Annotated in this window: 54 protein-coding genes, 4 pseudogenes and 1 riboswitch (2 of these 59 cut by a window edge); of the genes and pseudogenes, 32 read left to right on the plus strand and 26 right to left on the minus strand. The window is 70.7% G+C overall.

The features are described 5' to 3' along the window. From ACF1FZ_RS27500 to ACF1FZ_RS27530, 7 genes are all read left to right on the plus strand, one after another. Positions 1-654, plus strand: partial view of a sigma-70 family RNA polymerase sigma factor gene (locus tag ACF1FZ_RS27500; RefSeq protein ID WP_391776076.1) — the 3' portion only. It extends 3 nt beyond the left edge of the window; the window shows 654 of its 657 coding nt (coding positions 4-657); the start codon falls outside the window, past its left edge; it ends in the stop codon at positions 652-654. After that, complete coding sequence (gene rsrA / locus ACF1FZ_RS27505) at positions 651-968, plus strand: mycothiol system anti-sigma-R factor (protein WP_391776077.1); 318 nt, start codon at positions 651-653, stop codon at positions 966-968. The genes ACF1FZ_RS27500 and rsrA overlap by 4 nt, the downstream gene beginning before the upstream one ends. A gap of 139 nt (positions 969-1,107) precedes the next feature. Beyond that, entirely contained in the window at positions 1,108-2,490 is a 1,383-nt protein-coding gene (locus tag ACF1FZ_RS27510) for an HD-GYP domain-containing protein (RefSeq protein WP_391776078.1), read from the plus strand. Then, complete coding sequence (locus tag ACF1FZ_RS27515) at positions 2,487-3,734, plus strand: HD-GYP domain-containing protein (RefSeq protein ID WP_391776079.1); 1,248 nt, start codon at positions 2,487-2,489, stop codon at positions 3,732-3,734. Before ACF1FZ_RS27510 ends, ACF1FZ_RS27515 begins: the two co-directional genes overlap by 4 nt. Before the next feature lie 90 nt (positions 3,735-3,824). Next, a complete protein-coding gene (locus ACF1FZ_RS27520) occupies positions 3,825-4,817 on the plus strand; it encodes a tetratricopeptide repeat protein (protein ID WP_391776145.1) in 993 nt (330 codons plus the stop codon). An 81-nt stretch (positions 4,818-4,898) separates the two neighbouring features. Then, a complete protein-coding gene (gene def, locus ACF1FZ_RS27525) occupies positions 4,899-5,537 on the plus strand; it encodes a peptide deformylase (protein ID WP_391776080.1) in 639 nt (212 codons plus the stop codon). 199 nt (positions 5,538-5,736) lie between these two features. Then, on the plus strand, positions 5,737-6,474 hold the full coding sequence (locus tag ACF1FZ_RS27530; RefSeq protein WP_391776081.1) for a D-Ala-D-Ala carboxypeptidase family metallohydrolase: 738 nt from the start codon (positions 5,737-5,739) through the stop codon (positions 6,472-6,474). 21 nt (positions 6,475-6,495) lie between these two features. Here ACF1FZ_RS27530 and ACF1FZ_RS27535 read toward each other — a convergent pair whose 3' ends face one another. Then, positions 6,496-7,470 (minus strand): GlxA family transcriptional regulator, encoded by a 975-nt coding sequence (locus ACF1FZ_RS27535; RefSeq protein ID WP_391776082.1) that lies wholly within the window; start codon positions 7,468-7,470, stop codon positions 6,496-6,498. A gap of 81 nt (positions 7,471-7,551) precedes the next feature. On the opposite strand from ACF1FZ_RS27535, the gene ACF1FZ_RS27540 reads away from it, so the two are divergent. Beyond that, the gene (locus tag ACF1FZ_RS27540; protein WP_391776083.1) at positions 7,552-7,764 is read left to right on the plus strand and encodes a hypothetical protein; all 213 of its coding nucleotides are present in this window, start codon (positions 7,552-7,554) and stop codon (positions 7,762-7,764) included. Positions 7,765-7,767: 3 nt separating this feature from the next. Here ACF1FZ_RS27540 and ACF1FZ_RS27545 read toward each other — a convergent pair whose 3' ends face one another. From ACF1FZ_RS27545 to ACF1FZ_RS27570, 6 genes and pseudogenes are all read right to left on the minus strand, one after another. After that, positions 7,768-8,784 carry a ribonucleotide-diphosphate reductase subunit beta gene (locus tag ACF1FZ_RS27545; protein WP_391776084.1) on the minus strand — a complete coding sequence of 339 codons (1,017 nt, stop codon included), beginning with the start codon at positions 8,782-8,784 and terminating at the stop codon, positions 7,768-7,770. Beyond that, the gene (locus ACF1FZ_RS27550) at positions 8,784-11,180 is read right to left on the minus strand and encodes a ribonucleoside-diphosphate reductase subunit alpha (RefSeq protein WP_391776085.1); all 2,397 of its coding nucleotides are present in this window, start codon (positions 11,178-11,180) and stop codon (positions 8,784-8,786) included. Before ACF1FZ_RS27550 ends, ACF1FZ_RS27545 begins: the two co-directional genes overlap by 1 nt. 136 nt (positions 11,181-11,316) lie before the next feature. Next, positions 11,317-11,447, minus strand: a riboswitch (cobalamin riboswitch). Between the two features lie 49 nt (positions 11,448-11,496). Continuing rightward, positions 11,497-11,967: pseudogene (locus ACF1FZ_RS27555) on the minus strand (GNAT family N-acetyltransferase); the annotation flags it as partial. A 156-nt stretch (positions 11,968-12,123) separates the two neighbouring features. Then, a complete protein-coding gene (gene mctP / locus ACF1FZ_RS27560) occupies positions 12,124-13,758 on the minus strand; it encodes a monocarboxylate uptake permease MctP (protein ID WP_391776086.1) in 1,635 nt (544 codons plus the stop codon). Then, complete coding sequence (locus ACF1FZ_RS27565) at positions 13,755-13,967, minus strand: DUF3311 domain-containing protein (protein ID WP_391776087.1); 213 nt, start codon at positions 13,965-13,967, stop codon at positions 13,755-13,757. Before ACF1FZ_RS27565 ends, mctP begins: the two co-directional genes overlap by 4 nt. A gap of 219 nt (positions 13,968-14,186) precedes the next feature. Next, positions 14,187-14,951: a GntR family transcriptional regulator gene (locus ACF1FZ_RS27570; protein ID WP_391776146.1), complete on the minus strand. Its 765-nt coding sequence runs from the start codon at positions 14,949-14,951 to the stop codon at positions 14,187-14,189. Positions 14,952-15,239: 288 nt separating this feature from the next. Here ACF1FZ_RS27570 and ACF1FZ_RS27575 point away from each other — a divergent pair, with 288 nt between their 5' ends. The 4 genes from ACF1FZ_RS27575 (at position 15,240) to ACF1FZ_RS27590 (ending at position 20,082) form a co-directional block, all read left to right on the plus strand. After that, the gene (locus ACF1FZ_RS27575; protein WP_391776088.1) at positions 15,240-16,538 is read left to right on the plus strand and encodes a sugar ABC transporter substrate-binding protein; all 1,299 of its coding nucleotides are present in this window, start codon (positions 15,240-15,242) and stop codon (positions 16,536-16,538) included. 124 nt (positions 16,539-16,662) lie between these two features. Further along, positions 16,663-17,679, plus strand: coding sequence for a carbohydrate ABC transporter permease (locus ACF1FZ_RS27580; RefSeq protein WP_391776089.1), 1,017 nt, complete (start codon positions 16,663-16,665; stop codon positions 17,677-17,679). Continuing rightward, entirely contained in the window at positions 17,676-18,548 is an 873-nt protein-coding gene (locus ACF1FZ_RS27585; RefSeq protein ID WP_391776090.1) for a carbohydrate ABC transporter permease, read from the plus strand. Before ACF1FZ_RS27580 ends, ACF1FZ_RS27585 begins: the two co-directional genes overlap by 4 nt. 10 nt (positions 18,549-18,558) lie before the next feature. Beyond that, on the plus strand, positions 18,559-20,082 hold the full coding sequence (locus tag ACF1FZ_RS27590; RefSeq protein ID WP_391776091.1) for a glycoside hydrolase family 3 protein: 1,524 nt from the start codon (positions 18,559-18,561) through the stop codon (positions 20,080-20,082). Positions 20,083-20,151: 69 nt separating this feature from the next. Here ACF1FZ_RS27590 and nagB read toward each other — a convergent pair whose 3' ends face one another. Continuing rightward, positions 20,152-20,937: a glucosamine-6-phosphate deaminase gene (gene nagB, locus ACF1FZ_RS27595; RefSeq protein ID WP_391776147.1), complete on the minus strand. Its 786-nt coding sequence runs from the start codon at positions 20,935-20,937 to the stop codon at positions 20,152-20,154. Between the two features lie 528 nt (positions 20,938-21,465). Here nagB and ACF1FZ_RS27600 point away from each other — a divergent pair. Continuing rightward, positions 21,466-22,932, plus strand: coding sequence for a sensor histidine kinase (locus ACF1FZ_RS27600; protein ID WP_391776148.1), 1,467 nt, complete (start codon positions 21,466-21,468; stop codon positions 22,930-22,932). Between the two features lie 202 nt (positions 22,933-23,134). On the opposite strand, the gene ACF1FZ_RS27605 is transcribed toward ACF1FZ_RS27600, so the two are convergent. Next, positions 23,135-23,392, minus strand: a complete 258-nt coding sequence (locus tag ACF1FZ_RS27605; RefSeq protein ID WP_003953983.1) for a WhiB family transcriptional regulator — start codon at positions 23,390-23,392, stop codon at positions 23,135-23,137. A gap of 320 nt (positions 23,393-23,712) precedes the next feature. Further along, complete coding sequence (locus ACF1FZ_RS27610) at positions 23,713-24,681, minus strand: diacylglycerol/lipid kinase family protein (protein ID WP_391776092.1); 969 nt, start codon at positions 24,679-24,681, stop codon at positions 23,713-23,715. A gap of 148 nt (positions 24,682-24,829) precedes the next feature. On the opposite strand from ACF1FZ_RS27610, the gene ACF1FZ_RS27615 reads away from it, so the two are divergent. After that, complete coding sequence (locus ACF1FZ_RS27615) at positions 24,830-25,279, plus strand: hypothetical protein (RefSeq protein WP_391776093.1); 450 nt, start codon at positions 24,830-24,832, stop codon at positions 25,277-25,279. A gap of 27 nt (positions 25,280-25,306) precedes the next feature. Here ACF1FZ_RS27615 and ACF1FZ_RS27620 read toward each other — a convergent pair whose 3' ends face one another. The 3 genes from ACF1FZ_RS27620 to ACF1FZ_RS27630 all read right to left on the minus strand — a co-directional run bounded on the left by ACF1FZ_RS27620 (position 25,307) and on the right by ACF1FZ_RS27630 (position 27,173). Further along, complete coding sequence (locus tag ACF1FZ_RS27620) at positions 25,307-26,272, minus strand: RNA polymerase sigma factor SigF (RefSeq protein ID WP_391776094.1); 966 nt, start codon at positions 26,270-26,272, stop codon at positions 25,307-25,309. Then, positions 26,269-26,682, minus strand: a complete 414-nt coding sequence (locus tag ACF1FZ_RS27625) for an anti-sigma regulatory factor (RefSeq protein ID WP_014154139.1) — start codon at positions 26,680-26,682, stop codon at positions 26,269-26,271. Before ACF1FZ_RS27625 ends, ACF1FZ_RS27620 begins: the two co-directional genes overlap by 4 nt. A gap of 230 nt (positions 26,683-26,912) precedes the next feature. After that, the gene (locus ACF1FZ_RS27630) at positions 26,913-27,173 is read right to left on the minus strand and encodes a UBP-type zinc finger domain-containing protein (RefSeq protein WP_391776095.1); all 261 of its coding nucleotides are present in this window, start codon (positions 27,171-27,173) and stop codon (positions 26,913-26,915) included. Positions 27,174-27,208: 35 nt separating this feature from the next. On the opposite strand from ACF1FZ_RS27630, the gene ACF1FZ_RS27635 reads away from it, so the two are divergent. Continuing rightward, positions 27,209-28,810, plus strand: coding sequence for a Na+/H+ antiporter (locus ACF1FZ_RS27635; RefSeq protein ID WP_391776096.1), 1,602 nt, complete (start codon positions 27,209-27,211; stop codon positions 28,808-28,810). Here the strand turns inward: ACF1FZ_RS27635 and ACF1FZ_RS27640 are convergent. From ACF1FZ_RS27640 to ACF1FZ_RS27655, 4 genes are all read right to left on the minus strand, one after another. After that, the gene (locus ACF1FZ_RS27640) at positions 28,786-29,721 is read right to left on the minus strand and encodes a 1-aminocyclopropane-1-carboxylate deaminase/D-cysteine desulfhydrase (protein ID WP_391776097.1); all 936 of its coding nucleotides are present in this window, start codon (positions 29,719-29,721) and stop codon (positions 28,786-28,788) included. The genes ACF1FZ_RS27635 and ACF1FZ_RS27640 overlap by 25 nt on opposite strands. A 28-nt stretch (positions 29,722-29,749) precedes the next feature. Next, positions 29,750-30,340 carry an N-acetylmuramoyl-L-alanine amidase gene (locus ACF1FZ_RS27645; RefSeq protein WP_391776098.1) on the minus strand — a complete coding sequence of 197 codons (591 nt, stop codon included), beginning with the start codon at positions 30,338-30,340 and terminating at the stop codon, positions 29,750-29,752. Positions 30,341-30,484: 144 nt separating this feature from the next. Next, on the minus strand, positions 30,485-31,684 hold the full coding sequence (locus ACF1FZ_RS27650; RefSeq protein ID WP_391776099.1) for a globin domain-containing protein: 1,200 nt from the start codon (positions 31,682-31,684) through the stop codon (positions 30,485-30,487). Positions 31,685-31,819: 135 nt separating this feature from the next. Beyond that, complete coding sequence (locus tag ACF1FZ_RS27655) at positions 31,820-32,272, minus strand: RrF2 family transcriptional regulator (RefSeq protein ID WP_391776100.1); 453 nt, start codon at positions 32,270-32,272, stop codon at positions 31,820-31,822. Positions 32,273-32,346: 74 nt separating this feature from the next. On the opposite strand from ACF1FZ_RS27655, the pseudogene ACF1FZ_RS27660 reads away from it, so the two are divergent. Beyond that, positions 32,347-32,658 (plus strand): annotated as a pseudogene (locus tag ACF1FZ_RS27660) (FAD-linked oxidase C-terminal domain-containing protein); the annotation flags it as partial. 59 nt (positions 32,659-32,717) lie between these two features. Here the strand turns inward: ACF1FZ_RS27660 and ACF1FZ_RS27665 are convergent. Further along, positions 32,718-33,728: a questin oxidase family protein gene (locus ACF1FZ_RS27665; RefSeq protein WP_391776101.1), complete on the minus strand. Its 1,011-nt coding sequence runs from the start codon at positions 33,726-33,728 to the stop codon at positions 32,718-32,720. 267 nt (positions 33,729-33,995) lie between these two features. Between ACF1FZ_RS27665 and ACF1FZ_RS27670 the strand changes: the two genes are divergently transcribed. From ACF1FZ_RS27670 to ACF1FZ_RS27685, 4 genes and pseudogenes are all read left to right on the plus strand, one after another. Next, positions 33,996-35,399, plus strand: coding sequence for a family 2B encapsulin nanocompartment shell protein (locus ACF1FZ_RS27670; RefSeq protein ID WP_391776102.1), 1,404 nt, complete (start codon positions 33,996-33,998; stop codon positions 35,397-35,399). Positions 35,400-35,496: 97 nt separating this feature from the next. After that, on the plus strand, positions 35,497-36,540 hold the full coding sequence (locus ACF1FZ_RS27675) for a family 2 encapsulin nanocompartment cargo protein polyprenyl transferase (RefSeq protein WP_391776103.1): 1,044 nt from the start codon (positions 35,497-35,499) through the stop codon (positions 36,538-36,540). A gap of 138 nt (positions 36,541-36,678) precedes the next feature. Next, positions 36,679-37,216 (plus strand): annotated as a pseudogene (locus tag ACF1FZ_RS27680) (GNAT family N-acetyltransferase). Positions 37,217-37,294: 78 nt separating this feature from the next. Further along, positions 37,295-37,963: a DUF6304 family protein gene (locus tag ACF1FZ_RS27685; RefSeq protein WP_391776104.1), complete on the plus strand. Its 669-nt coding sequence runs from the start codon at positions 37,295-37,297 to the stop codon at positions 37,961-37,963. A gap of 185 nt (positions 37,964-38,148) precedes the next feature. Here ACF1FZ_RS27685 and snpA read toward each other — a convergent pair whose 3' ends face one another. After that, complete coding sequence (gene snpA, locus ACF1FZ_RS27690; RefSeq protein ID WP_391776105.1) at positions 38,149-38,802, minus strand: snapalysin; 654 nt, start codon at positions 38,800-38,802, stop codon at positions 38,149-38,151. 257 nt (positions 38,803-39,059) lie between these two features. On the opposite strand from snpA, the gene ACF1FZ_RS27695 reads away from it, so the two are divergent. From ACF1FZ_RS27695 to ACF1FZ_RS27705, 3 genes are all read left to right on the plus strand, one after another. Continuing rightward, positions 39,060-40,013, plus strand: a complete 954-nt coding sequence (locus tag ACF1FZ_RS27695; RefSeq protein WP_391776106.1) for a LysR family transcriptional regulator — start codon at positions 39,060-39,062, stop codon at positions 40,011-40,013. A 257-nt stretch (positions 40,014-40,270) separates the two neighbouring features. Next, positions 40,271-40,624 (plus strand): DUF952 domain-containing protein, encoded by a 354-nt coding sequence (locus ACF1FZ_RS27700; protein WP_391776107.1) that lies wholly within the window; start codon positions 40,271-40,273, stop codon positions 40,622-40,624. Continuing rightward, positions 40,621-41,502, plus strand: coding sequence for an SDR family oxidoreductase (locus ACF1FZ_RS27705; protein ID WP_391776108.1), 882 nt, complete (start codon positions 40,621-40,623; stop codon positions 41,500-41,502). Before ACF1FZ_RS27700 ends, ACF1FZ_RS27705 begins: the two co-directional genes overlap by 4 nt. Positions 41,503-41,849: 347 nt before the next feature. On the opposite strand, the gene sodN is transcribed toward ACF1FZ_RS27705, so the two are convergent. Beyond that, positions 41,850-42,245, minus strand: coding sequence for a superoxide dismutase, Ni (gene sodN, locus ACF1FZ_RS27710; protein WP_033298259.1), 396 nt, complete (start codon positions 42,243-42,245; stop codon positions 41,850-41,852). Between the two features lie 163 nt (positions 42,246-42,408). Between sodN and sodX the strand changes: the two genes are divergently transcribed. Continuing rightward, a complete protein-coding gene (sodX, locus tag ACF1FZ_RS27715; protein ID WP_391776109.1) occupies positions 42,409-42,846 on the plus strand; it encodes a nickel-type superoxide dismutase maturation protease in 438 nt (145 codons plus the stop codon). Here the strand turns inward: sodX and ACF1FZ_RS27720 are convergent. Beyond that, on the minus strand, positions 42,750-43,379 hold the full coding sequence (locus tag ACF1FZ_RS27720) for a CGNR zinc finger domain-containing protein (RefSeq protein WP_391776110.1): 630 nt from the start codon (positions 43,377-43,379) through the stop codon (positions 42,750-42,752). The genes sodX and ACF1FZ_RS27720 overlap by 97 nt on opposite strands. 102 nt (positions 43,380-43,481) lie before the next feature. On the opposite strand from ACF1FZ_RS27720, the gene ACF1FZ_RS27725 reads away from it, so the two are divergent. The 3 genes from ACF1FZ_RS27725 (at position 43,482) to ACF1FZ_RS27735 (ending at position 45,650) form a co-directional block, all read left to right on the plus strand. Continuing rightward, the gene (locus ACF1FZ_RS27725; RefSeq protein ID WP_391776111.1) at positions 43,482-44,237 is read left to right on the plus strand and encodes a class I SAM-dependent methyltransferase; all 756 of its coding nucleotides are present in this window, start codon (positions 43,482-43,484) and stop codon (positions 44,235-44,237) included. Positions 44,238-44,373: 136 nt separating this feature from the next. Beyond that, complete coding sequence (locus tag ACF1FZ_RS27730) at positions 44,374-44,877, plus strand: SigE family RNA polymerase sigma factor (protein ID WP_391776112.1); 504 nt, start codon at positions 44,374-44,376, stop codon at positions 44,875-44,877. Then, on the plus strand, positions 44,874-45,650 hold the full coding sequence (locus ACF1FZ_RS27735) for a hypothetical protein (protein ID WP_391776113.1): 777 nt from the start codon (positions 44,874-44,876) through the stop codon (positions 45,648-45,650). The genes ACF1FZ_RS27730 and ACF1FZ_RS27735 overlap by 4 nt, the downstream gene beginning before the upstream one ends. 65 nt (positions 45,651-45,715) lie before the next feature. On the opposite strand, the gene ACF1FZ_RS27740 is transcribed toward ACF1FZ_RS27735, so the two are convergent. The 3 genes from ACF1FZ_RS27740 to ACF1FZ_RS27750 are packed head-to-tail and all read right to left on the minus strand — an operon-like array spanning position 45,716 to position 48,426. Then, the gene (locus ACF1FZ_RS27740; protein ID WP_391776114.1) at positions 45,716-46,477 is read right to left on the minus strand and encodes an amino acid ABC transporter ATP-binding protein; all 762 of its coding nucleotides are present in this window, start codon (positions 46,475-46,477) and stop codon (positions 45,716-45,718) included. Continuing rightward, positions 46,474-47,439, minus strand: coding sequence for an amino acid ABC transporter permease (locus ACF1FZ_RS27745; RefSeq protein WP_391776115.1), 966 nt, complete (start codon positions 47,437-47,439; stop codon positions 46,474-46,476). Before ACF1FZ_RS27745 ends, ACF1FZ_RS27740 begins: the two co-directional genes overlap by 4 nt. Before the next feature lie 27 nt (positions 47,440-47,466). Next, on the minus strand, positions 47,467-48,426 hold the full coding sequence (locus ACF1FZ_RS27750; RefSeq protein WP_391776116.1) for an ABC transporter substrate-binding protein: 960 nt from the start codon (positions 48,424-48,426) through the stop codon (positions 47,467-47,469). A gap of 522 nt (positions 48,427-48,948) precedes the next feature. On the opposite strand from ACF1FZ_RS27750, the gene ACF1FZ_RS27755 reads away from it, so the two are divergent. The 5 genes and pseudogenes from ACF1FZ_RS27755 to ACF1FZ_RS27775 all read left to right on the plus strand — a co-directional run bounded on the left by ACF1FZ_RS27755 (position 48,949) and on the right by ACF1FZ_RS27775 (position 52,695). After that, positions 48,949-50,184: an NADP-dependent malic enzyme gene (locus tag ACF1FZ_RS27755; protein ID WP_391776117.1), complete on the plus strand. Its 1,236-nt coding sequence runs from the start codon at positions 48,949-48,951 to the stop codon at positions 50,182-50,184. 177 nt (positions 50,185-50,361) lie between these two features. After that, positions 50,362-51,327 (plus strand): zinc-binding dehydrogenase, encoded by a 966-nt coding sequence (locus ACF1FZ_RS27760; protein WP_391776118.1) that lies wholly within the window; start codon positions 50,362-50,364, stop codon positions 51,325-51,327. A 31-nt stretch (positions 51,328-51,358) separates the two neighbouring features. Next, a pseudogene (locus tag ACF1FZ_RS27765) lies at positions 51,359-51,882 on the plus strand (GNAT family N-acetyltransferase). A 31-nt stretch (positions 51,883-51,913) separates the two neighbouring features. After that, entirely contained in the window at positions 51,914-52,123 is a 210-nt protein-coding gene (locus ACF1FZ_RS27770; RefSeq protein ID WP_391776119.1) for a helix-turn-helix domain-containing protein, read from the plus strand. Beyond that, entirely contained in the window at positions 52,123-52,695 is a 573-nt protein-coding gene (locus ACF1FZ_RS27775; RefSeq protein WP_391776120.1) for a Clp protease N-terminal domain-containing protein, read from the plus strand. The genes ACF1FZ_RS27770 and ACF1FZ_RS27775 overlap by 1 nt, the downstream gene beginning before the upstream one ends. 54 nt (positions 52,696-52,749) lie before the next feature. On the opposite strand, the gene ACF1FZ_RS27780 is transcribed toward ACF1FZ_RS27775, so the two are convergent. Both ACF1FZ_RS27780 and ACF1FZ_RS27785 read right to left on the minus strand, forming a co-directional pair. Next, positions 52,750-53,727, minus strand: coding sequence for a helix-turn-helix transcriptional regulator (locus ACF1FZ_RS27780; protein ID WP_391776121.1), 978 nt, complete (start codon positions 53,725-53,727; stop codon positions 52,750-52,752). Position 53,728: 1 nt separating this feature from the next. Beyond that, positions 53,729-54,302: the 3' portion of a hypothetical protein gene (locus ACF1FZ_RS27785; protein ID WP_391776122.1), read on the minus strand. Its footprint extends 284 nt past the window's final position; the window shows 574 of its 858 coding nt (coding positions 285-858); the start codon falls outside the window, past its right edge — the gene reads right to left on this strand; the stop codon is at positions 53,729-53,731.

A 54,302-nucleotide genomic window follows, 5' to 3' on the forward strand; every position in this document is an offset into this window, starting at 1 on the left:
GGTCCGGTCACTGGGACCGACACAGGGACCGACGACGGCCGTGCGCAGGAGACGACTGCCGAGCGCAACGCGCGCTTCGAGCGGGACGCCCTCGGGTATCTGGACCAGATGTACTCGGCCGCGCTGCGCATGACGCGCAATCCCGCGGACGCGGAGGATCTGGTGCAGGAGACGTACGCCAAGGCGTACGGCTCCTTCCATCAGTTCCGTGAGGGCACGAACCTCAAGGCGTGGATGTACCGCATCCTCACCAACACCTTCATCAACTCGTACCGCAAGAAGCAGCGGGAGCCCCAGCGGAGTGGCGCCGAGGAGATCGAGGACTGGCAGCTGGCGCGTGCGGAGTCGCACATGTCGACCGGCCTGCGCTCGGCGGAGTCCCAGGCGCTCGACCACCTGCCGGACTCCGACGTGAAGTCCGCGCTGCAGTCGATCCCCGAAGAGTTCCGCATCGCCGTGTACCTCGCCGATGTGGAGGGCTTCGCCTACAAGGAGATCGCGGACATCATGGGGACACCCATCGGTACGGTGATGTCCCGGCTGCACCGGGGGCGCCGTCAGCTGCGCGGCATGCTGGAGGACTACGCGCGTGAGCGCGGGCTCGTTCCGGCCGGAGCCGGTGAGTCGGACGACAGGAAAGGCTCGGCCTCATGAGCTGCGGAGAGCCGCACGAGACGGACTGCTCAGAGGTTCTCGATCATCTCTACGAGTTTCTCGATCACGAGATGCCCGAGGGCGACTGCACCAAGTTCGAGGTGCATTTCGAGGAGTGCTCCCCGTGCCTGGAGAAGTACGGCCTGGAGCAGGCCGTGAAGAAACTGGTCAAGCGCTGCTGCGGACAGGACGACGTCCCCGCCGACCTGCGTTCGAAGGTGATGGGACGGATCGACCTGATCCGCTCGGGGCAGGCGGTGCCCGAGCAGGACGTGGCCGTGGGCGGCGCCGACCGTCCGGCCGCCGCGGAGTGACGGCCGGACGGTCGCACAACGAGTGATGAACCCCCGTCCGGTCACCCGAATGCGGTAATCCGGTCCGTTCGGGCCCTGGCCCACCCCCGACTCGCTAGCCTGGCGCCTCCATCGACCAGGCTGAGGGCGGGTGAGGCGGGTGAGGAGCACACCGGGGGCGGCGCGCGTCTACCTCCTGTGCACGATGGTCTGCGCCACTGTCTGCGTCCTTCCCGCACTGTCCCCGGGGAGTGCGACTTCCTGGGGCACGCTCTGTCTCCTGGCCGCGCTCTGCCCGGCCTGTGAACTCCCCGGCCGCTTCCGCGTCTTCGGCAGCACCGTCCCGGTCGGTGCCGGATCGTTCTTTCCGCTGCTCCTCACCGCGGCGTTCCTGCTGCCGCCGTCCGCCGCCGCTCTTGTCGCCGTACCCGGCGCGCTCGCGGGCAGGGTGGACCGTCCGCCCGCCGCCGCCCGCCGTGTCTGGCGGGCGGCCGAGCTCGCACTGGCCGTGGGTGCGGCCTCCTGGACCTACACACTCCTGGGCGGCCCCGCCACGCTCGGCGGCTCCTCCGGGGGCGCCCTGCCCGACCTCCCGTACGCCCTCCTCCCGGCCTGCGCCGCCGCACTCGCCTTCAGCCTCGTCCTGGCCGCGCTGGACGGCGGCATCCTCGCCACAGCCGAGCGCGTGGCCGTCAGGCACGCCTGGCGCGGGTTGCCGGCCCGCTCCGTGGGGCCGCATCTGGTGCACGCGCTCGCGGGCCTGATGATGGCCGTCCTGTGGCGGAGCCCCTACGGGCCGCTGTCCGCGCTGGCCGTCCTGCTGCCGATGTACATCTCCTGCTGGGTCTTCGCGCAGTACCACCGCGGGCACGCCGCTCACCGTTCCACCGTCAGGGCACTCGTCCAGGCGGTCGACATCAAGGACGGCTACACCCGTGGCCACAGCGAGCGGGTGGGCCGCGCCTCCGAGCTGATCGCCCATGAACTCGGCATGGAGCAGAGCCGGATCGAAGCTCTCCGGTTCGCCGGCATCCTGCACGACGTCGGCAAACTCGGCGTCCCGACGCGGGTCCTGCGCAAGGACGGGCCGCTCACCCTCGAAGAGCGCCGGGTCATCGAACTGCATCCGGAGTACGGCCACGAGATCGTCCGGGGCATCGGCTTCCTGGACGAGGCGCGTGCCGCGATCCTGCACCATCACGAGCGGCTCGACGGCAGCGGTTATCCGTACGGTCTCGCCGGTGACGGAATCCCCGAGTCCGCCCGGGTCGTCGCCGTCGCGGACGCCTTCGACGCGATGACCTCGACGCGCTCCTACCGGCGCGGGCGGCCCGTCCCCGCGGCTGTGGAGGAGCTGAGGCGCTGCGCCGGGAGCCAGTTCGACCCGCGCGTGGTGCGGGCGCTGGCACGCGCCCTGGACCGCCACGGCTGGTCCGCCGCGGCCGGCACGGTCACCTCGGACGAGGAGCCGCCAGGAGTGCCGGTGCAGGGGGCGGGCGCACGTCCGCCCGCCGGTTCACCGGGGCCGGGGCGGCCCCGGTGAACCCGGTCCGCCTGCCGCCGGCCGCCCTCGCGGTCCGTGGCGCCGCACTGGTCCTCGCGGTCGTCGCCCTCGGCCACACCCTGTGGAACGGGGTCGTGGAGCCCGGCCACGCCCTCGCCTTCGGAGTGCTGGTCACCGTCGGGGAGCTGGCCCGCTGGGGCGCTCTGCCCCAGGAGCGCGAGCCCGCGCCCCTGGGGGCGGCCGGAGCGCTCGCGTACGCACTGCTCGGACGCAGCGGCGGGCAGGACACGGCGCACGGTGCCCTCCAGGTGATCACCGTCGTCGTGGCGGCACAGCTGCTGGCCTCCGTGCCCCATGCGGCGCGCGGCAGCGGGCCCGGACCCGGCCAGGCCGCCCGCCGTGTGCTGGTGGTGGCCTTCGCCGCCGTGTGCTTCCAGCCGCTCCACCATTCGGGCCGGCCGGAGCGGTGGTTCGGCGAGGGGCCGTACTTCGCGCTCTTCCTGCTCGTGCTGCTGGTCCTCACCGCCCTCTGCGACGCCGTCCTCGCGGCCCTCACGGCGGAGACGTCCCGCCCGTACGGACCGCAGCTGCGCGACGAACTCCGCGCGCTCGGCGGCATCGGCCCGGCGGTCTGCGCGACCGGTGCCGTGATGGCGCTCGGGGTCGCCGTCGCGGGTCTGTGGGCCCTGCCGGTGCTGTGCGTACCGCTGCTGCTGACCCAGATCTCCTATCGCCGGTGCGCCGCCGTACACACGACGTACCGGCAGACCATCGCGTCCCTGGCGCGGTCCACGGAGATCGCGGGCTACACCCCGCAGGGGCATGCCCGCAGGGTGGCCGAACTCTCGACGGCCGTGGGGCGGGAGCTGGGGCTCGCCGGCCCCGAGCTGACCGTCCTGGAGTACGCGGCGCTGATGCACGACATCGGCCAGCTCTCCCTCGTCGATCCGGTGGCCGGCGGGGCGACCGCCGTCCTCCCGGCCGAGGAGCAGCGCCGGATAGCGCTGCTCGGAGGGGCGGTGGCCCGTCGGACCGGCGTGGATCCCGCGGTCGCCGTGGTGGTGGAGCAGCAGGCTGATCCGTACCGGGAGCAGCAGACCGCCGCCAGGATCGTCCGTGCGGTCAACGCGTACGACGACCTGTGCGGGGAAGGCGTGAAAGGGCCCCTGGGTGCGCTGGAGCAGCTCAGGCTCGGCACCGGCCGCGACTACCAGCCCCAGGTGGTGGAAGCACTGGCCCGGGTCCTGGCGCGGGGCGGCCCGACCCCTGCCGGGGCCGGGTAACCCATGGGTAATGAGCGAGCGTCCGGCCAGGCATGGTTGGATGCGAAGGAGAGCGGAAACGTGGGTGTCCAGTCGGGACAGGCGGGAATCGTGAGGATCTTCGGGAAGGTACGGCATCGGCCGTCCGCCTCTTGGCGGCAGGCCACGGACCGCGCGTTCACGCTGATCGGCGACGGCCGGTACGAGGACGCGGGGGCCCTGCTGACACGCGCGGCGGACCTGGAGCCCTGGCTCTCCGAGTCCTGGTTCAACCTGGCGCTGCTGCACAAGTTCCGGCACGACTGGGAACAGGCGAGAGCCGCCGGTCTGCGCGCCGTGGCCCTGCTCGACCGGGAGTCCGGAGCTCCGGACTGGTGGAACGTCGGGATCGCCGCCACCGCGCTCCAGGACTGGCCACTGGCGCGGCGGGCCTGGCAGGCCTACGGGCTGAGGGTACCGGGCAGTGGCCAGCACACCGCGGTGGCCAACAGCGAGCCGACGGGCATGGAGCTGGGCAGCGCGGCCGTGCGGCTCTCGCCCGAGGGCGAGGCCGAGGTCGTCTGGGGCCGCAGGCTCGATCCGGCGCGGATGGAAGTGCTGTCGATCCCGCTGCCGTCCTCGGGGCGGCGCTGGGGGGAGGTCGTCCTGCACGACGGGGTGCCGAACGGCGAGCGGGTCACGGCGGCCGGACCGTCGTACCCGGTCTTCGACGAGATCGAGTTGTGGGCGCCCTCTCCCGTCCCCACCTGGGTGGTCCTCCTGGAAGCCGCCACCGAGGCCGACCGGGACGCGCTGGAGCAGCTCGCCTCCGACGCCGGATTCGCCGCCGAGGACTGGTCGTCCTCCGTCCGGCTGCTCTGCCGCGCCTGTTCGGAGAGCAGGATGGACAGCGACGAGGGCGACGGTGAGCATCTGGACCCGCACGACCACAGCGAGCCCGGCCACCCCGGGCCCCTGGGCCACCGCACTGCCGGTGACCTGTGGGTACCCGAGCGTGAGTGCGGAATAGCGGCCCCCGCCGGGCTGGTGCGCGGCCTGCTGGACGGCTGGGTGGCGGACAGCCCGGACAGCCGTGAGTGGCGGGATCTGGAGGAAGTCTGCTGAGCGGTGCCCGTAGGCTGTACGGGCACCGATTGCGGTGCGGGTACTCACGGGTTCAGGTTTGCAGGAAGGCGTACGGCGGACATGTCGCAGCAGGAGACGGACGAGCAGAGCGGTGTGGACGACGAGGGGTTCCTCGTGGACACCGAGGACTGCGAGGCGCGTGAGGCGGCGCACCGGGAGCGCGGCACCTCCCGCCCGATCACGGTGGTCGGCAACCCGGTTCTGCACAAGGAGTGCAGTGACGTCACGGAGTTCGACGACGAGCTCGCGCAACTGATCGACGACATGTTCGCCAGTCAGCGGACGGCGGAGGGCGTCGGCCTGGCCGCCAACCAGATCGGTGTGGACCGCAAGGTCTTCGTCTACGACTGTCCGGACGACGACGGGGTGCGGCACGTAGGTGCGATCTGCAACCCGGTGCTGGAGGATCTCGCGCCGGAGCAGCGCAACCTCGACGACTCCAACGAGGGCTGCCTCTCCGTGCCCACGGCGTACGCCTCGCTGCCGCGCCCCGACTACGCGGTCGTGCGCGGCCAGGACGCCCGGGGCAACGCGGTGAAGGTGCGGGGCAGCGGCTACTTCGCGCGCTGCCTCCAGCACGAGACGGACCACCTGTACGGCTACCTCTACATCGACCGGCTCTCCAAGCGGGACCGCAAGGACGCGCTGAAGCAGATGGCGGAGGGCACGCCCCGCTACGAGGTCGTCCCGAACGACTGATCCCCGTACGGAGGGGCCCGCCGTGCGCGGGGCCCCTCCTCCGCACACGGTGGTGCGGGGCTCCTGCGCACGGCGGTGTGGGAGAGGACGGAGGTTTCGTCAACCGATGTTTCCCGGTGCGTGGTTGACGCGCGTCGACCCGTCCGCCAGGCTCGTCCTCACACCTCACCTCTACGCCTCATCGTGCAGGGAGATCCCCATGCTCAGACGTACCGCACATCTGCTGCTCGGCCTTGTCATGACCATGGCTTTCGCTGTCGGTGGTGCAGTCGTCACCGCCGGTACCGCGCAGGCCGACGGTTGCTTCACCTGGACCCGCACCCTGGCGCCCGGCGCCACCGGCAACGATGTCACCCAGCTCCAGATCCGGGTCGCCGGCTACCCGGGGTACAACTCCGTACTGGCGGTCGACGGTTCGTACGGCCCCGCCACCACGGCCGCGGTCAAGCGCTTCCAGTCCGCGTACGGCCTCACCGCGGACGGCGTCGCCGGGCCGGCCACGCAGTCCAAGCTCTACGCGCTCCAGGACGACGACTGCACCCCCGTCAACTTCACCTATGCCGAGCTCAACAAGTGCAACAGCACCTGGGCGGGCGGAGCGGTCGCCGCGGGCACGGCCAAGGCCAACGCCCTGAGCAGCATGTGGAAGCTGCAGGCCCTGCGGCACGCGCTGGGCGACCAGTCCCTCCGGGTCACCAGCGGCTTCAGGTCCACCTCCTGCAACTCCGCGGTCGGGGGAGCCTCGAACAGCCGTCACCTCTACGGTGACGCCGTGGACCTCGGTGCCGGACCGCACTCGCTGTGCACCATCGCCAAGCAGGCCCGTAACCACGGCTTCAACGGCATCCTCGGCCCGGGTTACGCCGGCCACAGCGACCACATCCATGTGAACCAGGGGCCGAACCACTTCTGGTCGGCCTCCGGCTGCGGAATCTGACGTACGCCGGGGGCCGCCCGGTCAGGCCGCCTCGGTCATGCCGGCCGGCCCCCGGAAGGCGCGGCGGTAAGCGTTCGGGGTCGTGCCCAGTGAACGTACGAACTGATGACGCAGCGCGGCCGCGTTCCCGAAACCGGTCCGCCCCGCGACCGTGTCCACGGTCGCGTCCGAGGTCTCCAGCAGGTGCTGGGCCAGCAGCACGCGCTGCCGGAGCAGCCAGCGGTACGGGGTGGTGCCGGTCTCCTGCTGGAAACGCCGGGCGAAGGTCCGGGGCGACATATGAGCCCGGTCGGCCAGCTGTTCGACGGTCATCTCCTGGTCGAGGTGGCGTTCCATCCAGGCGAGGGTGTCTCCGACCGTGTCGCACCGGGTGCGCGGCAGCGGACGCTCGATGTACTGCGCCTGGCCGCCGTCCCGGTGCGGAGGGACCACCATGCGACGGGCGATGGCGTTCGCGGCGGCGGGGCCGTGCGCCTGACGGACCACGTGCAGAGCGGCGTCGATACCGGCGGCCGTGCCTGCCGACGTGACGACCGGGCCCTCGTCCACGTACAGCACGTCCGGCTCCACACGGGCCGTCGGAAAGCGGCGCGCCAGCTCGTCGGAGTGCCGCCAGTGGGTGGTGCACCGGCGGCCGTCCAGCAGTCCTGCCTCGCCGAGGACGAAGGCGCCGGAGCAGACGCTCAGCACCCGTGCCCCGCGCTCGACCGCCCGGCGCAGGGCGTCCAGGGCCTCCTTCGGGTACGTCCGCTCCACGAAGTGGCTCCCGGCGGGTACCGCGATGAGGTCGGCCTCCTCCAGGCGGTCGAGGCCGTGGGGAGTGCTGATGGAGAATCCGGCGTGCGTCCGGACAGCCGTGCCCTCGGCGGACACGACCGCGAAGTCGTGGACCGGTAGCCCCTCGTCGGAGCGGTCCAGCCCGAACACCTCGCACAGGACGCCGAGTTCGAAGGGGTTGACCTCGTCGATCAGCAGGGCGGCGACATTCTTCAGCATGACGTCAGTGTGGCAGCAATTCGAGGGTGAGTGACAGTCCTGCCACTGCCGGAATCCGGCCGTGCGGACGACAGTGGAGCCATGAACACATTCATGCACTACCTGGCCGTAGCCGTACTTTTCGCCCTCGTCCTGCTGCCCGCGCTCGTCGGGCTCGCCCGGGAGCGCCGGATCGACCGTGAGCTGCGGGTCGCGGCACGGCGCAGGGAGGCCGCACCCCCGGAGACGGCGGGCGCCGCGCAGCCGGCCAGGGCCGCACGACGCCCGTACCTCAGGGCCTGGGCACGGATCTAGGGTCTAGAAGTCGTCGTCGAACCCGACGGACCCCTCCACCGCCACCTGGTACGCGGAGGGGCGGCGCTCGAAGAAGTTGGTCAGCTCCTGCACCCCCTGGAGCTCCATGAACGAGAACGGGTTCTCGGAACCGTAGAGCGCGGGGAAGCCGAGCCGGGTGAGCCGCTGGTCGGCGACGCACTCCAGGTACTGGCGCACCGACTCGGTGTTCATCCCCGGCAGACCCTCACCGCACAGGTCGCGGCCGAACTGCAGTTCCGCCTCGACGGCTTCCTTCAGCATGTCGGTGACCTGCTGCTGGAGGGCGTCGTCGAAGAGGCCGGGCTCCTCCTTGCGGACCGTGTCCACGACCTCGAAGGCGAAGTTCATGTGCATCGTCTCGTCACGGAACACCCAGTTGGTACCCGTGGCCAGACCGTGCAGCAGACCGCGCGAACGGAACCAGTAGACGTACGCGAAGGCGCCGTAGAAGAACAGCCCCTCGATGCACGCGGCGAAGCAGATCAGGTTGAGCAGGAAGCGCCGGCGGTCGGCCTTCGTCTCCAGCCGCTCGATCTTCTCGACCGAGTCCATCCACCGGAAGCAGAACTGCGCCTTCTCCCGGATGGAGGGGATCTCCTCGACCGCGTCGAAGGCCGCCGCGCGGTCCTCCGGGTCGGGCAGGTAGGTGTCGAGCAGCGTCAGGTAGAACTGGACGTGCACGGCCTCCTCGAACAGCTGACGCGACAGGTAGAGCCGGGCCTCGGGGGAGTTGATGTGCTTGTAGAGCGTCAGCACCAGGTTGTTGGAGACGATCGAGTCACCCGTCGCGAAGAAGGCGACCAGCCGGCCGATCATGTGCTGCTCACCGGGGGACAGCTTGGCGAGGTCGGCGACGTCGGAGTGGAGGTCGACCTCCTCCACGGTCCAGGTGTTCTTGATCGCGTCCCGGTAGCGTTCGTAGAAGTCCGGGTAGCGCATGGGGCGCAGGGTCAGTTCGAAGCCCGGGTCGAGCAGGTTCTTGTTCTCGGTCGTGGTCATTACTGGCAGGCCTCGCAGGACTCGGGGTTTTCGAGGGAACAGGCGATCGCGTCCGCGTCGGGGGCAGGTGCCTGCTGCACGGGGATCGAGGCGGCGGCGGCGGCCGTGCCGGACGCCGCGCGGGCGATCCGGGTCGCGGGGCGCGAACGCAGGTAGTACGTCGTCTTCAGCCCCTGCTTCCAGGCGTACGCGTACATCGAGGAGAGCTTGCCGATCGTCGGCGTCTCCAGGAACAGGTTCAGTGACTGGCTCTGGTCGAGGAAGGGCGTACGGGCCGCCGCCATGTCGATCAGGCCGCGCTGCGGGATCTCCCACGCCGTGCGGTACAGCGCCCGCACGTCCTCAGGGATCCAGGCGAAGCCCTGTACGGAACCGCTCGCCTCGCGCAGCGCCTCGCGGGTCCGCGCGTCCCAGACGCCGAGCTTCTTCAGCTCGTCCACCAGGTAGGCGTTGACCTGGAGGAACTCCCCGCTGAGGGTCTCGCGCTTGAAGAGGTTGGAGACCTGCGGCTCGATGCACTCGTACACCCCGGCGATCGAGGCGATCGTCGCCGTCGGGGCGATGGCGAGCAGCAGGGAGTTGCGCATCCCGCTCTTCGCGACGCGGGCCCGCAGCGTGTCCCAGCGCTCCGGCCAGTTCAGCTCGGTGCCGTAGTGGTCCGGGTGCAGCACGCCGCGGGCGGCGCGGGTCTCGGACCAGGCGGGCAGCGGACCGGACCTTTCCGCGAGGTCGCAGGACGCCTCGTAGGCGGCGAGCATGATCCGCTCGGAGATCCGGGTGGACAGCGCGCGGGCCTCGGGGGAGTCGAACGGCAGCCGCAGCTTGAAGAAGACGTCCTGCAGGCCCATCGCGCCCAGGCCCACCGGGCGCCAGCGGGCGTTGGACCGGCCGGCCTGCTCCGTCGGGTAGAAGTTGATGTCCACCACGCGGTCGAGGAAGGTCACCGCCGTCGTGACGGCGGCGTCCAGCCGCTCCCAGTCGACGGTGCCGTCGGCGACGAACGCGCCGAGGTTGACCGAACCGAGGTTGCAGACGGCTGTCTCGCCGTCGTCGGTGACCTCCAGGATCTCGGTGCAGAGGTTGGAGGAGTGCACGACGCGGCCCGGCTCCGCGGTCTGGTTCGCCGTGCGGTTGGAGGCGTCCTTGAACGTCATCCAGCCCTGCCCGGTCTGCGCGAGGGTCCGCATCATCCGCCCGTACAGCTCACGGGCCGGCAGGGTCTTGCGGGCGAGCCCCTTCGCCTCGGCGGCGCGGTACGCGGCGTCGAACTCGTCACCCCACAGGTCCACGAGTTCGGGGGCGTCGGCCGGGGAGAACAGCGACCACTGCGTGTCCGCGTCGACGCGTCGCATGAACTCGTCCGGGATCCAGTGCGCCAGGTTGAGGTTGTGCGTACGCCGCTGGTCCTCGCCGGTGTTGTCGCGCAGTTCCAGGAACTCCTCGATGTCCGCGTGCCAGGTCTCCAGGTAGACGGCGGCGGCTCCCTTGCGGCGGCCGCCCTGGTTGACCGCGGCGACCGAGGCGTCGAGCGTCTTCAGGAACGGCACGATGCCGTTGGAGTGCCCGTTGGTGCCGCGGATGAGGGAACCCCGGGCGCGGACACGGGAGTAGGAGAGCCCGATGCCGCCCGCGTGCTTGGAGAGGCGCGCCACCTGGTGGTAGCGGTCGTAGATCGAGTCGAGCTCGTCCAGCGGCGAGTCCAGCAGATAGCAGGACGACATCTGCGGGTGGCGGGTGCCGGAGTTGAAAAGGGTGGGGGAGGAGGGCAGGTAGTCGAGCCGGCTCATCAGGCCGTACAGCGCGGCCACTTCCTCCAGGGCGCGCTCGGAGGTGTCCTCGGCGAGCCCGGCGGCGACGCGCAGCATGAAGTGCTGAGGGGTCTCGACGACCTCGCGGGTGAGCGGGTGGCGCAGCAGGTAGCGGCTGTGCAGCGTCCGCAGCCCGAAGTAGCCGAAGCGGTCGTCGGCGCCGTCGGCGAGCGCCTGGTCGACCAGTGCGTCGAGGGCGGCGGCGTGCAGTGTGACGAACTCCGCCGTACGGTCCGCGATGAGGCCCTCACGGTGTCCGACGGCGACCGACGAGGAGAAGGAGACGGCACCCTGGCCGGCGGCCTCGTCCGCGACGGCCCGGGTCAGCAGCCGGGCGGCGAGCCGGGAGTAGGCCGGGTCCTCGGAGATCAGTCCGGCGGCGGCCTCGATGGCCAGCGAGCGCAGTTCGGCCTCGTCCGACCGCGCGCTGCGGCCGCGCAGCGCGGCTGCGGCGACCCGTCCGGGGTCGGTGTCGGGCAGATCGGCGGTGAGGCCGGTCAGGGTCCGCAGCAGGGCGGTCCCGGGCGCGTCGGTCGTACGGCCTTCGGATTCCGCGGCTGAAACCGGGTCGGCTGGCGCGATGGTCACTGGGGCTATCCCTCGCTCGGCTCAGGGCCTGCGGGAGCGGGGCAGCCGGGCACGGCGGCGCCCGGGGACGGACAGCACGGCGCACGGCGTCCACCGGCCCTCCGCGGGGCCCGGACGTCTCGGCGTCCGGTTCGGTCGAGCCGGACGCACTGTCGACAGGTCTTCGGACTTCGGGGTGCGGACAAGCACACCGATCACACCGTTGCGGGACAGTTCCGGATTCGCACCGGATTCCCCTGTGACGACAGCGAAGTTGAGCATACATGTGGGGGCTCCTGATTGAAGAAGCCCCCACATGTTGTGTCGGAGTAGGCCAGAGCTCCAGCTGGTATGTCAGGAGCGGGACGTTCGGCAGAGGGCACCGGTCCGGCTCCGGGGTCCGTACGAGGCCGAGGCGCCGGTAGATCCTGTGGGCGCCCCGCATGGTCCGCTGCGCCCGGAGGACCAGCCCGGAGAGCCCTCCGGCGGCTCACGCCCGGTCGACGCGGGCCCGTACGAGCGCCTCGTCCGCCCCCCGCCCACGGGCCTCCGGCGAGACGGCCGGCATCCGGAACTCTGCCTCGTCCTCCTCGGCGACGTCCGTCCACGGTCTGCCGGGCGCCACGTAGGTGACGCCCCCCAGCAACCGGCCGTCGGCGTCCAGCACCTCGGCCGCCCGCCGCTCCACGGCGTGCGGCTGTTCCGGACAGGGGTCGCCGGCGCCGAGGTCCAGGAGCCCTTCCACGAGGTACGCCTGTGCGGTGATCTCGCCCAGAGCCTCGAACCGAGCGGGCGGGACCGGCCTGATCGATACGTCCGTGGGCGGCGGTCTGCCGCAGGCGCAGGGCTCGGCGCGCCCCCGTTCCGGGCGGCGGCGTCCCACGGGGCCGCCGCCCGGAACGGCGCCGTCCCGGCAGGGAGACCCCTGCCGGGACGGCGTCACGCTCCGGAGCTGCCGTGGGGGTCAGTGACCTCCCGGCGCACCCGCCGTGGCCGGCGGAAGCTCGGCCTTGACCCCGGGGTCGCCGACGTCCGCCGTGTAGTCGGACGGAGAGGTCTCGTCCACACCGGAGGGGGCCTTCAGCGCGTTGAGGACGAAGGTCAGCACCACCACGACGACGAGGTTCAGCACGAACGCGGTGAGACCGATGTAGCCGATCTCGCCGATGCCCGGTATCTCCTTCGAGGACCCGCCGAAGTGCTTCTGGGTCGGGCTGGCGACGCCGTAGGCGGCCACCGTGCCGTAGATCATGCCGACCGCCCAGCCCGCGATCAGGGCCCAGCGGTGGAACCAGCGGGTGAACAGGCCGCCCACCAGGGCGGGCATCGTCTGGAGGATCCAGATACCGCCCAGCAGCTGGAAGTTGATCGCGACGGTCTTGTCCATGGTGAGGACGAAGGCGAGCGCGCCGACCTTGACCAGCAGCGAGACCAGCTTGGAGACCTTGGTCTCCTGGGCCGGGGTCGCGTCGGGCTTGATGAAGTCCTTGTAGATGTTGCGGGTGAAGAGGTTCGCCGCGGCGATCGACATGATCGCGGCCGGCACCAGGGCGCCGATGCCGATCGCGGCGAAGGCCACGCCCGCGAACCAGTCGGGGAACATGTTCTCGAACAGCTGGGGAATCGCGAGCTGTCCGTTGTCCACCTTGATCCCGGCGGCGATCGCCATGAACCCGAGCAGGGCCAGCAGACCCAGCATCAGCGAGTACAGCGGCAGGATCGTGGTGTTGCGCCGGATCACCTCACGGCTGCGGCTGGAGAGCGTCGCCGTGATCGAGTGCGGGTACATGAAGAGGGCCAGTGCCGAGCCCAGAGCCAGGGTGGCGTACACCCACTGGCCGGAGGCGCCGGGCGCGAGCCCGGCCACCGGTTTGCCGGCCGCCTCGTTCGCGGCGGAGAACTTCTCGCCGGCCGCGGCGAAGATGTTGTCGAACCCGCCGAGTTTGATCGGGATGTAGATGATCGCCACGGCGATGACGAGGTAGATCAGCCCGTCCTTGACGAACGCGATCAGCGCGGGCGCGCGCAGCCCCGAGGAGTAGGTGTACGCGGCGAGGACGGCGAACGCGATCAGCAGCGGCAGATCCTTGATGAACCAGTGCGTGGTCTCGCCGCCGCCGACGCCCATGACGTCCAGCACCGCCTGGATGCCGACCAGCTGGAGCGCGATGTACGGCATCGTGGCGAGGATGCCGGTGAGGGCGACCGCCAGCGAGAGCCCTTTGGACCCGAAGCGGCCGCGGACGAAGTCCGAGGTGGTGACGTAGCCGTGCTTGTGCGAGACGGACCACAGGCGCGGCAGGAAGGTGAAGATCAGCGGATAGACGAGGATCGTGTACGGGACGGCGAAGAAGCCCGCCGCGCCCGCCGCGTAGACCGCTGCGGGCACCGCGACGAAGGTGTACGCCGTGTAGAGGTCGCCGCCGAGCAGGAACCAGGTGACCCAGGTGCCGAAGGACCTTCCACCCAGGCCCCATTCGTCGAGGCTGGCCTCGTTCTCTGCCTTGCGCCAGCGCGCGGCCATGAAGCCGATGACCGTGACGGCCAGGAAGAAGAAGATGAACACGGCGAGTGCGACGCCGTTCACGCCGTCCTTCATGCGGACGCACCCCCCTTGCGGGCACGCTGGTCACGCTGCCACAGTTTGTACGCGATCATGGTGAGAGCGGTCGAGATGAGCACCCAGAGCATCTGGTACCAGTAGAAGAACGGGATGCCGATGAAGGTCGGTTCGATCTTCGCGTACGAACTGACCCAGAGCATCGCCACGAACGGGGCGATCAGGCACAGCGCGATGACCACCCTCATGGGTGTCACGGTCGGTGGTTTCGCACCGGATTCTTCTGGCATGTGGTGGCTCCGTCCCCTCGCTGATCACCTGGTGCAATGCGCAGGAAATCTAAGCGAGAGTCCCGGCCACCGTCACCCCCGTCCGCATTGCGGTCCTGCAACGGTCCGCTGGTGCCCGAAATGCCTGATCCCCCCGCGTGCGCAGGGGGATCGGGGTGCCGGGTGCACGGAAACGTCTCAGTCGGCGGGACGCTTCAGGCGTGCCAGGAATTTGTACCGGTCACCCCGGTACACCGAGCGCACCCACTCCACCGGTTCGCCGTCCCCGTCGATCGAGTGGCGCGACAGCATGAGCATCGGAAGGCCGACGTCCGTGCCGAGCAGCCCCGCTTCGCGCGGGGTGGCGAGCGAGGTCTCGATGGTCTCCTCGGCCTCGGCGAGCCGGACGTCGTACACCTCGGCCAGCGCGGTGTAGAGAGAGGTGTACTTCACCAGTGAACGGCGCAGCGCGGGAAAGCGCTTGGCCGAAAGGTGGGTGGTCTCGATGGCCATCGGCTCCCCGCTGGCGAGCCGGAGCCGCTCGATCCGCAGCACCCGGCCGCCGGCCGAGATGTCCAGCAGCCCGGCGAGCGTGCTGTCCGCCGTGACATAGCCGATGTCCAGCAGCTGGGAGGCGGGTTCCAGCCCCTGGGCACGCATGTCCTCGGTGTACGAGGTGAGTTGCAGGGCCTGGGAGACCTTCGGCTTGGCGACGAAGGTCCCCTTGCCCTGGATGCGCTCCAGCCGGCCCTCGACCACCAGCTCCTGGAGGGCCTGGCGCACCGTGGTGCGCGAGGTGTCGAACTCGGCTGCCAGGGTCCGCTCGGGCGGCACCGGGGTGCCGGGCGGCATGGTGTCCGTCATCTCGAGGAGATGGCGCTTGAGCCGGTAGTACTTCGGGACGCGTGCGGTACGCACACCCGCACCGGTATCGGTCGTACTGCTGCCCCCGTCGGCACCCATGGCCCGCCTTCCCGACTGCTGCGTTGCTGCCGTCACCGGCTCCTCCGTCTGTCGCGGCTCACATGGTGGCACGGTCCGGTCACGGGTCGTCGCCCTCCCTCAGGTGTCGGTCCGGTAACGGACGCGAGTGCACTTCTTATACACCCTTGACACCCCTAAAGGTCTAGGCCAAGCTCCCCGTACTGGTCTAAACCATTAAAGACCAAGGTCCCAGCCCCACAGGTAGCGCCAGGCGTACGTCTTCGCGGTGGGCGGGGGGGTTGCTGGTATCTCTGAGGAGGGTGTGGCATGAAGCGCAAGCTCATTGCGGCAGTAGGCGTCGCAGCGATGATGACCGGAATCGCGGCGTGTGGCGGGGACGGCAGCGACAACGCCTCGAAGGACCCGAAGGACCGCACCGAGAGCCTGACGGTCTGGCTCATGGTCGACGCGCAGAGCACCTGGCCGGAACTGGTCAAGGACGTCAACGCGCAGTTCAACAAGAAATACCCGAAGGTCAAGGTCGACGTCCAGTACCAGCAGTGGGCGGACAAGGCCAAGAAGCTCGACACGGCCCTCGGCGGCGACAAGTTCCCGGATGTCGTCGAGCTCGGCAACACCGAGACGATGCAGTACATCCTCAACGGCGCCCTGGCCGAGATCGATCCCGAGAAGTACGACAACTCGGACACCTGGATCAAGGGTCTGAAGGACACCTGCACCTTCGAGGGCAAGCAGTTCTGCGTGCCCTACTACGCGGGCGCCCGTGTCGCGGTCTACAACAAGGACATGCTCAAGAAGGGCACCGGCAGCGACGCCCTCCCGCAGACCGAGGACGAGATGCTCGCCGCACTCGACAAGGTCTCGGCCGAGTACGCCAAGAAGGACAAGCGCTTCTCGTCCCTCTACCTGCCGGGCCGTTACTGGTACGCGGCCATGTCCTACGTCGCGGCCTACGGCGGCTCCATCGCCGAGTACGACGAGGGCGCGAAGGAGTGGAAGGGCAACCTCTCCTCCCCCGAGTCCCAGAAGGGCATCGAGCACTTCGTCAACCTGGTCAAGAAGTACAACAAGGCCGACCAGACGAAGGACGAGCAGGACCACGCCAACGTCATGGCCAACGAGAAGGCGGCCCTGATCTACGGCAACGGCTGGGAGGCCGGTTCCGTCGTCGACGGTGCCAACAACGGCAACCCCGAGCTCGAGGGCAAGATCGGCACGGCCGGTATGCCCGGTCCGAACGGCAAGGCCCTCCCGTCCTTCATCGGTGGTTCGGACCTCGCGGTGACCGCCAAGTCCGAGGTCGCCGACCTGGGCGAGGAGTGGGTCTCCCTCTTCACCAGTGAGAAGTCGCAGGAGGTGCTCACCTCCAAGAACATCCTTCCGAACAACGAGAAGCAGCTCGAGCCGCTGAAGACCAAGCCGGAGACGGCCGCCGTCGCCAACGCCGTGCCGGACGCCTGGTTCACGCCGATCGCGCCGGGCTGGACCTCCATCGAGAAGGAGGAGGTCCTGGAGAACATGCTCCTGGAGATCCTCAAGGGTGCCCCGGTGGCCGACGCCGCCAAGAAGGCCGACGGCAAGGTCGACGAGCTCATCAACAAGTAGCCCCGGGCCTTCGGCTCTCCAGGCGGGGGCCCGGCGGACACCGGGCCCCCGCCTCCCTTTTCTCAGGTAGAACGCCGTGATTCCCGGGTGCAGATCCCCGGAATCCCGATGGAAGGTCAGTCACGTGACTGCTGCCGACACCAAGGCCGCCGGTCCACCGGTCCCCGTACCGCGTGCCCCGGAGAAGACCGGGGCCTCACCCTCCGGGCAGGAAGCCGCCGGGCCGCGCCCGAAGAAGCGGCGGAAGAAGGGGGAACTCCTCCCCTACCTCCTGATCCTGCCGGCGATCCTGGCGATCGCCGCCGTCTACGTCTACCCGCTGATCAAGACCGTGATCATGTCCTTCCAGGACCTGGGGCGGGCGGCCCTCTGGGGCAACGGCGAGACCCCGTGGGTCGGCTTCGAGCAGTTCACCAACATCCTCGGCGACTCCGAGTTCTGGTCCGTCGTCGGCCGGACCGTCGTCTTCATGACCCTCTGCGTCGTGCTGACCATGGGTATCGGCCTGCTGATCGCCCTGATGATGCTGAAGCTCTCCACCTGGGTGCGGCTCGTCCTCACGGTGGCCCTGATCGCCGCCTGGTCCATGCCGCTGATGGTCGCCGCGTCGGTCTTCCGCTGGCTCTCCGACTCCGACTACGGCCTGATCAACACCCTGCTCGCCGACATCACCGGCGACGAGGACCGGTGGCTCGGCCACAACTGGTTCCTCGACCCCTTACAGGGCTTCGGCATCATCACGCTCCTGGTCGTCTGGGGCGCCATCCCGTTCGTCGTGATCACGATGTACGCGGCTCTCACCCAGGTCCCCAGGGAACTGGAGGAAGCGGCCGCCCTCGACGGTGCCACCGCGTTCGGTGTCTACCGCTACGTGACCTGGCCCGTCATCAAGCCGGTCTTCACGATGGTCGCCACGCTCTCGGTCATCTGGGACTTCAACGTGTTCGGCCAGATCTGGCTGCTGCGCGGCAACAAGCCCGAGCCCGACTACGAGACCCTCGGCCTCTACTCCTTCTCCAAGGCGTTCGAGTCCACCTCCTTCAGCCAGGGCAGCGCGATCGCACTGATCACCGTCCTGATGCTCTCCGGCGTCGCCGTGTACTACCTGCGCCAGCTGATCAAGACGGGAGAGGTCGAATGAGCGCCTCCACGCCCACCGAAGCACCTGCCCAGGTCCTGCGGCCCGACCGCAGGAGGAACCGCCTCGGCTACAACATCCTGGCGCTGGTCACGGCCGCCGTCATGGCCTTCCCGGTCTACTGGCTGATCGTCAGCTCGCTGCGCCCCAACCACGAGATCAGGTCCTACGACCAGACCCTGTGGCCGTCCTCCCTCACCTTCGACAACTTCGCGCGCGCGGTGAAGCAGGAGAACTTCGTCACGGCGATCCAGTCGAGCCTCATCGTCTCGGTCACGGCCGTCGTCGGCGGGATGATCATCGCGACCCTCGCGGCGCTCGCCATCGGGCGCTTCCGCTTCTTCGGGCGGAAAGCGCTGATGATGGTCATGATCCTGGTCCAGATGCTGCCGCCGACAGCGATGCTGATCCCGATCTACCTCCAGCTCAACGCCATGGGAGGCATAGACGAGTACTGGGGGCTCATCGTCGTCTACCTGGTGTCCACGCTGCCCTTCGCGACCATCATGATCCGCGGATTCGTGATCAACATCCCGGTGGAGCTCGAGGAGTCCGCGATGGTGGACGGCTGTACCCGTATGGGGGCCTTCCGCCGGGTGATCTTCCCGCTGCTGGCACCGGGGCTCGCGGCCGCGTCCATCTTCGCCCTGGTCAACGCGTGGAACGAGTACCTCTTCGCGTACATCCTGATCAACGACAACTCCAAGTACACGCTCAACGTGTGGCTGATGACCTTCACCACGGAACGCGGTACGGACTACGGCGCGCTGATGGCGGCCTCCACGCTCATCTCCATCCCCGTCGTCATCTTCTTCATGATCATCCAAGGGAAGATGGCCACCGGGCTCACCTCCGGCGCCGTGAAGGGATAGTGCGGCTTCCATGACCACTCTCGTACCCACCACGGACACCCTCACCCGCGACGCGCTCGCCGTCCTCCAACCGGGCTTCACCGGCACGAGCGCCCCCGACTGGCTTCTGCGCAGGGTCGGCGAAGGCCTCGCCTCGGTCGGAGTGTTCGGCCGGAACGTCCACACCCCCGAGCAGCTCGCCGCGCTCACCGCCCGGCTGCGGGCCGAGCGGGACGACATACTCGTCGCGATCGACGAGGAGAGCGGCGACGTCACCCGGCTGGAGGTCCGCAGCGGCTCGTCCTTCCCCGGCAGCCTCGCTCTCGGCTCCGTCGACGACGTGGACCTGACCAGGGCGGTGGCCCGTGAGCTCGGACGCCGGCTGGCCGAGTGCGGGGTCAACCTCAACTGGGCCCCGTCCGCGGACGTCAACGCCGATCCGGGCAACCCGGTCATCGGCGTACGCTCCTTCGGGGCCGACCCCCAGCTCGTCGCCCGCCACACCGCCGCGTACGTCGAGGGCATCCAGGCCGCAGGTGTCGCCGCGTGCGCCAAGCACTTCCCGGGGCACGGCGACACGGCGGTCGACTCGCACCACTCGCTGCCCCGCATCGATGTGGACCTGGACACCCTGCACGCCCGTGAGCTGGTGCCTTTCCGGGCCGCCATCGCGGCGGGTTCCAGATGCGTGATGAGTGCGCATATCCTGCTCCCCGCACTCGACCCGACCCGGCCCGCGACCCTGAGCCCGCAGATCCTCACCGGTCTGCTGCGCCAGGAACTGGGCTACGACGGGCTGATCGTCACCGACGGCATGGAGATGAACGCCATCGCCGGCACGTACGGCATCGAGCGTGGAGCCGTCCTCGCCGTCGCCGCGGGCGCCGACGCCATCTGTGTCGGCGGCGGGCTGTCCGACGAGGACACCGTGCTGCGGCTCCGTGACGCGCTGGTGACGGCGGTGCGGACCGGTGAACTGCCCGAGGAGCGGCTGGCGGACGCGGCCGCACGTGTACGGGCCCTCGCGTCCTGGACGCAGAAGGCCAGGGGGGCTGCCCCGGAACCGGGCGCGGACGCGCAGGAGGGGACCGCGCCCGGCTCCGGAGCCGGCATCGGACTGGTCGCGGCCCGCCGGGCCGTGACGGTCACGGGCACCGCCGAGCCGCTGCGCGAGCCGGCCTACGTCGCGGCGTTCACCCCGGTCGCCAACATCGCGGTCGGTGACGAGACCCCGTGGGGTGTCGCGGCCGAGCTGGCCCGGATCCTGCCCGGCACGGAGGCGGACACCTACCACGGCGGGGGCGCGCCGGCGGCTGCCGGGGTGCTGAGGGCGGCGGGGGAGCGGCGCATCGTCGCCGTCGTCCGTGACGCCCACCGGCACGCGTGGATGAGCGAGGCACTGGACGCCGTGCTGGCGGCACGTCCCGACACGATCGTGGTCGAGATGGGCCTTCCCGAGGCGCCGCCCCGGGGCGCGCCGCACATCGCCACACACGGCGCGGCCCGAGTGTGCGGGGTGGCGGCCGCGGAGGCGATCACGGGCACGGGTTCCTGAACCCCGGAGGGGGACGAGTGAGGGCCGGGCCACCGTCACAGGTGGCCCGGCCCTCACTCGTACGGAGCTCTACAGGCCCTGCCACCGCGGTTTCGCCGCATAGGTGGCACGGAAGTAGTCCGCCAGCTTCAGCTTCGATGCCGCCGCCTCGTCGACCACCACGGTGGCGTGCCGGTGCAGTTGCAGCGCGGACGCGGGCACGACCGAGGCGACCGGGCCCTCGACCGTCCTGGCCACCGCATCGGCCTTGCCCTCGCCGGTGGCCAGCAGGACCGGGTGGCGGGACTCCAGGATCGTGCCGATGCCCTGGGTGATGACGTGGCGGGGCACCTGCTCGATGTCGTCGTCGAAGAATCGCGCGTTGTCGATGCGCGTCTGCTCGGTCAGCGTCTTGATGCGGGTGCGGGAGGCGAGCGAGGAGCACGGCTCGTTGAAGCCGATGTGCCCGTCGGTCCCGATACCGAGCAGCTGGAGGTCCACGCCGCCCGCTTCGGCGAGCGCCTTGTCGTACGCCTCGCAGGCCGCCTGCACGTCCTCGGCGGCGCCGTCCGGGCCCATGAAGGACTTCTCGGACAGGCCGAGCGGCTCGATGACCTCGCGCAGCACGACCGAGCGGTAGGACTCGGGGTGGCCGGCGGGCAGCCCGACGTACTCGTCGAGCTGGCAGATACGGGCGTGCGAGGCGTCCACGGCGCCGGAGCGGACCTTCGCCGCCAGGGCCTGGTAGACGGGAAGCGGGGTCGAGCCGGTGGCGACGCCGAGCAGGGCGTCGGGCTTGCGGCCCAGCAGGGCGGCGATGGCCTCCGCGATGAGTTCGCCGCCTGCCGTGGCGTCCGGGACGATGACAACTTCCACGCTGTGCCTGCCGATCTGGAGAGTGGCGTCCATGTGGTATAGACCAATCTGGGACCCCAATCTAGCAGAAGGGCGCGGCCCGGGGGTGAACCGGTCGCGTGCGCGGCGCTGGTTGTCGCCCTGTCGGCGGACGGCCCGGGCGGTGGGGGAAAGGCCCCGGTAACACCCGCGGGCCGCGGCGCCGGGACGGGACCCTCGGCCCGTCCGGCACCGCAGCCCGGAGCTGCCTGGCCGGCGGTGTGCGGTGCCTCCGGCCACTGGAGGTTCCGGCGCGGTCAGGGCAGAGAGCGCCGGATACCTCGGTCCGCCCTCCTGTGCGGGGAGGGCGGAGGTCTGTCGCGCAGGGGATCAGGTCCTGCCCGTCATGTCCCTACGTGCTGCATTGTGGACTAGACCAATAGCCCGTGTCCATCAGTGGGCGCGGACATTCTCCCGCCCGGGACCGTCTCTTCACAATGGCACGTATCCGCGGGCCGAGCGGTTCGGAACCTCTCCGTCTCCACGGGTACGCTCGCACACGTGCCCTCCATGAACGACCTCGTCCGCCAGCACACAGCCCTGAGCGACACCGACCTCGAGTGGCTCCACCTGCTGGTCTCGGAGTGGCAGCTGCTCTCCGACCTGTCCTTCGCCGACCTCGTCCTGTGGGTGCCCACCCGCGACGGGACCCGCTATGTGTCCGTCGCGCAGATGCGGCCCAACACCGGCCCCACCTCCTACCAGGACGACATGGTCGGCCACCTCGTGCCGCGCGGCCGCCGACCGCTGCTGGACGCAGCCCTGGACGAGGGCCGCATCGTGCGTGAGGGGGATCCGGAGTGGCGGGAGGAGGTGCCCGTCCGGGTCGAGTCGATCCCCGTGCGGAGGGAGGACCGGGTCCTCGGGGTCATCGCCCGCAACACCAATCTCCTCACGGTGCGTACGCCGTCCAGGCTGGAGCTCACCTATCTCCAGTCCGCCTCCGACCTGGCGCAGATGATCGCCGCCGGTTCCTTCCCCTTCCCCGGCCAGCAGGTCGACATGGACGCGTCACCACGCGTCGGTGACGGCCTGATCAGGCTCGACGCCGACGGCGTCGTGCAGTACGCCAGCCCCAACGGCCTCTCCGCCTATCACCGTCTGGGCCTGGCATCGGACCTCGTCGGCCACAACCTCGGCGCGACGACGGCGGAACTCGCGCCGTCGCGTGGCCCGGTGGACGAGGCGCTGGTCAAGGTGGCGAGCGGGTACGCGCCCCGGGAGTTCGAGGTCGAGGGCGCGGGCGGGGTCATCCAGCTGCGCGCGATCCCGCTCAAGCCCAAGGGGGTGCGCATCGGTTCGCTGGTCCTCCTCCGAGACGTCACGGAACTGCGGCGCCGCGAGCGGGAGTTGATTACCAAGGACGCCACCATCCGGGAGATCCACCACCGGGTGAAGAACAACCTCCAGACGGTGGCTGCCCTGTTGCGGCTGCAGGCGCGCCGGATGGACTCGGAGCGGGGCCGTGAGGCGCTCAACGAGGCGGTGCGGCGCGTCGGTTCGATCGCCATCGTCCATGAGACGCTGTCCCAGAATCTGGACGAGCGGGTCGAGTTCGACGAGATCGCCGACCGGGTGATCGCGATGGTCGCCGAGATCTCTCCGGGTAAGGTCACCTGCCGCCGGGCGGGGCGTTTCGGGATTCTCGACGCGGAAGTGGCCACTCCGCTCTCGATGGTGCTCACCGAGGTGCTGCAGAACGCGCTGGAACACGCGTTCACCGTGTCCGAGCGCGGCACGGTGGAGGTGTCCGCGGTGCGCGGCGGTCCCCCGACCGAGGGGCGGCTGCTGATCACCGTGACGGACGACGGCCGCGGGCTGCCCGAGGGATTCGACCCCCAGCGGGCCGGCAATCTGGGACTGCAGATCGTGCGGACCCTGGTGGAGGGCGAGTTGGGCGGCACGTTCGGCATGGTCCCGGCCCCGGTGCGCGGTACACAGGTGGTGCTCGACATCCCCGTACGGAGCGACAAGTAGCGAGGGGGCGCGGGCGGCCGCGCCCCCTCGTCGCCCTTCACCGCCGCACGGCAGTGGGCCCGGACCGTGGTGACGGTCCGGGCCCACTGCGTGATGCTCACGGTGCGATGCGCTTCGGGGGTACTGCGCGCTGCGACTCGAAGGCGGGGCTGTGCGCACGCTCTGTACGCGCCGCCGGGCTGAGGCTTTGTGGGGGCGTCGGTCAGGCGCTGGCGTTACGCGCCCGGTTGCGAGCGGCGCGGCGCTTCATTGCGCGGCGCTCGTCCTCGCTGAGGCCACCCCAGACGCCGGAGTCCTGGCCGGACTCGAGCGCCCACTGCAGGCACTGCTCCATGACGGGGCAGCGACGGCAGACGGCCTTGGCTTCCTCGATCTGCAGCAGCGCAGGACCGGTGTTGCCGATGGGGAAGAACAGCTCGGGGTCTTCCTCACGACAAACGGCGTTGTGACGCCAGTCCATGGCTGCTACCTCTCCTTGGTATTACATGCTGGTGCTTGTGAATGTGAACGCTTTCACGAATCCCCCCGCAGACGAAGGTCCGACGCCCAGACGAGCTGGATGTGGCCCTGTTGTGGTGAGGAGGGGTTCTGGCTCTCGGCGGAGGCCGATGTTGCGGGCCGTCCTGATCGCCATGTAGAGATTCGCAAACCTCGGCGGCGGATACAACCCCTTCTGGAAAGTTTTTTTTGATTCCTCGGTGTCGACTAGGTCACAGCCGTACTTCTTAGGGGTGGGGGCCAGCCCAAACGTTCGAGTTAAAGGACTTTCGCCGCTTCCACTCACACAATCACACGCAGTGCACGGCGTACGCCTGTGAACGTCACGCTCGTACGCAGTCCCAGGTGGTCACCGTCCATCTGGAAGGGCAGTGGCGCCTTTGAATGCAAGGTGAAGTCCGTGAGGTCGTGCAGGGACACGGCGTGCTTGCCGCGCGGGCCCCTCTCCGGGCTCGAAGTGAGCAGCTGAGTGGCGTACCGGGTCACGGCGGCGGTGGTGAGGCGCTTCAGTCCGAGGATGTCCAGGCCGGTGTCGAAGGACGCCTTGGGTGCGGCGTACATCGGGCGGTTCCCCAGGTAGGTCCAGGGGGCGGTGTTGCAGATGATGGACAGTGCGAGGTCCGTGACCGGGTCCTGGCCGGGAACGTCCAGGGTGATCAGCCCGTTGCGCCGGTGCGGTTCCTCCATGAACTGCCGGAGGACCTGGCGTACGTACAGCGGATGCGTCGAGCGCTTTCCGCGTTCGCGTTTCTGTTCGACCCTGCCGAGGACGCCGGCGTCGAATCCGAGCCCGGCGCAGAAGGTGAACCAGCGTCCGGGAACGGCCTCGTCCGCGGTGCCCGGGGTGCCGACCGCGAGACCGAGACCGACCGTGCGCTCGCTGCGGTGGGCGAGGGCGTCCAGGATGGCGCCCGTCGCCTCCACCGCGTCGTTGGGGATGCCCAGGGCCCGGGCGAAGACATTGGTGGAACCGCCGGGAACCACGGCGAGGCTCGGCAGCCCCTCGGGGTCCGGGCCGTTGTGGAGCAGCCCGTTGGCCACCTCGTTGACCGTGCCGTCGCCGCCGAGGGCGACCACCAGGTCGATGTCGTCGGAATCGGCGGCCCGGCGCCCCAGGTCCCGGGCGTGCCCGCGGTACTCCGTGGTCACGGCGTCGAGCTTCATCTCGCTCGCGAGGGCGTGGATCAGCACGTCACGGGTCCGCGCACTGGTAGTGGTGGCAGCTGGATTGACCACGAGAAGTGCGCGCATGTCCGCCAGGGTACCTACCGCGCGGTACCGCCCCGAATTCCCGATCCGCCGGGTTCACGCGTGATCACGCAACGTGAACGGGTTCCGTGGGGTGCCCGCCGTGGACCCGGCTTCACGTCCGGCGGGCGGGGATGCGAATCTGAAAGGTGTGAGCACTCAGCAGAACGCGCCCTCTCCGCCGCCCTCGGCCGGCCCGGAGAAGCCGGGCCGGATCGCCGCCCTGGCCGCACTCAACGCGCTCGAAGGCGCGGCGCTCGCCGTCGGCGGGATCTACATGCTGGCCGTCGGGCTGTTCGGCCGGCCTGACAGCATCCAGCAGGCCGAGATGGGCGGGCTCACGCTGGTGGCGCTCGGCCTGATCCCCCTGTTCGCCGCCCGTGGGCTGCTGCGGCGGCGGAGCTGGAGCCGTGGCCCCGCGCTCATCACCCAGCTCATGGCGCTGCCGGTGGCCTGGACGCTGCTGCGCGCCCAGGGCGCCCTGATCCCCGCGGGCATCGTGCTCGCCGCCGTCGCCGTGACGGCGCTCGTGCTGCTGCTCAACCCCGCGACCACACAGGCGCTGGGGATCCGGGGGCCGCGGACGACCCCCGGCGCCTGACCCACCCGTCGTACCGCTCCTGCCCGGCTACTCCTCGACGAGCAGCCGCTCACGCAGCTGGGCCAGGGTGCGGGCCAGGAGACGGGAGACGTGCATCTGGGAGATGCCGACCTCCTGCGCGATCTGTGACTGGGTCATGTTGCCGAAGAAGCGCAGCAGCAGGATCCGCTTCTCGCGTGGCGGAAGGTCCTCCAGCAGCGGCTTGAGCGACTCGCGGTACTCGACGCCCTCCAGCGCCTCGTCCTCGGAGCCCAGCGTGTCCGCGACCGCCGGGGACTCGTCGTCCGTGTCCGGGACGTCCAGCGAGAGCGTGCTGTAGGCGTTGGCCGATTCCAGCCCCTCCAGGACCTCTTCCTCGGAGATGGCCAGGCGCTCCGCCAGCTCGTGCACGGTGGGGGAGCGGCCGTGCTGCTGGGAGAGCTCCGCGGTGGCCGTGGTCAGCGACAGCCGCAGCTCCTGGAGGCGCCGCGGGACCCGCACCGCCCAGCCCTTGTCCCGGAAGTGCCGCTTGATCTCGCCGACGACCGTGGGGGTCGCGTACGTCGAGAACTCGACGCCCCGGTCCGGGTCGAACCGGTCCACCGACTTGATCAGGCCGATCGTGGCGACCTGCGTCAGGTCGTCCAGCGGCTCGCCGCGGTTGCGGAACCTGCGGGCCAGGTGCTCCACGAGCGGCAGGTGCATCCGCACCAGCCGATTGCGCAGCTCGGCCTTCTCCGCCGACCCGTCCGGAAGTTCCCGGAGCTCGATGAAGAGCGCACGGGCCCCGCTGCGGTCGTGTGGATCGTGGTGACCGTGCTCGCTCATCCGGCCCGCCCGCTCCACCTGCGGCTGCTCCACCGAGGCCGGACGGTCCTGCGCGTCGTCCGCGCCGTCGTCCGCGCCGCCTTCCGGATGCGGCCGGGCCTGCTGCTCCGGGAGGGCTGCTGGGCGTACCGCCCCCGACCGGATCGTCTCGTCCCGCACAGGACCGTCCCCGTTCCCCTCGCTCACGCCGGCCCGGGTCCCGCGCCGCGCTGTTTGTAGAGGCTGATGCTGACCGTACGGTCGTCGGCGACCGTCGAGTCGACCTTGCCGGCCAGCGCGGAGAGCACCGTCCAGGCGAAGGTGTCGCGCTCAGGGGCGCGACCGTCCGTCGTGGGGGCCGAGACGGTCACCTCGAGGGAATCGCCGACGAGCCGGAAGACGCAGCTGAGGACGGAGCCCGGCACGGCCTGCTGGAGCAGGATCGCGCAGGCCTCGTCGACCGCGATGCGAAGATCCTCGATCTCGTCGAGAGTGAAGTCCAAGCGCGCTGCGAGGCCGGCCGTGGCCGTACGCAGCACCGACAGGTAGGCACCCGCAGCGGGCAGCCGGACCTCTACGAAGTCCTGGTTCCCGGGCTCGCCTGCGATCTGGGACACCCTCACCTCCAAGGTGGCACAAACTCGTTCGAGGCTCCGGGACGGGTGCCCGGGGCCGTGCGGACCGCCGTCGGTTCTGTGGTTCGGCGACGCTGTCGCGACCCATGATGCCGTGTCGCCGAGACCACAGCCTCACGATTACTCATGGTAAGCATATGAGTACACACAGTGGCTAGAGGTCTGCGGTGGTCAATTGCGAAGAACCGGCGCCGGTTTGACGTACCCAGACGTCAGACGATCGAACCGTCCGCGAAGCACCAACGCCAGCTCTCCGTGCATTCGAAACTGCGCATCACCGGATGACCGGTCGCCTCGAAGTGTGCTGTGGCGTGCTTCAGGGGCGACGAATCGCAGCACCCGACGTGCCCGCAGGCCAGGCAGAAGCGCAGCTGCACGGGATGGGTGCCGGCGGCCAGGCACTCCGGACAGGTCTCACTGAGCGGAGCGGGCTCGGGGCGCGGCAGTTCGGATACGTGGAGGCACTCACTCATGATGGTCACGTTACGTCGGATGTGAGGACGGTGGGATGGACGCATTGCCGCTGGTGGCGCTCGTCGCGGCAAGCGCGGCGGTCGCGGGCGCCGCCCGGCGGACGCCGGTGCCCGCGCCGCTGCTGCTGGTCGCGGCGGGGCTGCTGGCCTCGTACCTGCCGGGAGTGCCGAGTTACACCCTGGACGCGCACATCGTGCTGCCCCTGCTGCTCCCGCCGTTGCTGTACACGGCGGCGGTCGACAGCTCGTACCTCGATCTGCGGGCCGCCCTGCGGCCGGTCGCCCTGCTCTCCGTGGGGTACGTGCTCTTCGCGACGGTCGCGGTGGGGTGGCTGGCCTACCTCCTCGTGCCGGGTCTGCCGCTCACCGCCGCACTGGTGCTCGGTGCGGTGGTCGCCCCGCCGGACGCCGTCACGGCCGCGGCGATCGCCCGCAGGGTGGGCCTGCCCGCCCGGGTCACCACGATCCTCCAGGGCGAGTCCCTGGTGAACGACGCCACCGCGATCACCGCCTTCAAGGTGGCCCTCGCCGCGGCCGTCGGCGAGGGAATGAGCTGGGGAGCCGGGATCGGTGAGTTCGCGCTGGCGTCGGTCGGCGGCATCGGCGTCGGCCTGCTGCTGATGGTGCCGCTGCACTGGCTGCGTACGCACCTGAAGGAGGCCTTGCTCCAGAACACCCTGTCGTTGCTGATCCCGTTCGTCGCCTACGCGGCGGCCGAGCGGGTGCACGCCTCCGGCGTGCTGGCCGTGGTCGTCGTCGCGCTCTACCTCGGGCACCGTTCCTGGCAGGTCGATTTCGCGACACGGCTCCAGGAGGCGGCTGTCTGGAAGATGGTCGCGTTCGTCCTGGAGTCCGCCGTCTTCGCGCTCATCGGGCTGCAGTTGCCCTTCGTCCTCAAGGGGCTGGGTTCGTACGGCGTGGCGGAGTCCTTCGGCTACGGGGCTCTCGTGTTCGTGGCCGTCGTCGTGGTGCGTTTCGTCTGGGTGTACCCGGCGAGTTACCTGCCCCCGTGGCTCTCCAGGCGCATCAGGGAGCGTGAGGGGGCACCGCCCTGGACCTCGCCCCTGATCATCGGCTGGGCCGGGATGAGGGGCGTCGTCTCGCTCGCCATCGCCTTCTCCGTCCCCATGGTCACGCACGACGGGCAGGACTTCCCCGCACGCAACCTGGTGCTGTTCCTGACCTTCACGACCGTCATCGGGACGCTGGTCGTCCAGGGCCTCAGCCTGCCCCTCCTGGTGCGCGTACTGAAGCTCCCGCAGCGCAGCGAACGGGCAGGGACGCTGGCGGAGGCGCAGGCGCAGAGCGAGGCGTCCGCAGCCGCTGACGCGCGACTGGAGGAGTTGCTGGCCGACCCGCGCAACACACTGCCCGGCCCCCTCGTCCAGCGGCTGCGCGCCGTCATGGAGAGGCGCCGCAACGCCGTGTGGGAAAGGCTCGGCGCGGCCAACCCGGTCACCGGGGAGTCGGCGGACGACACCTACCGGCGACTGGCGAGGGACATGATCGCCGCCGAGCGGGAGGTCTTCGTGCGCCTCAGGGACGAGCGGCGGATCGACGACGAGATGCTGCGCGCCCTGCTGCGGCGGCTGGACCTGGAGGAGGCCGCCGCCTACCGGGAGCCGGACGGCGTGTGAGAGGGGTCCCGGCCGTCCCAGGGCCTGCCGGTGACGACCGCGGTGACCGTGGACCCCGGGGCGAACGCGCCCTCCCCGGCCAGCACGGTCAGCCCGTACAGGAGTTTGGCGACGTAGAGCCGCTCGACCGGCAGGCCGTGCCGGTCCTCGAAGTCGTCGGCGAAGGCGTGCAGCTCCGGAGTGGTCCGGGCGTACCCGCCGAAGTGGAAGCGCTCGTCCAGGGACCACCGCCCGGCGGGGGCGCCGAACGCCTCACGCTGCAGGCCGCGCACCGCCTCCCCCAGGAAGCCGCCCCGCAGGACGGGGACGCCCAGGGCGCGCTGTCCGGGGGCGAGTCCGGCGGCGAGCCCCGCCAGGGTGCCTCCGGTGCCGCAGGCGACCGCCACGGTGCCGGTCCGTCCGCGCAGTTCACGGCCGAGCTCTGTGCAGCCCTGTGCGGCGAGCGCGTTGCTGCCGCCCTCCGGGACGACCACACAGTCCCCGAAGAGGCTCAGCAGGCCGTCCAGGACCTCTGGGGTGGTCTTCGCGCGGTAGGTCGCGCGGTCCACGAAGTGCAGGCGCATGCCGTCGGCGGCACACCGGGTGAGTGAGGGGTTCAGCGGCCGGTGGGCCAGCTCCTCGCCCCGTACGACGCCGACGGTGGGGAAGCCCAGGAGGCGCCCGGCGGCAGCCGTGGCGCGGAGGTGGTTCGAGTAGGCCCCGCCGAAGGTCAGTACGGTACGGCCGGCGGCGGCCCGGAGATTGGGGGCGAGTTTGCGCCACTTGTTGCCCGGCAGGTCCGGGTGGATGAGGTCGTCGCGCTTGAGCAGCAGCGTCACGCCGTGCCGCGCGAAGCGTTCGTCCCCGGCCGGCTGCAGGGGTGAGGGGAGCACCGGCTGCAGCCGGGACAGGTCGGGCGCGTCGTCGTCCATGCCTTCATTGTGTGCCGCTCGGGGAGGGCTACTTCAGCCGGTCATGGATGCGGTTGCGCATGCCCGTCATCGAGAAGCCGCGCGGGTCGACCTTCCCCGGCTGCCACTCCCGGTGGCCGATGACGGAGGGGGCGTCCCAGCCGTGGAAGCGGCAGACCGCCGCGGCGGCCTTCTCGACGGCCTCCAGCTGCACGGCGGGCCAGGGGTCCTCCCCGTCGCCGAGGTTCTCGCACTCGAAGCCGTAGAAGTGCCGGTTGCCATCGGTGTTGGACTCGTTGTCCGACGGCAGGCGCTTCTCGGCGACAACGGCGCGCAGGACGTCGTCGTCGCCGAGACCGGCGTGGTTGGCGCGGCCGTAGCCGACCAGGTGGACCCGGCCGTCCTTGGCGATCACACCGTGGCAGAGCGGGCCCGGCAGCCCCGGATAGCCGTCACGGCAGATCTCGACGGTGCGGGCCGTTCCCCTCGTCACGGTGTGATGGAGCATCACACCGTGCACCGGTCCCCAGGGGCCCTTGTGGTTGCGGTTGTGCGTACGCCAGTCGCCCACCTGGACGACGGTCAGCCCCTCGTTCTTCAGGACCTTGAGGAAGTTGCTGGCGGACATGGGTGAGGACATGGCCGACTCCTTACGTTCGCGGGGAGCGCGTCCCCGTACAGCGCTTGTACCGGAACACGAGCCTCCGGCAAACCTGTTCGAGCGTTGTTCGCGTTGTGTGCGAATTGATCAGGACAGTCCGCGAGTGCCCCGGGCGGGCTGTGCTCAGTCCTGGGCGAGCCACAGATCGGGGCCGAACACCTCGTAGTGGATGTCGGCCGCCGCCACCCCCTTCTCCAGGAGCTGCGAACGGACGGCGCGCATGAAGGGCAGCGGGCCGCAGAGGTAGGCACGGGTGCCCGGGGCGACCGGCAGGCCGCTCAGGTCGACGGTGCCGGTGCGGTGGGCGGGGTGGCCGGGCTCCGGATTCTCGTACCAGACGTGGGCGGAGGCGTCCGGGAGGCTGCCGGTGAGCGCCGCGTGCTCCGCGCGCAGTGCGTGGTCGGCGGGCGACCGGTCGCCGTGGACCACGGTGACGGGCGAAGGGTGCTTCTCCTCCGCCAGGTGCTCCAGCATCGACAGGATCGGGGTGCAGCCGATGCCTGCGGAGGCGAGGAGCAACGGGGCGCCGTCGGCGCCGTCGAGCACCAGGTCGCCGTACGGTGCCGAGACGCGCAGCCGGTCACCCGCGCGCAGCCGCGCGTGCAGGTGCGTGGAGACCTCGCCCTCCGGCCCGTCTCCGCCCCGCACCCGCTTGACCGCGAAGGAGCGGGTAGCGGAACCGGGCGAGCCGGTGAGGCTGTACTGGCGTATCTGGAGTGCGCCGTCGGGGAGTTCCACCTGGACGGAGACGTACTGGCCCGGCCGGAAGGCGGGTGCCGGTCCGCCGTCGGAGGGGATGATCCGGAAGGTGGCCACGTCAGGGGTGTCCTCGGCCCGCGAGGCGACCGTCCACTCGCGCCACACGTCGCCCGCCGTCACGCCCTGCTGTGCGTGGAGGCGTTCCTCGAGGGCGATCAGGGCGTTGGCCATCAGCCAGTAGACCTCGTCCCAGGCCGCGGCGGCCTCGGGGCTGACGGCGTCACCGAGGACCTCGGCGATCGCGTCGAAGAGGTGGGTGTGCACGATCTCGTACTGCGGCGCGGTGACGCCCAGTGAGGCGTGCTTGTTGGCGATGCGGCCCAGCATGACGTCCGGCCGGGTGTCCGGGTGTTCGACGAGCTGGGTGGCGAAGGCGGCGATGGACCCGGCCAGGGCCTGCCGCTGCGCGCCGGAGGCCTGGTTGCCCCGGTTGAACAGGTCCCGGAGCAGCTCCGGGTGCGCGTCGAACAGCTTGCGGTAGAAGAGGTCCGCGATGTCCCCGATGGCCGCTCCCACGACGGGGAGCGTGGCGCGGACGGCGGCGGTCGAGGTCTCGGAGAGCATCGGTCGACTCCTGGAGGTGCGGGGGCGGGCCGTTCGGGCGGCCGGCCATTTAATTGGTATATGAAATGCTTATTTTTGACCGGGCGCTGCCTGGGCCGCGCGCGGTGGGTGCGTGTGCGCGGGAGCGTGGACGGATCAGCCGGGGGCGGGGCGGCCCCGGCTGATGCCGATCAGCAGCGGTGCGGTGGGGGAGGACACGAGATCGCCGACCGTGAGCGGATCGAGCGAGGCGTAGAAGGCATCTTCGGCCTGGCGCAGGGCGGAGCGGAGCCTGCAGGCGGAGCGCAGGGGGCACGGGGTGCCCCCCTCGCAGTCGACGACCTCGCCCGGCCCTTCCAGCTGCCTCACCAGGGCACCGATGGAGGCGGACCATCCGGCGGTGGTGAGGGAGAGGCCCCCGCCCCGCCCCCGCCGCGCATCGACCAGGCCGAGATGCTGGAGGCGGGCGACGACCTTCGCCGCATGGGTGTACGGAACCTGCATGGTGGCCGCCACCTCACGGGTGGTCGGCGGGTCCTCGTCCCCTGTCGTGACGGTCAGGCGCATGAGTACCCGGAGCGCCACGTCGGTGAATCGGGTCAGCCGCATGGCGGCAGCGTAGGTAAGTTGCATATCTGATGCAACTTAGGGTGTCCGGTTCCCGGGTGAGGGGACGCGTCATCATGGACGGGTACGGCCCCGTGGCGGATACGGGGCGCGCGTGGACAGGAGAGGCGGTCGGCGGCCGCCCCGAACCCGAACGCAGCCGGCGGGACACCGGCGGGCAAGGCCATCACCGACCCGGCGACGAGGCGGCCGGGGCGCGTGCTCAGCTCGTCTTCGAGGACATCCTCGACGCGGCGGTCTCCTTCGGCGGTACGGTCACCGGTGAACACGGCGCCGGCCTGCCGAAGAGCGGCGGCACGGGTCGCGGACCGGGCCCCGCCGTGCAGCGAGCGGTCAAGGCGGCCCCGGACCCGCACGGCCTCCTCAATCCGGGCAAGGTCGTCGTGCCGGGAGCGCCGCCGGTCCGCCGAGGGCTCCGGCGGGCGGCCTACCGCAGCGGTTCACTGAGCTGCACGGCGCGCAGAGCCGCCGCGAGCGCCTGCTCGTCGCCTACGTCGAGGGCGGTGTCGGTCAGTTTGATGACGTGTTCGTCGCCGTGTGCCAGAGCCTGTGCGAAGACCTCCTCGCGCGTGACCGTGCCCGGCGGGACGTAGGCCACCGGTGCGTCCGGTGCGTACAGGGCGGTCACGGCGGCGGAGGCGGTCCAGGCGGCCTGGAGGCTGGGAACCCACAGGGTGTGCGGGAGTGCGGGCAGGACGCGCAGGACGGCGTTGGGAGCCGTGGCCGCGTGCACCAGCATCGTCGCCTCGCCGTGGCCGTGGGTGGCGTACCGGTGGGTGGCCGCCCGGACCAGTTCGGTGAGCCGGCGGTGCGCCTCGGCCGGTTCCGAGACGGTGGCCGCCCACACCGGCAGGCTCCTGAGGCGTCCGAGCCGGTCGGGGAAGCCGCCCTCGCGCTCGGCGAGGGGCGGCACGGCGTCGAGAGCCGCCGCGGCGCTGCCGGCGCCCGGCACGGGGGCGGCACCCGTGACGGGGCGGTGACGGGCCGCCCAGTAACCGAGGCCGTGGGCGAGTTCGGTCAGTCGCGGCCCGGTGCTCTCGCCCGCCAGGAGCGTGCGCACGGCGTGACCCACCCGGATCACCGGATGCGCCGCTCCGCCGTACATCCCCGGCAGAAGACGGGGCCACCACCGGGCGAGCACGTCGCGCCAGGGCCGCCCGGCCAGCTCATGGCCGAAATAGCCGATCCAGTCGGCGGCGCGGCGCGGGTCGCCCAGGGCGCAGGCCCAGTCGGCGTCCGTGACCGGCTCGACACCGGTCGGGAAGTCCTCGAGTCTGGGGGCGTACAGGTCGAGCCAGCGGTGCACGGCTGACGCCTGCCCGTTGGCGGCGAGGGCCTCGACGGCCATCGGCGCGTGGTTGGAGAGCCGTCCGAACCGTTCGGGACCCGAGATGTGCAGCCGCTGGAGCGCCTCGTCGAGAGTTCCTGTCGTATCCATGGCGAGAACGCTAGGCGGCCGTCCACGCCGCCGTAACGGGCGCAGGAACCAGGCACCGAACGGCTGAAGTCCTAGGTCCGGCGGCCCGGTTCCGGCCCTCCCGCCGCCCCTGCCCCGGGTGCGCCCGGGCCGGTTGCGAACGTCCGAGTGCGGGTGATGTGCCCCGCCCGGGGCCGAATAGTCACACTCTTTTGTGTAATAGCGCATCGTGTTCTCCGGCTGCAAGTCTTCCTCTCGCAGGCCAGCCCAAGATCGAGAGGATGCCGGATGTCCGTTGGTGAAGAGGTCCGCGACACGCAGCCGCCGCAGCAGAGTCTCGGCACAGCGGCTGCGCGGAACCTCGCGACGACGACCAAGTCCGCCCCGCAGATGCAGGAGATCAGCTCGCGGTGGCTGCTGCGCATGCTGCCGTGGGTGCAGGTGCAGGGCGGCACGTACAGGGTGAACCGCCGGCTGAGCTATTCGGTCGGAGACGGCCGGGTGACCTTCGTCCAGACGGGCGACCGGGTCACGGTCATCCCCGCAGAGCTCGGCGAGATCCCGGCCCTGCGCGACTTCGGTGACGAGGAGGTACTGGCCGAGCTGGCGCGCAGGTGCGAACAGCGCGACGTGGCGGCCGGCGAAGTGCTCGCCGCCTCGGGCGAGGCGGCGGACCGTGTCCATCTGCTGGCCCACGGCAAGGTCGAGAAGATCGGGACCGGGCCGTACGGCGACGAGACGGTGCTCGGAGTCCTCGCCGACGGCGCCTACTTCGGCGACCACGTCCTGGTCGACGGCGATGCGACCTGGGAGTACACGGCCCGGGCGGTGACGGCCTGCACGCTGCTGACCCTGCGCCGGTCGGATGTGCTCAACCTCGCGGCCCGCGCGGACTCCCTCCGTGACCACCTCGCCGGCCTGCTCGCCATCCCGCACCAGCGGACCAACCGCTACGGCGAGGCGGAGATCGACCTGTCGGCGGGACACGTGGGGGAGAGCGTCGTCCCGCACACCTTCGTCGACTACGAGTCGGCACCCCGTGAATACGAACTGAGCGTCGCCCAGACCGTGCTGAAGGTCCACAGCAGGGTGGCAGACCTCTACAACCAGCCGATGAACCAGACCGAGCAGCAGTTGCGGCTCACGGTCGAGGCGCTGCGGGAGCGGCAGGAACACGAACTCGTCAACAACCGGGAGTTCGGCCTGCTCAACAACTGCGACTACGGACAGCGGCTCCAGCCCCACGACGGGGCGCCCGGCCCCGACGACATGGACGAACTGCTGTCACGCCGGCGAGGGTCGAAGCTCTTCCTCGCCCACCCACGGGCCATCGCCGCGTTCGGCCGCGAGTGCAACAGGCGCGGCTTGGTGCCGGAGAGCGTGGAGGTCGGAGGCCACCACGTGCCCGCCTGGCGAGGAGTGCCGATCTTCCCGTGCAACAAGATCCCGGTCAGTGACGCCCGCACCACCTCGATCATCTGCATGAGGACCGGTGAGGCGGACCAGGGCGTCATCGGGCTCCAGCAGAGCGGCATCCCGGACGAGATCGAGCCGAGCCTCTCGGTGCGCTTCATGGGCATCGACGAGCAGGCGATCATCTCGTACCTCGTCACGGCGTACTACTCCGCAGCGGTCCTGGTGCCGGACGCCCTCGGCGTCCTGGAGAACGTCGAGGTGAGCCGCTGGCGGTGACGCTCCCGGGGGCCCGGGCGGTGACCCGCCCGGGCCCCCGGCAGGCCGAGGCCGGGACCAAGGTGCCTCGTGGCGCCCGGAAGGAGTGACCGTGACCATGACCAGTACGGATGCCGCGATGGAGGGGCACAAGGCCACCGCGCTCCTGGAGCACACCCGTAACGCCGTAGACCCGCATCTCCGCGCGGCCGTCGGAACACTGCCGGGGGCGATCCGCCGCGTCGCCATGTACCACTTCGGCTGGCAGAACGCCGACGGGACGCCCGCCTCCGGGCAGGCGGGCAAGGCCATCAGGCCGGCGCTCGTCCTGGCCGCCGCCCGTGCGCTGGGAGGGGATCCGGACGAGGCGATGCGGGCGGCAGTCGCCGTCGAACTCGCGCACAACTTCACCCTGCTGCACGACGATGTCATCGACGAGGACACCACCAGGCGGCACCGCCCCACGGCCTGGGCGGTGTTCGGCGTGCCGGACGCCGTCATCACGGGTGACGCCATGCTCTCCCTCGCCCTGCGGCTGCTGGCGGACGACCCGCACCCGGGGGCCACGCCGGCAGCGGTGCGGCTCTCCACCTGCGTCATCGAGCTCTGCGCGGGGCAGCAGGCCGACTGCGCCCTGGAGGAGCGCGGCCCCGACGACGTCATGCTGGACGAATGCCTGGCCATGGCCATGGCCAAGACCGGCGCCCTGCTCGGCTGCGCCTGCGCCCTGGGCGCGCTCTACGCCGGAGCGGGGGAACAGGCGGTCCGCGCCATGGACGGTTTCGGCCGGGAAGCCGGTCTCGCCTTCCAGCTCATCGACGATCTGATCGGCATCTGGGGGGACACCGCCCGCACGGGCAAACCGGTCGGGGCGGACCTGGCCGCCCACAAGAAGTCCCTGCCGGTGGTCGCGGCGCTCACCTCGGGCACCCCGGCCGCTGCCGAGCTCGCCGTGCTCTACCGCGGCCTCATGAACACCCCGGGGGAGGTGAGGAGGGCCGCCGACGCGGTCGACCGGGCCGGCGGCCGCGACTGGGCCCAGGCCGCCGCGGCGGACCGGATGGCGCGGGCCGTACACCACCTGTCACGTGCGGTGCCCGCGCCGGACGGAGCCGGAGACCTGCTGGCCCTGGCCGAATTCGTCACCCGCAGGACCCGCTGAGCCGGGTCACCCTGAACGGTTCGTGTCCTCAACTCTAGGATTTTGTCAGGTAGTTGAGGTGATCGTGAAGGGGGACCGGTCATGGGTGTACGCGTACGGCAGGCGGACCAGCGGGACAGGGACCAGGCCGTACGAATCCTGGAAGGGGCGTTCCATGACGATCCGGTGAGCAGCTGGAGTCTTTCCCGAGGAGGAGCACCGGCGCGCGGTGCACGGGAAGTTCCTCGGCGTCTTCGCCGACATCACACTGGAGGGAGGCAGGATCGACCTGCTGGAGGACGGTACGGCGACGGCCCCGTGGCTGTCCGTACCGGCGGGCGCACCGGAGGAGGACGGCGCCCCCGCGCTCATGCGGGAGACCGCGGATCCCGGCAGCGAACGGGCCGAGCCGGTGGGGAGACTGACCGGAGCCGTCCACCCCCACGACCGCGCGCACGAGTACCTCCTGATGATCGGTGTCTCCCCGAAACACCAGGGGGAGGGCATCGGTGAGGCACTGATACGGGGGGTCATGGAGTGATGCGACCGGGAGGGGACTCCCGCCTACCCGGAGGCGAGCAGCGCGCGCAGCCGCGGTCTCTACGAACGGCTCGGCTTCTCCTTCACGGGCCGGACCGTCGATCTCCCGCACGGTCCGCCGATGTGGCCCATGTGGCGTGAGCCGCAGGGCGGATGAGGGGGCCCGGCCACCGGGAACACGGAAGGGGAGGGTGCCACGGGGCAGGCCCGGGGGCACGGGCTACAGTCCCTGCTCATGACAGATGAGTCGTGGGCAGGCTGGTACCGGGACCGTCGTGGTTCCGAGGCCGTCATTCTCACCACGGACGGGCAGCAGCTCCGTATCCGCATCCGGGGGACGGATTTCGAGGGCGGGAGCTTCGACGGTCTGGGCCCCGCGCCGGGTACGCCGGCCCCGGAAGGGCTGTTCGACCTGGCGGACGGGGTACTCGACGACTGTGTCCTGGAGTGGGACCTCCCGCTGCCGGTCCTCGTGTCCGGAACGGTCCGCCAGGCCACGCTCAGCTGCCTGCTGTCCCTGCGCAGGGCGGACCCGGATCTGTATCTCGCCCTCCATCTGGACGGGGCGGTGTACGAATCGAACCGCGCCGAGGGTGACTTCGCCGCCGCGCTGGCCACGGTCCAGCGGGCCCTGCCGCCGGGCCTGCACCTGCAGACGTGCATAGCCTGCGCGTTCTCCGACTACTTCCCGGCCCCGGCTCGCGGTCTGTCCGGCGGGCTCGCGTGCTTCCGCGGCGCGAAGGACGCCTACCGCGACGTGGTGGGCGGGGACGACGTCGCAGGCCTCTGGGACCGGCGTACCGGATTCGTCCAGGAGATATGGAGCTGCCGGGAGTTCGAACCGCGCCCGGCACACGGGGCCGGTACGGGCCACCGGGGCGCCTTCCCGCTCGAACTGGCCTGAGGCGCGTACGGCACCGGCCTGAGGCGTGTACGGGCTCCGCGTACGGGCGGGGTGCTGTCGCGCCGGCCCGGTGGCGCGTCCCGGAGATCCTCGTGTCCTCGCTGGAGCCCGCCCGCCCGCCGTCCGGCCGCCGTCCCGTGGGGCCGCTCCGCTCCGAACGGAACGGCCCCGGTGGCGCCGTGGTGTCAGGACGCGGTGCGGGCCAGGGCGGCCGCGAGCCCGTTCTGCCAGAGGCTGTTCACCCGCGAGCGCTCGGCCGGGTCGGGATAGGCGTTCGTGCAGGAGGGACCGGGGCCGCCACCGGACATGAGCTCGCTGCACGGCCCGGTGTAGTTGTCCGGAAGCCCCAGTACGTGCCCGGTCTCGTGGGTGGTGACCCGGGTGGAGTCGTACTGCTGGTTCTGGGCGTAGTCGAGGAAGATGTAGCCGCTCCCGTGCCCGTCCGTGCTCGCGTACGAGCCCCGCGAGTCGTTGCCCTCGCGGTAGTCGAAGTCGGCGTCCGACCCCTCCTGCAGCTTGACGTTGCTGACGGAGCTGTTCCAGATGCTGGCGCTGCTCGCTATCTGGCCGCGGAAACTCGGGGCGCCGGTGGCGTTGTAGACCACGGTGACCGCCTGGGCGCCGGGGTTCGCGGCCCGCTTCTCGGCGACCGACTCCATGACGGCGTCGAAGAAGGCGCTGTTCGACGCGGCGTTCTCACTCGAACCGGCGTACGCGGAGTAACCGGCCTGCGCCGCGGGCACGGGGGAGGGGGCGGCGGCGACCGCGGGGGCGGTGCCCAACGCGAGGGCGAGTCCGAGGCCTGCCACGGCCGACACGGCTGTCCTGGGGTGTCGCATGGGGGGTGTCTCCTGCCTGTCCGATGAACCCCGTCCGGAGGCCGGACGGGGAACGGGTGGGGGGTACGGAGAGAGTGTCGGGGCAGGCCGCCCCGCGGCGGATGATGTCAACCAGCGATAGCGCCGGCCTATCGCCCGGACGGCAAGCACACAGAATCAGCACGTGCCAGGTCGCCCCGACACCCCCCGGATCGGCCCGTTTAGAGGGGGTTGGGACATCTGGTGCTCGATGTGCGGACAGCCCTACCCTCACCCTCATGGAGCTCGAGGTGAGACACCTCAAGGCGCTCTGCGCCATCGACGACACGGGCAGCCTGCACCAGGCGGCACGGCGGCTGGGCTTCAGCCAGCCCTCCTTGACCACCCAGCTTCAGCGCATCGAGAAGAGCATGGGAGCGGAGCTGTTCCGCCGGGGGAGGACGGGTTGCCGGCCGACCCTCCTGGGGCGTGCCCTCCTCAGCCGCGCCCGTCCACTGGTGGACGGCATGTCCGCCCTCGTCGGTGCCGCGATGGCGGAGGCGGGGGCGGCCCGGGCCGACGGCCCCGGCCTGCGGATCGGATCCACGGCGAGCAGGGTCATCGGAGGGTGGCTGCGCGGACTGCGGGTGAGGCTGCCGGGTACCGACATCTCGCTCAGGGTGGACGTGTCCGCCCGGGCCCTGCTCGGCGCGGTGGCGGCCGGGCGGCTCGACGTCGCCTTCGTGCACGAGGTGGAGGGCTGCCCGCTCGCCGTACCGGAGGGACTGGACCAGCGCGTACTCCTGGAGCGCGAGCCGCAGTTCATCTCCCTGGCCCGGGACCATCCGGCGGCCGGACAGCCGGTCGTCGACCTCGACGACCTGGCGGACGACCGGTGGATGGTCGACCCCTCGGTGGACGGTGAGTGGGACGGGGTCCGCAGGGTACTCGGCGCCGCCGGCCTCGATCCGCCCGTCCTGCACGGCGACTACCTCACGGCGGCGTCCCTCGTGGCGCTCGGCGAGGCGGTCGCCCCCTGCCAGCCGACCTCCGGACCGCGCGAGGACATGGCGATCCGCCCCCTGCGCGGGGACCCGCTGGCGGTGCGGCTGCTGCTGGTCTCGCGACCGGGCGCGGACACGGACGCCGTGTACGAGGAACTGGAAGCGGCCTACCGTGACGCCGCCCGACGTGCCGAGGAGTACCACCGGTGGCTGCTGCGCCACCGCAGCCCCCTCGTGTACACGTGCTGAACCGGGCAGTTCCCCGTCCTGCGGGCAGTCAGGGCCTGCCGCTGCCCGCAGGAGAGTTCCACGACACCCTGCGCCAGGGTGATGCCGCCGGGGCGCACGCCGCCGGCCTGCGGTGCGCACCCGTCGCCGGCACATGGGCCCGGCTGTGCGAGCGGGGAGGCACGGCCCCGCAACGGCCGGGCCGGCCGGCGCTCGGGCCCGACGCGCGGACCGGGGCGAAGCTCCTCGCGGCGCCCGGCAGCCCTTAGCGTGGCCTGATGGACCGACAACTGCTGCACCTCACGGAAGAACCCCTGTGGGAGGCCGCCCGCACAGCGGGGACGTACGAGATGTCCACCCGGGGCCGCACCCTGCGGGAGGAGGGCTTCATCCACTGCTCGCTGCCCCATCAGCTCCCCGCTGTGGCCCGGGCGTTGTACGGGTCCCGGGGGGAGGGCCTGGTGGTCCTGGTCATCGACACCGGCCGGCTCACGGCGTCCGTCCGGTACGAGGCCGTGGAGCCCGGCGGCGAGGAGTTCCCGCACCTCTACGGACCGCTGCCGGTGAGCGCGGTGGTGGAGGTGCGCCCGTGGGCCGGGCACAGGGTGCCGGAGGAGGGCGAGGCGCGGTGATCAGTCCTCCCGTGGCGGTGACCGGCGCGAGCGGGGCGGTCGGCGGCCGGGTGGCCGCACGGCTCGCCCGGACCGGCGTCCCCGTCCGTCTCCTCGGAAGGGAACCCTCCCGGCTGCCCCGGCTGCCCGGAACGGCCGTCGCGCCTCCCGCGCCGTACGGCGACGGTGAGGCCATGCGCCGTGCGCTCCACGGCGCCCACACCCTGTTCCTCGTCTCGGCGCACGAGAGCCCGGACCGGGTCCTGGAGCACACCACGGCGGTGGACGCGGCCCTCGCCGCGGGCGTCGAACGCATCGTGTACGTGTCGTTCCTCGGAGCGGCGCCCGACGCGACCTTCACGTTCGCGCGCGACCACTGGCACACCGAGGCGCACATCCGGATGACCGGCGTGCGCCACACCTTCCTCCGGGACGGCTGGTACCTCGCTGCCGTTCCCGCGATGACGGGAGCCGACGGCATCCTGCGCGGTCCCGGCGGCGAGGGGCGGGTCTCGGCCGTCTCCCACAAGGACATCGCGGACTCGGCGTCAGCCGTCCTGCTGGACGAGGGGACCGGCCACGACGGCGTCACGTACGACCTCACGGGACCCGAGGCGTTCACCCTGGCCGAGGCGGCCGACGAGCTGAGCCGGTGCACCGGCCGCGCGATCCGGTACGTGCCCGAGACCAGGGAGGAGGCCTACGCCTCCCGCGCCCACTACGGCGCCGAGGACTGGGAAGTGGCCGGCTGGGTCACCTCGTACGAGGCGATCGCGGCCGGCGAGCTGGGCGCCGTCTCGGACGCCGTCCCCACCCTCACGGGACGCCCGGCCCAGAACCTGGCCGCCTACCTCCGGGAGAACCCGGACAGCTACCGGCATCTGCTCCCCGGATCCTGACCCCGGCGGTCACCCTCCACGAGGCGGCCCGCCGCGGCCCGGGTGACGCCGTCCTCGTCGGGAGCGGTGTCCCGGCGTCTTGGTGGGCCGGACGGCCGAGCGGATCCGGGGCCGGCCGGGGTGGTTTTCGCCGGCTCCGGCGCACCCTCCCACGGTGTGCCGCCCGCGGGCCGCTGGTGGGAGGGGTTCGACGGCGAAGGGCACAGCTGCTCGGGGCCGCAGGCACGGCGGCAGACAGGACCGCACCCGGCCCGTCAGGGACGCCGTGAACGGCGGCCTGCGGGACGGGTGCGGACAGACAGGCGATCCGACCGGCGAAACCGCAGGTCAGACCACCTAACCGTAGATCAGGCCTTCTTGGTCTCCCAGAAGATCTTGTCGATCTGGGCGATCAGGTCCAGAGCCTTCTGACCGGTGGCCGGGTCGTTCGAGCCCTTGGCCGCGGAGAGCGCCTTCAGGGTGTCGTTGACCAGCTGGTGCAGCTCCGGGTACTTCTCGAAGTGCGGGGGCTTGAAGTAGTCGCTCCAGAGCACCGAGACGTGGTGCTTCGCGAGCTCGGCGCGCTGTTCCTTGATCAGAACGGCGCGCGTGCGGAAGTCCGCGTCCTCGTTGGCCTGGTACTTCTCCTGGACGGCCTTGACGGACTCCGCCTCGATGCGGGCCTGGGCCGGGTCGTAGACACCGCAGGGCAGGTCGCAGTGGGCGCTGACCTTCACCTTGGGGGCAAACAGGCGGGAAAGCATGGAGCTGTCCTTCCTCGTGATCGTCTTCTCAGGTGGGACATTACTCCGTGGGAAGCCGCTTTTTGCGGCTGCCCCCTGGGGCTTAGGCCAAAAGTCCGGGGTGAGGACGGGACCGGCGGCCGAAACACGCAGCGGTGCGCCGGAGGACGGGGAGGTGCCACAGATGCCGGAACCGGCACAGGAGCCGTGGAGCGGGCCGGCGGCGCGTAAGGCGTTCCAGGTGGTGGAGGTGACAGGGCCGTCGATGGTGCCCACGCTCCACCACGGGGACTGGCTGCTCGTGCAGCGCGGGGCGCCGGTGCGCCCGGGGGACGTGGTGATCCTGCGTCATCCGTTCCAGCAGGACCTGCTGGTCGTCAAACGGGCCGTCGAGCGACGCGGCGGCGGCTGGTGGGTGCTGGGTGACAACCCGTACGCCGGCGGGGACAGCACGGACTACGGGGCGGTGCCCGAGGAGCTCGTGCTGGCCCGGGTGCGGCTCCGCTGCCGGCCGCCGCGCAAGGATCAGCGGTCGGTGCCCGGGCTGCTGGGCTGGGCGGTGTCCGCGGTGCGCCGCGTCCCGCCGGAGCCCTCCGCCTCCAGCCGCTTGCGGGCGCGGTAGGCAGCCACGTTGGCCCGGGTCGCGCAGCGGTCCGAGCAGTAGCGCCGCGAGCGGTTGGTCGAGGTGTCGAGGTAGGCGTTGCGGCATGGCGCGGCCTCGCAGAGGCCGAGGCGCTCCACGCCGTGCGAGGTGAGGTGGAAGGCGAGGCCCATCGCCGCGATCGCGGCGAAACCCGCCGTCGCGTTCGACGGGTGATCGGCGAGATGCATGTGCCAGTCCGGTCTGCCGTCCTCGTCCCGTACGTCATGGCCGGAGATCTGCGGGCTCACGGGGAACTCCAGCAGCAGTGAGTTGAGCAGGTCGACCGCGAGGGTCTCGTCGCCGCTGTCGGCCGCCTCGAAGACCGCGCGCAACCGGGCGCGCACGGACCGGAAACGGGTCACGTCCGCCTCGGTCGCGCGGCGGGCGGCCTGGGCGTTGGCGCCGAACAGTTCACGGATGGACTCGACCGTGGTGAGGGAGTCCTTGCTGCGGGCCGGCTCCTCGGTGTTGACCAGACGCACGGCGTAGTCCGAGTAATAGGCCAGTTCCACTTGTAGTCCTTACGGCGTCGGTCTATGGTCGACATGGCGACCAGTGTAATGGGTGGTTGCGCTCAAAGGGACTTACGAGTCCGGCTGCGGGTGGAGGTTCGAATGACAGTGACGGGCACCGACTGGCAGTCCTGGCAGAGGAGCTGGGACAGGCAGCAGGAGTGGTACATGCCGGACCGCGAGGAGCGGTTCCGGGTGATGCTGGACATGGTCGAGGCCGTCGTGGGGCCCGAACCGAGAGTGCTCGACCTGGCGTGCGGTACGGGCAGTATCACCGACCGGCTCCTCAAGCGGTTCCCGAACGCCACCAGCACCGGAGTCGACCTCGACCCCGCGCTGCTCGCCATCGCGCGTGGCACCTTCGAGGGAGACGGCCGCGTCACCTTCGTGACCGCCGACCTGAAGGACGGCGCCTGGACGGAGCGGCTCCCGTACCGGTCGTACGACGCGGTGCTCACCGCCACCGCCCTGCACTGGCTGCACACCGAGCCGCTCGCCGCCCTGTACGGGCAGATCGGCGGGCTGGTCAGGGACGGCGGGGTCTTCATGAACGCGGACCACATGATCGACACCGACACCCCCCGCATCAACGCCGCCGAGCGCGCCCACCGGCACGCGGCCATGGACCGGGCCCGGGCCGGGGGTGCCGTGGACTGGGCCGAGTGGTGGGCGACGGCGGCGAAGGACCCGGTGCTCGCGGCGCCCACCGCCGAGCGCTTCGTGATCTACGGCGAGCACGCGGACGGTGACACGCCGTCGGTCCACTGGCACGCCCGCACCCTCCGCGAAGCCGGCTTCGCGGAGGCGCGCCCGGTCTGGGCCTCGCCGTCGGACAGCATGGTGCTCGCGGTCAAGTGAGGAGTGTGCGCAACGGGAGGAGGGGCGGCCACGGCCGCCCCTCCTCCCGTTCCGCCCTCCACTGCAACCTGCTGCCCGTCCCGGCGCACTGGAAGGGTGAGACGGTCCGTACGCGCGGACCCGGAGAGGGGCGCAGGTGACACGGACCGACGACGATGCCGCACTGCACGCGTTCGTGGAGAGGAGACGGACGGCGCTGTTCCGCAGCGCCTATCTGCTGTGCGGCGACCGGCACGAGGCCGAGGACCTGGTGCAGACGACGCTCGTCAAGGTCGTACTCGGCGGCAAGCGGCACGGGCGGCTCGACAACATCGAGGCGTACGCACGTAAGACCCTGGTCAACACCCATATCGCCGCCCGCCGCCGCTTCTGGCGGCGCGAGCGCCCGTACGGCGAACTGCCCGACCACGCGGGCGGCCAGGCCGACACGGACACCGGCCTGATGGTCCGGGCGGCGCTCGCCAGGCTGACGGCACGGCAGCGAGCGGTGCTGGTGCTGCGCTACTGGGAGGACCTGAGCGTCGAGGCCACGGCCGAACTGCTCGGGATGCGGGAGAACACGGTCAAGAGCCACACGGCTCGGGGGCTGGCGGCGTTGCGCGCGGACATGGCGGCGGACACGGTGGAGGAACTCGTATGAACGACGTGCACGAACTGCTGGAACGGGCCGCCGAGCCCGCCGGTGATCCCGCGGTCTCCATCGAGGCGGTGTACGCCCGCGCCGCCAGGGTCCGGTTCAGGCGCCGCGCCGCGGTGTCGGCCGCGGCGCTCGCGGTCGTCGCCACCGGGGTGGTCGTGCTGCCCGGGCTCGCGGACGGGGTGAGGACCCCACGGTCCGCGGTGGCCTCCGCGCCGGTGGCGACGGCCTACGGGAGCGGGAAGGCGGACCGCCTCGCCGCACTGCTGCCGTCCGGCGTCGGCAGCATCGAGCAGGTCTCGCTGGCCGCGCTCATCAGGAACGCGACGCCGCAGCAGGACGGGGAGAAGTACGCCGGCCCGCTGGACGGGCAGTACATGGTCCGTGCGGACGGTGGCACGGGCTACCTGGTCCTGTTCTTCATGGAACGGGGCACGGGGGACGAGAAGCCCGGTGGCGGCGCCGGGCAGCGCGACCTCTGCGCACCCCGGGGCCAGGAGCCGCCCCTCGCTGACTGTGTCCGCGAGGAGCTGCCGGACGGAGGTGTCCTGACGACGTGGAGCGACTCCATGGACCACGGGGACGGAAGTACTCCCCGATGGGGTCGTGAGGTCGCCGGCAGGCTGGTGCTGAAGGACGGCTCGGTACTGGGCGCGCGGTCCAGTACGGGCTATCTCGGTGAGCACTCCCAGGGGCCGCTGCTCAAGGCCCCGCCGCTCGGCCAGAAGGAACTGGGCGCCCTGCTGCTGCGTCCTGAGATGCTGCCGAAGACGTAGTGGAGGACGGCGAGGAGGGCGGTGCGGACCAGGTCCGCACCGCCCTCCTCGTACCGCGCGACGGGTTACAGCACCTTCGACAGGAAGGACTTCGTCCGGTCGTGCTGGGGGTTCGTCAGGACGTCGCGCGGGTGGCCGGACTCGACCACCACACCGTCGTCCATGAAGACCAGCGCGTCGCCGACCTCGCGGGCGAAGCCCATCTCGTGCGTGACGACGATCATCGTCATGCCGTCCTCGGCCAGACCGCGCATGACGTCCAGGACGTCACCGACGAGCTCCGGGTCGAGCGCCGACGTGGGCTCGTCGAACAGCATCAGCTTCGGTTCCATGGCCAGCGCACGGGCGATGGCCACCCGCTGCTGCTGTCCGCCGGAGAGCTGGGACGGGTAGTTCTTCGCCTTGTCGGACAGGCCGACCCGGTCCAGGAGCCGTTCCGCGCGGGCCCGGGCGACGGCCTTGGCTTCGCCCTTGACCTGGACCGGAGCCTCCATGACGTTCTCGAGCGCCGTCATGTGGGGGAACAGGTTGAAGCGCTGGAAGACCATGCCGATGTCCCGGCGCTGGAGGGCGACTTCGCTGTCCTTGAGCTCGTGGAGCCGGTCGCCCTTCTGCCGGTAGCCGACGAGGTCGCCGTCGACGTACAGCCGTCCGGCGTTGATCTGCTCCAGGTGGTTGATGCACCGCAGGAACGTCGACTTGCCGGAGCCGGAGGGGCCGATCAGGCAGAAGACCTCACGCGGGGCGACCTCGAGGTCGATGCCCTTGAGGATGTGCGCGGGGCCGAAGGACTTGTGCACGCCCTCGGCCTTCACCATGGCGGTCATGCGGAGACACCTCCCGAGGGGCGGTTGCTGAAGGAGGTGAGGGCGAGCCTGGCCCGCTGGAACGGGGTGAGCGGCAGGCTCCGCAGACTGCCCCGGGCGTACCGGCGCTCCAGGTAGTACTGGCCCACGCTGAACACGCTGGTCATCACGATGTACCAGATCGAGGCGACGAAGAGCATCTCCATCACCGCGTAACTGGTCGAGCCGATCTGCGACGTGGAGCGCAGCAGCTCGTTGTAGGTGACGGCGTAGACCAGCGACGAGGTCTTCAGCATGTTGATGAACTCGTTGCCGGTCGGCGGGATGATCACCCGCAGGGCCTGCGGGAGCACCACGCGGCGCATGGTCTTCGCCTGGGTCATGCCGAGCGCGTGCGAGGCCTCGGTCTGGCCCTCGTCCACCGACTGGATGCCCGCCCGGACGATCTCCGCCATGTATGCGGCCTCGTTCAGGGCGAGGCCCAGCAGGGCGCACATGAACGGGGTCATCACATCGGTCATCTCGTCCTTGTAGATGAACGGGATGTTGAGCACGGGGAAGATCAGGGCCAGGTTGAACCAGAGCAGCAGCTGCACGTAGACAGGGGTGCCGCGGAAGAACCAGATGTACAGCCACGCCACCCAGCTGGTCACCGGATTCCTGGAGAGCCGCATGACGGCGAGCACCACACCCAGAGCCACACCGAGGACCATGGCGAGCACACTGATCATCAGCGTGCGGCCGGCTCCCGCCAGGACGGTGTCGTCGAACAGCTTGTCCCGGACCGCCTGCCACTGGATGTCGCCCTGCGAGAAGGCGTACGCCAGGCCGGCGAGCAGAGCGAGGACGACCACGCCGCTGATCCAGCGGCCGTAGTGCCGGACGGGAACGGCTCTGATGGTCTCCGGTGCGACGCTGGTGGCCTTGGAGACGGGTGCGGCGGCCGATGTGCCGCCGGGCACCTTGTCGAACTTGTCAGTCATGTCGACTGCCCTTCGGTGGTGCGCCGGTCACTTGCCGCCGTTGATGGCGGCCTTGTCGATCGCGCCGGTGCCGGCACCCCACTTGTCGAGCACCTTCTTGTAGGAGCCGTCGGCGATGATCGCGTCCACGGCCTCCTTGAGCACGTCACGCAGTTCGGTGTTGTCCTTGTTCACGGCGATGCCGAACGGGCCGGCGTCGACCTGCTCGCCGACGACCTCGAAGTCCTTGCCGCCGCCCGCCTTGCGGGCCAGGTCGACCGCGACCGGGTAGTCGTTGACACCGGCGACGGCGCCGCCCGACTTCACGCGGGTCTGGGCCTCGGTGTCGTTCTCGAAGGACTCGATCCTGACGGCCTTCCCACCGGAGTCCGTGCAGGCCTTGGACTGCTTCTTCAGGGCCTCCTCGTACGTGGTGCCGCGCTGGACCGCCGCGACCTTGCCGCACAGGTCCTCGATGGACTTGATGCCCTCGGGGTTGCCCTTCTTGGTGTACACGGCGGTGCCGGCCAGGAAGTAGTCGACGAAGTCGACACCCTTGCCGAGCTTCTTGCCGTTGTCGTCCAGGCCCTCCTGGCGCTGCTTGTTGTCCGTGATGGACGACATGGCGATGTCGTGGCGGCCCGTGTTGAGAGCGGTGATCAGGCCGTCGAAGGAGCCGGAGGTGAATTCGAACTTCACACCCAGCTGCTTGCCGAGCGCTTCGGCCAGGTCGGGGTCGACACCGACGATCTTGCCGTTCTCGACGGACTCCATCGGGGCGTACTCGGCATTCGTGCCGACCTTGATGACACCGGACTTCCGGTACTTCTCGGGAAGCTTGTCGAAGAGCGGGGCGCTGTTCTCGGACGTGCCGTCGCCGGTCTTCGTCGAGCCGCTGTCGGTCTGGTCGCCGCAGGCGGTCAGCAGCAGGGTGCCGGCGACCGCGACTGCGCAGACCGCGGCAATCCGGGACTTCGCGGTCGTACGACAGAGGGTGCTTGCGGTCATGATCGGAATCCTCCGGCGGTGAGGGAGTGCTGGTCAGGTGGATACGCACGCACCTTCGAGTGTCGCCACCTTGTGTGATTAGGGCATCTTGCCATTCGGACTCACCCAATCAGGGGGCCAGGCATGTCAAAATCGGGTAACGGGCGACCCCCGAACCTCAACGGGCCGGTACGGCAAGGCCGGACCTTCTGCTGGAAAGTGCGTGTTCCTCCGGAGAATCTCCGGTGCGTCTCGACCTACGGACGGCCTTTGTAGCCCTTGGTGGACTTGTCCAGATATTCGGCTATGAGTCATGTCACCGAGTCGATACCGACTCGTAAGAGACCTGGTCCGTCCGGTAAAAAAGACCTTTACACCCCTCATCCGGGGCTCAGGGCGCGTGTGCGGCGCGCCCGCGCGTACGTGCCTCCCCTGCCGGAGCGGTCCAACCGCTCGGTGCCGGGAACGTACGCGGTGCCCGCCCACCCCTCCTCAACCAGGAGTGGCCACCCTCAACTGATGAAGACTTAAGGGGTCAACACAATGGCAGCGGAGATCGTCAATCCTCGCAGCGACAGCAAGACGCACGGCACGGCCGGTGCGGAGGGGCTCAGCAGTGCGGACGAGCCCTTCGACCCGGCCTTCGCCCTCCACCGCGGCGGGAAGATGGCCGTGCAGGCCACCGTCCCGATCCGTGACAAGGACGACCTGTCCCTCGCGTACACGCCCGGCGTGGCCAAGGTGTGCAGCGCCATCGCCGAGAAGCCCGAGCTCGTCCACGACTACACCTGGAAGTCGCAGGTCGTGGCCGTCGTCACGGACGGCACCGCCGTCCTCGGCCTGGGCGACATCGGCCCCGAGGCGTCCCTCCCGGTGATGGAGGGCAAAGCAATTCTCTTCAAGCAGTTCGGCGGGGTCGACGCCGTGCCGATCGCGCTCGCCACGACCGACGCGGACGAGATCGTCGACACCGTGGTGCGTCTCGCGCCGTCCTTCGGCGGGGTGAACCTGGAGGACATCTCGGCACCCCGGTGCTTCGAGATCGAGCGCAAGCTCCAGGAGCGTCTCGACATCCCGGTCTTCCACGACGACCAGCACGGTACCGCCGTGGTGACGCTCGCGGCCCTGCGCAACGCGGCGAAGCTGTCCGGCCGGACGCTCGGTGATCTGCGCGCCGTCATCTCCGGCGCCGGTGCGGCGGGCGTGGCCATCGCGAAGTTCCTGCTGGAGGCGGGCATCGGTGACGTCGCCGTCGCCGATCGCAAGGGCATCGTCAGCGGCGACCGTGACGACCTCACGGACGTCAAGCGTGAACTGGCGGAGCTCACCAACCGGGCCGGTATCACCGGGTCCCTGGAGACGGCGCTGGCCGGCGCCGACGTCTTCATCGGAGTCTCCGGCGGCACGGTCCCCGAGCCCGCCGTGGCCTCGATGGCACCCGGCGCGTTCGTGTTCGCCATGGCCAACCCGAACCCCGAGGTCCACCCCGACGTCGCCCACAAGTACGCGGCCGTGGTGGCGACCGGGCGGTCGGACTACCCGAACCAGATCAACAACGTGCTGGCGTTCCCGGGTATCTTCGCCGGCGCGCTGCAGGTGCGGGCCTCCCGGATCACCGAGGGCATGAAGATCGCCGCGGCGAACGCGCTGGCGGACGTCGTCGGCGACGAGCTGGCCGCGGACTACGTGATCCCGTCGCCGTTCGACGAGCGGGTCGCTCCCGCCGTCACCGCCGCGGTGGCGGCGGCCGCGCGCGCGGAGGGCGTCGCGCGGCGCTGACGCCGTACGAAGGGCGGGGCGGGGGCCGGGTCGCGAAACGAGCGGCACCGCCCCCGCCCCGCCCTTCCGCGTGACCCGCGGGCTCCGCACCCGGCCGCCGCCCGGCGCTCGGGCTGGGGTGTGCGTCACACCACCGAACGGTTACGTCACGGCACGTCACGGCCTATCGTCGTGGCCATGTTCGCCGCCTACGCAGCCCGCATCGACCGTGACCGGCCCCTCGACGGACTGGAGCTGGGCGAACGCCCGGCGCCCGAGTCGCGGCCCGGGTGGACCACTGTCCAGGTCAAGGCCGCATCGCTCAATCATCATGACCTCTGGTCCCTGCGCGGGGTGGGCCTCGCCGAGGACAAGCTCCCCATGATCCTCGGCTGCGACGCCGCAGGGATCGACGAGGACGGCAGCGAGGTCGTCCTGCACTCCGTCATCGGCCAGACGGGGCACGGAGTCGGCCCGGACGAGCCGCGCTCCATCCTCACCGAGCGCTACCAGGGCACTTTCGCCGAGCAGGTCACCGTCCCCCGCTGGAATGTGCTGCCCAAGCCGAAGGAACTCACCTTCGCGCAGGCCGCCTGCCTGCCGACCGCCTGGCTGACGGCGTATCGGATGCTGTTCACCAACGCCGGCGTGCGGCCCGGCGACTCCGTCCTCGTGCAGGGGGCCGGCGGCGGTGTGGCCACCGCCGCGATCGTGCTCGGCAGGGCCGCCGGGCTCCGGATGTTCGCCACCAGCCGTGACGAGGCGAAGCGCGAGCGGGCCGTCGAACTGGGAGCCGTCGAGGCCTATGAGCCCGGCGCGCGGCTGCCGAAGCGTGTCGACGCCGTCATCGAGACCGTGGGGGCGGCGACCTGGTCCCACTCGGTCAAGTCGCTGCGGCCCGGGGGCACCCTGGTCATCTCCGGTGCCACCAGCGGCGACCGGCCCTCGCACGCGGAACTGACCCGGGTCTTCTTCCTGGAACTCAAGATCGTCGGCTCCACGATGGGTTCCAAGGACGAACTGGAGGACCTGCTGTCGTTCTGCGCGGCCACCGGTGTGCGGCCCGTCATCGATGAGACCCTGCCGCTGGACCGGGCCCGTGAGGGCTTCGAGCGGCTCGCCGCCGGAAACCTGTTCGGGAAGATCGTGCTCACCACCTCGTGAGCGCGGCAGCGGAACGGAGGGCGCAGCGGAACTGCTGACACCGGAAGGGCTGCTGCTGCGGCCCTGGCGGCCCGACGACGCCCCGGTGGTGCTCCGCGCCTTCGGGCCCGAGGAGACGGTGCGCCAGGCCGGCCCGTCACGGACCCTTCCGAGGCACTGGAATGGATCGCCGCCCACGCGAGCGAGCGGGCGGCGGGCACCGCGTACACATGGGCGGTCGTCAGGGACGGTGCCGCCCTCGGTTCGGTGTCCGTGGCGGCTGTGAACCACGTCCACAACACCGGCTGGGTCTCGTACTGGACCGTCGGAACGGCGCGGAGGAGGGGCGTCGCGTCGGCGGGCGTACGGGCGCTGGCCCGCTGGGCCTTCGGTGCACTGGATCTCTACCGGCTGGAGCTCGGACACAGGACGGACAACCCCGCCTCCTGTGCCGTGGCCCTGCGGGCCGGCTTCGCCGTGGAGGGGATCGAGCGGAAGAAGCTCCGCTACGGGGACACCCGGTACGACGTGGAGCGCCATGCCCGCCTCGCCACCGATGTTGTCAACAATGGTTGACAGAAGTCTACTGTCAACGTAAGTTGACGTCATGACCGAAGCAACGGATCTCGCCGCACGCGCCGGTGACCATGACCCGCGCGTCGGGCTGCGTGCCGTCGCCGCGCTGCGGCGGCTGCTCGACCAACTCGAAGCCGTCCAGGTGAGAAGCGCCCGCGCCCAGGGATGGTCGTGGCAGGAGATCGCTGCCGAGCTGGGTGTCAGCAGACAGGCCGTGCACAAGAAGTACGGGAGGCATTGATGTTCGAGCGATTCACCAAGGGAGCCCGGGCCACCGTGACCGGAGCGGTAACCCATGCGGAGCGGGCCGGCGTGGACTCGGTCACCGAGGAGCATCTGCTGCTCTCTTTGCTGGACCAGGAGGGCAGCCGGACCTCCTTCGCCGTCGCCGCCCTCGGACTCACCGACCGGCGCTCCTCGGTGGAGACGGCGCTCGCCGAGGCCCGCCGTCGAGGCGGGCTCACCAAGGCCGACGCGCAGGCACTCGCCGGTATCGGCATCGACGTCACGGAGATCGTGGCCCGGATCGAGGAGGCCCACGGTGAAGGCGTCCTGGCGGGTGACCGGAGGAACCGGCGATGGTGGTCCGGCCGCCCCGCCTTCACGAGCGGTGCCAAGAGCGTCCTGGAGAAGTCGCTGCGCGTCGCCCTCGGCCGACGTGATCGGTTCATCGGCGAGGAGCATCTACTGCTGGCTCTGACCGCCTGCCCCGGAGTCGTCGCCGACGTCCTCGCCGAGCACGGCGCGACCTACGCGACGGTGGAGCGCGCCCTGTACGGAGACGGAGGGCAGGGCCGGGCCCGGGCGAGCTGACCGGGCGACGCCGTCCGGCCGGGGGTGCCAGGCCGGCCCGGGCGGCAGCCGGGGTCAGGGTGTGCCGGAGGCGCCCATCGTTTCGTCGGCCGTTCCCCGTAGGGCCGAGTCGATGTGTATCGCGGCTGTGGCCAGATGACGGCGGGCCTCCGCGAGCTGGGTCTCGGTGACGCCGCGGTCCCTGGCCGTGTCGCGGATGTCGTCGCGGAAGCGGTCCAGCAGGCGGTCCAGGTCGCGGGCCGGATCGCCCGTGGGTGTGGTATCGGCGGCCCACTCGATGTCCGGGTCCTCGGATGCCGGCCGGCTGTATGAGGGCCAGGTGCCGGTCCTGGCGAAGCTGCCGAGCTGGCCGGTGATCTCGGCCAGGCCGTCCCGCACACCCGCGGGCCAGTCACCCCGTGCGAAGTGCTCCTGGACCTGACGCGCCGCATTCTGCATCTGTTCCCGCGCCTTCTCGTGTGCCTCCTGGGCCTGACGGCGAGCCTGCTCCGCGTCCTCGCGGGCCTTGCGGGACTCGTCCTTCGCCCTGCGGGCCTGTTCCTTCCACTCCTGCTTGGCCTTGCGCAGCTCCTCCTTCGCGGTGCGCCACGCCTCGCTGTCCCCGAGGCCGGCGTCCCACCCGCTCCGGCCGCCGCCGGAAGTGTGCCGGGACTCCGAGGCTGCCGCTCGCATCTCGTTACGGAGCCGGCCGGCCGCACCTCGCACGTCGTCACGGATCTCGGCGGCCAGCTCGGAGACGGAGTCACGGATCTCCAGCTCCAGATCGGCCAGCTCGCCGCCGCGCCCAGCCAGCTCGGCCCGGCCGGCGTCCGTGATGGAGTAGACCTTGCGGCCGCCTTCGGTGGCGTGGGTGACCAGGCCCTCGGCCTCCAGCTTGGCGAGCCGGGGGTAGACGGTGCCGGCCGACGGCGCGTACAGCCCCTGGAAGCGCTCCTCGAGGAGGCGGATCACCTCATATCCATGGCGGGGCGCTTCGTCCAGCAGCTTGAGGAGGTACAGGCGCAGACGGCCGTGGGCGAATACGGGGGCCATGTCAGAGCACCTTTCCGGACGGCTCGGCATCGTGTGTGTTGTTCTGGGCGGGTGGGCGGCGCAACAGGGCGATCGAACCCGAGACGGTGGTCGCCTTCAGTTTCCCCGTGCCCGCACCCAGTGTGCCGGTGATCTTCTTCGCCCCCCACTGGCCGCCCACGCGCAGATCCTCGAAGGCGTTGGAGACCGTACCGCTCGCGGTGTTCGCCTCGACCTTCGCGTCCGCCGGGTGCGGCAGCCGGATGGCGATCTCGCCGGACACCGAGGTCAGCCTGATGTCCGTCGGTTTCGGCGAGGTGTCGAGATCGAGCACCATGTGGCCGGTGACGGACTCCGCCCGGACCGAGGTGCCGGCGCCCTCGAGGACCGTCAGGTCCCCCGACACGGACTGGAAGCGGAGGTCGCCGGTGACGGTCTGGGCCTCCAGGCTGCCGGACACCGTCTCGGCCCGGACGACACCGGAAAGACCCACCAGGGTGCTGTCGCCGGAGATACCCCGCAGCTCGGTGCGTCCCCGGATGCCCGAGACGACGGCCTCGGCGCCGATCGCGCCGACCTCCACCGCCGCACCGGCC

This window comes from Streptomyces sp. NPDC014623, assembly GCF_043088245.1.
GTDB lineage: Bacteria > Actinomycetota > Actinomycetes > Streptomycetales > Streptomycetaceae > Streptomyces.

Bases quoted from the DNA above. Each gene is read 5' to 3' on its own strand.
- rsrA (WP_391776077.1), top strand. From the start codon at position 651: ATGAGCTGCGGAGAGCCGCACGAGACGGACTGCTCAGAGGTTCTCGAT.
- def (WP_391776080.1), top strand. From the start codon at position 4,899: ATGTCGCAGCAGGAGACGGACGAGCAGAGCGGTGTGGACGACGAGGGG.
- ACF1FZ_RS27530 (WP_391776081.1), top strand. From the start codon at position 5,737: ATGCTCAGACGTACCGCACATCTGCTGCTCGGCCTTGTCATGACCATG.
- ACF1FZ_RS27535 (WP_391776082.1), bottom strand. From the start codon at position 7,470: ATGCTGAAGAATGTCGCCGCCCTGCTGATCGACGAGGTCAACCCCTTC.
- ACF1FZ_RS27540 (WP_391776083.1), top strand. From the start codon at position 7,552: ATGAACACATTCATGCACTACCTGGCCGTAGCCGTACTTTTCGCCCTC.
- ACF1FZ_RS27545 (WP_391776084.1), bottom strand. From the start codon at position 8,784: ATGACCACGACCGAGAACAAGAACCTGCTCGACCCGGGCTTCGAACTG.
- mctP (WP_391776086.1), bottom strand. From the start codon at position 13,758: ATGAAGGACGGCGTGAACGGCGTCGCACTCGCCGTGTTCATCTTCTTC.
- ACF1FZ_RS27565 (WP_391776087.1), bottom strand. From the start codon at position 13,967: ATGAGGGTGGTCATCGCGCTGTGCCTGATCGCCCCGTTCGTGGCGATG.
- ACF1FZ_RS27570 (WP_391776146.1), bottom strand. From the start codon at position 14,951: ATGGGTGCCGACGGGGGCAGCAGTACGACCGATACCGGTGCGGGTGTG.
- ACF1FZ_RS27575 (WP_391776088.1), top strand. From the start codon at position 15,240: ATGAAGCGCAAGCTCATTGCGGCAGTAGGCGTCGCAGCGATGATGACC.
- ACF1FZ_RS27585 (WP_391776090.1), top strand. From the start codon at position 17,676: ATGAGCGCCTCCACGCCCACCGAAGCACCTGCCCAGGTCCTGCGGCCC.
- ACF1FZ_RS27590 (WP_391776091.1), top strand. From the start codon at position 18,559: ATGACCACTCTCGTACCCACCACGGACACCCTCACCCGCGACGCGCTC.
- ACF1FZ_RS27600 (WP_391776148.1), top strand. From the start codon at position 21,466: ATGAACGACCTCGTCCGCCAGCACACAGCCCTGAGCGACACCGACCTC.
- ACF1FZ_RS27605 (WP_003953983.1), bottom strand. From the start codon at position 23,392: ATGGACTGGCGTCACAACGCCGTTTGTCGTGAGGAAGACCCCGAGCTG.
- ACF1FZ_RS27610 (WP_391776092.1), bottom strand. From the start codon at position 24,681: ATGCGCGCACTTCTCGTGGTCAATCCAGCTGCCACCACTACCAGTGCG.
- ACF1FZ_RS27630 (WP_391776095.1), bottom strand. From the start codon at position 27,173: ATGAGTGAGTGCCTCCACGTATCCGAACTGCCGCGCCCCGAGCCCGCT.
- ACF1FZ_RS27635 (WP_391776096.1), top strand. From the start codon at position 27,209: ATGGACGCATTGCCGCTGGTGGCGCTCGTCGCGGCAAGCGCGGCGGTC.
- ACF1FZ_RS27640 (WP_391776097.1), bottom strand. From the start codon at position 29,721: ATGGACGACGACGCGCCCGACCTGTCCCGGCTGCAGCCGGTGCTCCCC.
- ACF1FZ_RS27645 (WP_391776098.1), bottom strand. From the start codon at position 30,340: ATGTCCTCACCCATGTCCGCCAGCAACTTCCTCAAGGTCCTGAAGAAC.
- ACF1FZ_RS27650 (WP_391776099.1), bottom strand. From the start codon at position 31,684: ATGCTCTCCGAGACCTCGACCGCCGCCGTCCGCGCCACGCTCCCCGTC.
- ACF1FZ_RS27655 (WP_391776100.1), bottom strand. From the start codon at position 32,272: ATGCGGCTGACCCGATTCACCGACGTGGCGCTCCGGGTACTCATGCGC.
- ACF1FZ_RS27665 (WP_391776101.1), bottom strand. From the start codon at position 33,728: ATGGATACGACAGGAACTCTCGACGAGGCGCTCCAGCGGCTGCACATC.
- ACF1FZ_RS27670 (WP_391776102.1), top strand. From the start codon at position 33,996: ATGTCCGTTGGTGAAGAGGTCCGCGACACGCAGCCGCCGCAGCAGAGT.
- ACF1FZ_RS27675 (WP_391776103.1), top strand. From the start codon at position 35,497: ATGACCAGTACGGATGCCGCGATGGAGGGGCACAAGGCCACCGCGCTC.
- ACF1FZ_RS27685 (WP_391776104.1), top strand. From the start codon at position 37,295: ATGACAGATGAGTCGTGGGCAGGCTGGTACCGGGACCGTCGTGGTTCC.
- snpA (WP_391776105.1), bottom strand. From the start codon at position 38,802: ATGCGACACCCCAGGACAGCCGTGTCGGCCGTGGCAGGCCTCGGACTC.
- ACF1FZ_RS27695 (WP_391776106.1), top strand. From the start codon at position 39,060: ATGGAGCTCGAGGTGAGACACCTCAAGGCGCTCTGCGCCATCGACGAC.
- ACF1FZ_RS27700 (WP_391776107.1), top strand. From the start codon at position 40,271: ATGGACCGACAACTGCTGCACCTCACGGAAGAACCCCTGTGGGAGGCC.
- sodN (WP_033298259.1), bottom strand. From the start codon at position 42,245: ATGCTTTCCCGCCTGTTTGCCCCCAAGGTGAAGGTCAGCGCCCACTGC.
- sodX (WP_391776109.1), top strand. From the start codon at position 42,409: ATGCCGGAACCGGCACAGGAGCCGTGGAGCGGGCCGGCGGCGCGTAAG.
- ACF1FZ_RS27725 (WP_391776111.1), top strand. From the start codon at position 43,482: ATGACAGTGACGGGCACCGACTGGCAGTCCTGGCAGAGGAGCTGGGAC.
- ACF1FZ_RS27735 (WP_391776113.1), top strand. From the start codon at position 44,874: ATGAACGACGTGCACGAACTGCTGGAACGGGCCGCCGAGCCCGCCGGT.
- ACF1FZ_RS27740 (WP_391776114.1), bottom strand. From the start codon at position 46,477: ATGACCGCCATGGTGAAGGCCGAGGGCGTGCACAAGTCCTTCGGCCCC.
- ACF1FZ_RS27745 (WP_391776115.1), bottom strand. From the start codon at position 47,439: ATGACTGACAAGTTCGACAAGGTGCCCGGCGGCACATCGGCCGCCGCA.
- ACF1FZ_RS27750 (WP_391776116.1), bottom strand. From the start codon at position 48,426: ATGACCGCAAGCACCCTCTGTCGTACGACCGCGAAGTCCCGGATTGCC.
- ACF1FZ_RS27755 (WP_391776117.1), top strand. From the start codon at position 48,949: ATGGCAGCGGAGATCGTCAATCCTCGCAGCGACAGCAAGACGCACGGC.
- ACF1FZ_RS27760 (WP_391776118.1), top strand. From the start codon at position 50,362: ATGTTCGCCGCCTACGCAGCCCGCATCGACCGTGACCGGCCCCTCGAC.
- ACF1FZ_RS27770 (WP_391776119.1), top strand. From the start codon at position 51,914: ATGACCGAAGCAACGGATCTCGCCGCACGCGCCGGTGACCATGACCCG.
- ACF1FZ_RS27775 (WP_391776120.1), top strand. From the start codon at position 52,123: ATGTTCGAGCGATTCACCAAGGGAGCCCGGGCCACCGTGACCGGAGCG.
- ACF1FZ_RS27780 (WP_391776121.1), bottom strand. From the start codon at position 53,727: ATGGCCCCCGTATTCGCCCACGGCCGTCTGCGCCTGTACCTCCTCAAG.